Below are 55,906 nucleotides of genomic sequence, written 5' to 3'. Positions count from 1 at the left end.
TTCAGGAAGGCGGTGTGTCCAGGACGAGCCCCGCTCGCGGCTCTCGGCCTGGCCGGGCAGCCCGAAGGCGCGAGGAACGACGGAGAACGCTGTACGTCGCTTCGCATGTTTGGCCATCACGCGGGCCTACCTTCGCGAAGCTCTGCCCATACGACCTTTCCCCACGGCTTTCGGTCGTAGCCCCAACGCCAGCTCATCGCATCTACAAGAAGCAGGCCGCGCCCGCCTTCCTGGCCGTCGCCGGGGTACTTCAGCTCGGGCGTACGACGGCACTTGTCGCTGACGCCGATCCGGACCACACCGCTGCCCGGCCGATGAACGCTGACGCGAACCAAGCGGCAAGAGGTGTGGTTGATGGCGTTGGCGACGAGTTCGGAGACGATGTACGTCCCAGCGTCGACCAGCTCGTCCGCTCCCCACGCGTTGAGGGCGGCAGAGACGAGCAAGCGGGCACGGCGGGCGGACTCCGGCTCGCATGGCCAGGTCTCGGTGTAACCGGGGGCACCTGTCCCAGTCGGTCGGGTGGCTGTCATGGTCACGGGGCTTCCCTCCGGGGTGGAGCGGCCGTCCTTGAAGGAGGGAGGCCGGCCGCTCTCCTCCATGCAGCGAGCACCATGGGTGGCGTCTCTTCGCTGCGGCGGTGGTGGCGAGAGACCAGTGCACCGCCGAGGCTTTGTCTTCGACAGGTGATTTCTCCAGATGCCGAAGGGGTGACCCCGGTGATTTTTACCTTCGGGGTGTCCCCCTTGGCGGCCCCGCCGCTACCTTGCGGTTGTGGGAGAGAACCGCAAGCTCGCTGCGGCTATGGACGACTGCCGGATAGGGCAGGCGGAGTTAGCTCGACGCATCAACACGGAGATCGGGGCTCTGACGGGGCAGGAAGGCCACGTCACTGATCGAGACATCCGGAGGTGGCTGGACGGCAAGACCCAATGGCCGCAGGCCAAGCAGCGGTTGTGTGTCGAGAAAGTACTCGGTCGTTCAGCCATCGACCTGGGTTTCGCCCCCCGGTCCAAGAAGGCAGCACAAGCACCACCGGAGGACCCGATGTACCGCCGTACTCTTTTCGCCGCCGCCACCGGAACCGCAGTCGCGCTCACGACGGGCGCCGCGCGCCCCCGCCTCGGCCAGAGCGACGTGAACCGCTTCCATGCCGAGTACGCCGAGATCGTTGCGGATGACCAAGCGCTCGGCGGTGCCGAGCAAGTTGAGAACCACGCCGTAGAACTGGCCATGCGAATCAAGTCGTCACTGGCCGCAGGCGGCGCCTCGGCATGGGTGCGGACGAAGCTCTACTGCCTGGCCTCGGACGTCACTTGCTCGGCGGCCTTCGCCGCCATCGACGCTCAAGCCCGTACCCGCGCTCGCAACCACCTGGACACCGCCGTCACGTTCGCCGGCCTGTCGGGAGACAGCGAGACGCAGTACCACGTGTGGAACCACCTTGCGATGGTGGCCGGACAGCGTAAGGACTACGCCGAAGTCTCCGCCGCAGCAGACGCGGCCAAGAGCTTGGCCATCGCGAAGAAGGACCCGCTGTACGCCTCACTCGCACACATGCGCAATGCCCACGCCTACGCAGGAAGCCGCGAGCGAAGCACCGCTCTCAGGGCCCTTAACGCCGCTGAACGCTCGTTCGGCCGACACATGGACGTGGGGCGGCCCCCATGGATCACGTTCTACGACGAAGCCGAACTTGACGGCCTCACGTCGATCGTGTGGCTCCGTCTTGGTGAACCCGAGCGTGCGGAGTACCACTTGCACCGTGCTCTGCGTGCCATCCGTCCGGATCTCCTCCGGAACCGGACTTACTACACCGCGCACTTGTCCCTGGCGCAGGCCAAGCAAGGTGACCTGGAGCAAGCTTGCAGCACGGCAAACCGAGCTGTCGGCCTCCTGGCCAAGGTTCGCGGATCGAAGCGCACGACCGACACCCTGGCGAACGTTCGCAAGCTCGTGGTGTCGTCGGGGACAAGGGAGCCCAGTGTTCTGGACTGGGCAGAGAGGGCACAGGCATGGATCTGAAGACCTACGCGCATAAGGACGCTGCCGACATCCGGGAGATGCTCCTCGACATGCACGACGCTGTCTACGACGGCGGCGAGGACCGCTTCCACGAGAGGGAACGCTTCGCCTGGTTCGTAGATCACTGGAACAGCAAGGAGAGCTGGTCATGTGTCGTGGGGTTCGACAAGGGGGCGCCCACAGGCTTCGCCTATGGCGCGGCGTTCGAACCCGGTGGTTGGTGGAAGGGATCGGAACGCCCCGAATCCGTACCATCTGAGGCTGCGGTCTTCGCTCTGTCAGAGTTGATGGTGATGGAGAAGTGGCGCAAGACCGGTGTTTCCACGAAGCTCCATGAGGCGCTGGTGGACAGCCGTAGCGATGACTTCGCGACGCTCCTGGTCGACACGACACATCCGAAAGTCCAGGCCCTTTACGAGTCCTGGAAGTACGAGAAGATCGGCGAGCAAAAGCCTTTCGAGGATTCGCCCGTCTTCACGATCATGGTCAAGCGACTTGGGACTTCTGGGCGGCTGCTGGCTTGAGTTGCAGATAGGTGCATAGCTGGTCCCAACAAGGCGGCCCCGCTCCCAGATGGGAGCGGGGCCATGCTCAGGCGGCAGCCTCCAGCTCGTCGTACCCGTCGATGTAGGTCCGGCCGTTCAGCCACGCGGCGAGCTTGCCCACGCCGCGCTCGACGCGGTACCGCACCGCCCGATCGGTCACTCCGTCACGGGCAGCGATCAGGGCATCCGGCCAGTCGAGGGCGAACCGCAGGAACAGTGCCCGGCGTATAGGCCGACTCGTCTGCCGCCCCTTCGGGGGCAGGCCCCTGATCAGGTGTTTTGCCTGGTCAGGGGCCACTTCTATACCTCCGCCGTCGAGTGATCGCTGCTCACTCTTTGTGACTGTTTCCGGGTGTTTCTCGGTGCTGCGTGGCGATCCTGTGGCGGCGAAGGGCGTCGCCCTGGGCTTACCAATGACGCGTCCTCACCAGGTAATTCGGACTGGATCGGAGTCGCGAGCAGCAGGGCGACGCGATGGGCAGAGGGCTCAGGAGTCTTCGATGAGCACATCGACGGCCGAGTAGTAGGCGTTCGGGCTATCCGCGACATTCCATCGTCCGAGGATGGTGTGCCTGCCGGTGAGGCCGCCCAGCGGCACGTTGTGCTTTACCACAGACGGCGGGGTCGTGTTGTGGAAGTCGAACGAAGCGAGCAGGGTGTTGTCGGCGGTGATAGCGATGTACTCGAATGTGGCAGTGCGGTGGGGGGGGGCGGTGAGCTTCCAGGTGAAGTCGATGTCCACGGTATCTGCGGGCACTGTGAAGACGTGGTCCGCAAAAATGGAATCGTCGTTCAATTCCGCGAAGCGAGCACCGTCCCCGTTGGGGAGGAAGCTCCCCTTGGGGGCTTCGACGTTCTGCGGCTCGTACCGGGCATCCCCCGCGCCGGGAATTTTACTCAGACGTGCCCAGTACTGACGGCTCGGAGGGGCGCTGATGTATCCGGACACAATTCCTCCTGTTGATCACGGGGCCGGTCAGTCCCTTCCTGCCCGGGTCATATTCCCCTAATCCAAGACAGCCCTCGAACTACCCTTCCGGGGGTCTTCGAGGGAACAGGAGTACGACAAGGGCGCATGAGGTCACTCGCCGCTCGGCCCGCGGGCACCGCACCGCCGATATCGTCTGGGCTGGCCCAATTAACGTCCGACTCATCTAATGCTGGAGCTGGCAGATCCCCGCAACGGTCAACTCGCAGGGGTTCGGTTCGGAAGTGACGATCGGGAGCAAACGAAACGGCCTGTAGTCGTTCAGGGTGAGGTTGACCGCTGGGGAGTTCGGGGCATCAGAACCCGGTAACAGGCTGCCCAGTCAACCGCTGGGCTACCTGCCACAACATGCCGCCTCGCGATGCCTTTACGAGCACCTTGTCACCATGCAGAAGGATCTTTTCGAGCAGGGCTGCGGCCGTCTCATTGTCGGCGACCATCGCAACGTCGGGCACGCCAGCCGCGCCCGCGTATAGAACGAGCTGCTTCACCATGTCCCCGCCGACGCCGATCACCATGTCAACGCCCAGTTCGCCAGCCATGCGCCCCACGGAACGATGGGCCTCCACGGCTCCGTCGCCCAGCTCCAGCATCTCGCCCAGTACAGCGATCGTCCGTCCGCCTACCGGCTCGGCTTCTGCATCGGTTACGTCGGTGGCGGTCGCACCGTCTGCCTCGGTCATCGGAACTCTCCGTTGGTCAGGGGAGCGAAGGTAATCGCGCGGCCCGTGTAAGAGGGGGCCAGGCGGCTGAGTGGAACGCTGTCGTGCCTCTGGCCCCACGCGGACGGGTCGCGGAAGTGGATGGTTGGATCTGGGCCGTCTTCGTATCCGCGCAGGATGACGAGGTGGCCGCCCGAACGTCCATCGTCGGGGAACTGCTCGGTCACGGACACGATGAGTGGTGCTTCATCGAGTCTGGCCGGCAGCTCCTCGACGCGGACGGGTTCAGCGGTCGAGGGAACTCCTAGCTCGGTGGCCAGGCTTGCGATCCCCGCGTGCAGGGCTCCGCGGGGCGTCAGCACTTCGTTCTTGACAGCCAGTTTCAAAAGTTCCGTCACTGTGGGCGCTTCCTGACCGTACGCCAGGAGAATCATCCGGAGCGACGCCAGGCCGCACGCCCGGTTGGACCATTCGATCCTGTCTCCCAGTGCCCACCCTCCGTGGAGATCCCATTCGGCGGGGGTGATGAGCTGTCGGCACATGGGGACTTCGTGGGCGCGCGGCACAGTGGCATTGCTCCTACAGGGAGACGGCAGCCTCCCGCGTCACCGTGGTGCTGGAGAACACGGGAGGGGGCAGGGGAACATCGTACGGTGGCCGGGTCAGGGCCTCATGAAGCATCGCCAGTACGACATCCGTGTGCGTGAGCCCGACCATCGCCGCCCCGACCGCGAAGTTGCTGTCACGGGACATGCCCGGCGTGCTGTTGACCTCCAGCACGTACGCGTCGCCCTTCTCGGTGACGATGAAGTCGATGCGGGCCGAGCCGCGCAGCCCGATCCCTTCCCACAGCGTCCGGGCGTCCCCGGCGATCCGGTTCATCGCTACGGTCTCCAGCTCGGCGGCGCGGACGGTGACGGCGCCCCTCGAGTCCGCGTCGAGCTTGGTGTCGGCGTCGTAGAACTCGGCATCGGTCGCCTCGGTGGTCAGCGGCGGGAAGACGATCACCGAGCCGCCCGGAAGCTCCAGCATTCCCACGGTCACGGGGGTGCCGACCACGTAGTCCTCGACGAGCACCTCGTCGCCGTTTTCACCTGCGGCCTCCGCCAGGGCGCCGGGCAGGTCGACCGCGTCGCGGACGAGGCTCATGCCCACGCTGGACCCGCCGAACGGCGGCTTCACCATGACGGCTCGGCTGCCCCAGTTCACCGGGCCGCCGGACCAGACGCGCCAACCGGGCGTCGGGACGCCGAGGGTCAGCATGATCCGCTTGCAGAGGATCTTGTCAGCGGCCACCGCGGACGCCTGTACCCCGCTGCCGCAGTAGGGCACGCGAAGGTAGTCGAGCAGGCCCTGAAGACGACCGTCCTCACCGTAGGGGCCGTGCAGGTTCGAGAGGGCCACGTCGTACGAGACCAGTTCCCTGATGAAGTCGGGCTGGGTGGGGTCCAGCACGTTCCACCGCGCGCCGATCTCTTCGAGGGCCTCGCCCAGGGCGGTCACGGACCGCTGCTCGACGGGGCACTGGGAATGGTAGAGCCTGTCTTCGGCGGACACCGGCCCGTAGATGAGGGCGACGCCGAGGCCCTGCCGGCCTCGCGCCCACTCGCGGATTTTCTCGGCGGCGTTCCGCGCCGCCTGCTTCGAGGTCGAGTCGAGAAAGACGGTCATGCGAGTACCCCTTCGAAGGTCTGGGTGACGGGGCCGCCAACCCAGGCGGCCCGATCCGGGCGGGCGTCGTGCGGACGGACGGTGAGCGGCTCACCGGCCCGGTTGTGAACGGTGACCTCGCGCTTGGCGACGAGACCGCGCATGGTGGCGATGACGACGGCTGCGACAGCCCCGCTGCCGCAGGAGAGCGTCTCGGCTTCGACACCGCGTTCGTAGGTGCGGATCTTGAGCGCCTGGCGGCCGAGGCGCTGGACGAAGTTGACGTTCGTGCCGAGCGGCGCCACGTTCTTGTGGTGCCGCACGACTCGGCCGACCACTTCCGCGTGGATGGCGTCCACGTCGTCCACGACGGCGACGACGTGTTCCGTGCCGGTGTGCGCGCTGTCGAACCACGTCGGCCTGCCGTTGATGATCGTCTGCAAGACGCGGGGTTGGATGGCGCCCACTTCGGCCGTGACCCATACGGCTTCCTGGTCGACGAGCGCCTCGTGCATGACTCCCGCCATGCGGAGCTTCATGGCGGTCGTCGACCCCGAGCTCTCGTCGTGGGCGACCCACGCCGCGCACCGCAGCGCGTTGCCGCACATCGTTGCCGCCGACCCGTCCGCGTTGAAGCAGGCGACTTCGAACACGTTGGTGTCGTCCTCGGCGGGACGGCTGATGACCAGGCCATCGGCGCCGACGCCGGTACGCCTCGCACACAGGCGCTCTGCCGTCTTGGCCCAGACCCTGGTGTCTCTCGGCTCCGCGTTGGTGACGAGGACGAAGTCGTTGCCCGCCCCATGGACCTTGCGAAATTCCATGCCAAAGCTCCCCGCGTCGTGCGGTGACGGTTTTTGGTACGAAGCCCGAGCGGGCTGATCAGATGGGGCGGAAGACGGTGCGCGCCTCGCGCAGGGTCAAGGGCGGCCGTCCGGCGAAGTGCAGGACGCGGATGTAGGAGTTGCCTGCGGACCTCATGTCCCGTATCCGGTGGTACCTGCCGTCAAGAAGAATGAAGTCGCCGATGTGGATCTCGCCGGGCGTGCTGTGCAGCTTCACGGTCCCGACCGGAGCAGGCGGCGCTTCAGCGCGTGCAGCTGCTTTGGTGCACGTAGCGCATTCAGCCCCTCCAGATTCCGAGCACGATGGCACCGCCGATCAAAAAGACGGCAGCCATGTAAGCGAGCTGCTGGGCGCGGTGACTCATTGGGCCCCGACCAAGAGGCTCTCGACGCGACGCTGGACAGCCTCGATGCCGATCTTGGAGAGGGGCATCCAAGCGGCTGCACCCATTTCGATCGCTGAGGGGAAGACGGCGCCGGAGTGCGCGCGGAACAGGTAACGGATGCCGACTCGGAGGCGGGGGCCATAGGGGTGGCGTCCCGGCCTGGTTACGTCGACCAGAAAGGGGCCCTCGGCGCCTGGTTGGATCCACACGTCCCGAATGCCGACCTGCTCAGCCGGCAAGCGCAGAGCGGCACCGCTGAGCGTGTCGTCCTCGTCTTCCGGCTCGGCCTCGGCGAGGGCGTAACGGGTTCCGTTCCGTAGGCAGAGGACGCAGCCATCCTCGTTCACGACGACGCCCCCCGTGACGATAAGAGGGCAATGCTGCTCGTGGGTGCAAGCTCGGCGCCGTGAGTGGTCAACGGCGGCGTCATACACCGGCATCAAAGCCATCCGTTCGTCCGGGTGCTCGTAGATATAGTGCGAGAGTTCCCGGATGATCTGGTCTTCCTTGACGCTCACGGCGCACCCAGCCCGTTGCGCTCGGTATAGATCCAGAGGAGGCGTCGCGTGAGCGTTGCCGCGTCCCGAAGGTAGAGGAACGCCCCGAAAGCCGGAGTGCTCGCGGTCGGCCGGTTCATGGGATCGATCAGGTTGTTGCCCTTGCGAACGAGCTCCCGCACCTGCGGGTCATCCTCCGCACCCAAGTCCTCACCGAGCAGAGAGTTGAGCTGCTGAACAATGGCCGGCGTGACGCCGTCTATGTCCGCACGGGTCGAGGAATCCATCCGCATGGTGAGTACGGAGTCGGTGCGCGAGGAGATCGCCTCAACGTCGATGGCAGCCGGGGGCCCGTCCACCGTGTTCCCGACCAGTCCCTTTTTCTTGCCGATACTTGCCAACGTCATCACTGCCCTCTCCGGGCACGTTTTGAGCCGTGCCCATGAAGTTAGAAAGAGGAGTGGGTGAGGGGCCACGAGTGTGCCCGGACTTGCCAGGCATTCACCCGAGAGAGTCGATGGCGTCCGTAATGATTTCGCGTGCGGCGACACCCGTGACGGCAAGTTCGGCCAGCTCAGCGAACGTCTGGGCATACATGGCAAGTTCGTGCCGCTGGACGATGGTGAGGTGTGCGGAGACCAGCTCGACATTCACGAGTTCATCGTCGTAGAGGAAGAACCCCTCGACAGGCCACAGGCCCGAGCGATCGGCGTTCTGAGGGATGATGCCGATGCTGATGGAGGGGAGCGCCATTGCGCTCAGCAGATAGCCGAGTTGCCCCGCCATCACGTCGGTGCCACCGATGCGGGTTCGGAGGACGCTTTCCTCCAGGATGATGGCGAAGGTGTGCCTTCCGTAGACGACCTGTTGCTTCTCAACGCGTACTTTCACTGCCGCCGGTACGTCGTCGATGAGTCCTCGGCGACTGCGGAGGGAGGTCAGGAGGGCGGTGATGTACGAGGCCGTCTGTACGGGGCCAGGGATGAGCCACGGCGAGTAGATGCGGAAGCGTTCTGTGCGCTCCCAGAGGGGGACGACAGACTCTTGGGCCAGCTTGAGGCCGTTGCTCTCCATGTCTCGCCACTCGACGTACATGCCCTCGATGCCGCGGGCTGTCGAGATGAGGTCTTCCGCTTCGCTTTGCGCGTTACAGGCAGCACACCAATCACGAAGGTCGCGCTCCGAGGGGGCGCGCGTGCCCCTCTCGAAGCGCGAAGCCTTCGATTCGTGCCAGCCGCAACGCTTGGCCAACTCCCGCTTGGTGATTCCGGCTGCGGTGCGGATATCAGCCAGTCGTTTTCCGAGCGCTTTGCGGGCTTCCTGGACGCTCGAAGATGGCGATGTCATGTCGTCGTGGCTGGGGCTATCAGATCAGCTCGAACTCTGCGTGTGGAGTCGCACGCTCCCACACGGCCTCGAAGGCCGAGTCGCAGAGCTTCGCCACCTTCGGGTCTTCGGTCAGCTCCAGCGCCATGTTCTCGCCCTCGCCGTCGAAGTGGTTGACGAGCACGAGGGTGGAGTCGAAGAGCCAGAAGTCGTTGCCCGGAAGCGTCAACCCGGTTGCGTTGCGTCGCGAGAGCCAACGCACGCTCTCCCCAGCAGCGATGTTCAACCCATCCGTCACGTCGTACTCGAAACGGACGTACTCGCTGACGGGCGTCGAAACGATGCGGGCGCGTCGGACCTCGACACCCCGTGAGGCAGCTTCCGTGACGATTGCGTGCCAGCCTGCCCAGCGCTCGGCAGGGTCGAGGACCACGCCGGCCTTCCAGTCGATGAAGGCCGGGTCAGACTTCATGTAGGCGTCGCGCATCTCCAGGTGGACGGCTGTCCTCTGGCAGTCGCGGAAGAGCTCCTCAAACGTCGGGGTCCGCGTCATCCTTCTTCACCTCCGGGTCGGCGTCCTTGGTCTCCTGGCTCAGCTCCAAGAAGAACTGCACCATGCGCCGGGGGATCTCTACCACCGACTCGTGGCCGGGGATGTCCATCACATCGAGGCGCTCGGCCTCTTCCACCTTCCACCCCTGGACGAGGTAGGTGTCCTTCTCATCGTCGAGGTAGATGGTGGGCGATCCGCCGCTAGGGCTCTCCGGGTCTTTGCCGAGCGCAACCAGGGCCATGATGTCCTCCTCGAACGTCGGAGACGATCTGTGTGCCTGAGCTTGCCCGTAGCGTCACCGGGAAGCGAGGAACTTGCCAAAACTTGCCAGGACCTCGACGAAGACCTAAGGGGACGTGGCGGAAGGAACGAGCAGTTGATCAGCCGCATACGTCTGTGACCTGGCCCGATGTGATCCCTCACCGCCACGTCCTGGCACCTATGCGGCGGCCTCCAGCTCGTCGTACCCGTCGATGCAGGCCCGACCGTTCAACCAGGTGGCGAGCTTGCCCACACCCGGTTCGCCGCGATACCGCACGGCTCGGTCGGTCACTCCGTCGCGGGCAGTGATCAGGGCATCCGGCCAGTCGAGGGCGAACCGCAGGAACAGCGCCCGCCACTCACCCAGTTCGAGCGGACAGGACGCCCACCTCGCCGCTACGAAGGTAGCCATGAAGCTGGCCACGCTGGGGGGCTCGGCGTAGGCCCCGGCACTCCAGCAGAGATATCAGGGCGGCGGTTTCCGGTGCCTGCCGGTCCCGGGGTCGAGCCTCGGTGTTGTTGTCTCCGGCGCGGAGGCAGCCTCTGCGTGGGGAAACAGGACGCGCCTTGCTTCCGCGAGGTTCGCCGCGAAGCCGTGCGGCTCCCACATGTGGCCGTTCCACCGCTGGATCGCGCGGGGCGCCTCGGGGTTCAGATGCGATGCCCGCGGGCCCCCGCCGGTCACGAGGGGTACGGCGCGAAGCTGCCCGACCCTCGCATCCCGGCGCTCGGCCCACTCGGCGAGCGGCTCGTCGTCCATGCCCGGAGCGTAGTGGGTCAGGTGACCCGGTGCTCCCAGCACAGGGAGGGGCCCGGTCGATCCAGTACCGGCGGGAGCCGCACGGGGCCGATCTCTGCGGCGACCGTCTCCGCGCGGGTAAGTGTGACCGGCCTGGACTCCCGACCCTGCCCCAACGCCGTCTCGCGAAGCGGCGTTTGTGCGTACCTGGACGTCTTCGGTCTCCAGGCGCATGGGAGAGTGGCGTCGGCTTTTGGCCATCTGCCATGGGACAACGAGCAAAGGAACACAGTTGAAGAAGCACCTGACCATGCCCCTGGCCGCCGGCGCTCTGGCCGTGGCCATGGTGGGTCTCTCCGCCGGGGGAGCCCAGGCCGCGACATACGAGTACCCCGGTGCCAAGGTCTCCTGGGCCGCCAAGGGCGAAGTCCTCAAGGTCAAGGACACCAAGAGCGACCACCGGTACATCTATGCCATGGGCCAGTACGTGGGCACCAACAAGAACCTCACGCCCTTCTGCAGCACCAAGGGCCGAAGCAGCAAGACGTGTGACTACTCGGTCAAGGAAGGTAAGAAGATCAACTTCTGGATCATGTCGGTCAAGGGCAGCGACATGAGGAAGATCGGCGAGTTCACCGTGACTGCCTGAGCCTGACCGGCCGAGGTCCCCCTGGTTCCCCCTTGGCTCTGGGTGCGGCCAGGGGGAAACTCCACGACGGCCTTCCGTGCGTCCGTCTTCCCCGTGTCGATAAGGAGAAGTAGGAATGGTGGTCGACAGCCCCACCGTTGCATTCCTGGCGAGAATCGAGCACGGGTGTCTTATCCTGCGGGATGCGCTAAGTGACGATGACGTCAGCGAGTGGGAGCCGCAATCGAGCATGTGGCATCGAGAGGGCAGCGCGCTCATTTTCGGCGTGCAGCCCAGTGTCGACGGGGCCGTCGAGTGCGAGGTGTGGAAGGCGACTCCACCTGCGGAGCTTCCCGTGACCCTCCTGGAGGTGTCACTTCCTTGTCCCTCCGGGTGGCTGGTACTCCACGACCCGAACGAACATGTCCGCATGCAGTTCGGGGCATTTCGTGACCCCGTGACGTGTGCGGTCACGGTGGATGATCCGCAATTCCCGTCGAGGGTTTAGATTGTTCTCAGCGGAGGGGGCGGGTAGTTACGGACCTGCGGGCCTAAGGACCAACGGGCCGCTCAGCCGGAGGTCAAAGGCCGCCCAAGGCGCCGCTCAAGGCATCGAGCGCGCCCCCGTCTGCGTCGCGTTTTCCGTCATGCTCAGGCGGATCAGGTGCGCCACCGTCGGCGCCGTCCGCTTGGTGCGGATGCGGCGCAGGTACGTGCTGACCGTGTGCACGCTGATGCCCAGGCGCCTGGCGACCTGCTTGTGGGAGAGGCCCTCCGCTAGGTGCGCCAGCACCTGACGCTCCCTGTGGGACAGCGCCGGTGCGCTCTGCGGGCGGGTGGTTGCTGGCATCTTCCCTCCCGGAGGGACGGGCGACTTCTGCGGGGCTGCGGCCGCTTCTGCCGCTACAGGGGGCGACCGCTTCTGCACGGCTGTGACCGCCACTTGATCTAACCACGCCCGTGCGGAAACAGAAAGGAATCCCCCGCCCGCGCCCGACGCCCCACCGAGGCTCGCGGTACCGAGCGCCTCAGGACCTGTCAAGTCACCAACTCGGGTGACTTTAGGCGCGCTTCGGGGCGAGTGAGTGTGAAGCCGCAGCACGAGGGCGGCACAGAAACAACACAGGGCCAGTACAGAGGCGGACCAGGGGGAACGTTGAGGCACTTTCGCCTGCTCGTCGTGGGGAACGGCGTCTCGGCGTACGGCAGTTACCTGAACATGGTCGCCCTGAACGTCTTCATCTACGAGGTGACCGACAGCGCCCTGGCCGCCGGGCTCTTCATGGCCGTGCGCCTGATGACCAGCGTCGTATCCGGCTTTGTGAGCGGACGGCTGGTCTCGGCGTACGACCGCAAGAGGTTGATGGTCGGCGCCGATCTCACGCAGTGCCTGGCCATGGTAGCGCTGTTGATCGCTCCTGAGGCAGGCCGGGCGGGGCTTTTGTACGTCCTCGCCGTCGTCACCGGGTTCTGCTCCACCCTCTCGGGCGTCGCCCTGCGCAGCAGCATCCCGGAGATCGTCGGCGGTGAACTGCGCGTACGCGCCAACTCCCTGCTCGCCACCGGGCGTTCCCTCGCCATGATCGCCGGGTTCGCCTCCGCCGGGCTCATCGTCGCCCAGCTCGGCTACACCGCCGCCATCTCCCTCGACGCCGCCTCCTTCGCCGTCTCCGCCTGCGTCCTCCTCGCCCTGCCCATCCGTACCAAGGCGGCCCGGGCCTCGGAGAGCGGGGAGGACGAAGCCGGACGTGAGCGGCCGCCGCGGAGCGGCTCCCTGGTGCTGCTGCGCGCCGCGCCCGTCCTCGCCGTGATGATCGCCGTCCGGGCCGCCGACGGCCTCGGATCCTCGTCCCACAACGTCGCCCTGCCCGTCTACTCCAGCGCCCTCGACCCCTCCCACCCCGCCACGTTCGTCAGCCAGTTCTGGGCCACCTGGGCCATCGGCAACATCGTCATGCAGCAGCTCTGCGGGCGCCTGTGGACAGGCCGCGACGGGCGGCAGGGGCCGGGCGAGCGGGCCTTCGCCGTCGGGGCCTGCGTGATGTCGGCCGCGTTCATCGTCGTCTTCGCCGGGCTGCCCACCGTCGTCGCCGTCGCCGCCGCCCTGATCGCCGGCATGGCCGACGGGCTCACCGAGATCGCCTACGTCAGCCGGCTCCAGGCGGCCCCCGACGAGCAGCGCGGCCGGCTCTTCGGCCTCTCCGCCTCCGTCGAGAACACCGGCTTCGGGCTCGGCATGCTCGTCAGCGGCGCGCTCCTGGACCACTTCCGCCCGCTCCAGGTCGTAGGCCTGCTGCACGGCCTCGCGATCGCGCTGTGCCTCGCGATGTTCGTCGTCCTCGTGCGGTACGGCCGTGAGCGCGCCGCCGCGCCGCCACGCGATGTGCCCTCCGTCGAGAGCGAGGCCCGATGAGTGCCGCCGCCGCCCGCGATGCCGTCGCCGTCGTCGGGATGTCCTTCCGGCTGCCCGGCGCGGACACCCCGGAGGAGTACTGGCGCACCATCCACGACGGCGCCGACCGTGTACGCCGCTTCACCGAGGCCGAACTGGCCGCCGCCGGGGTCGGCGAGGAGCAGTACCGCGCCGACGACTTCGTCGGGGCGAGCGGCGTCCTGGAGGACATCGCGGGCTTCGACCCGGGCTTCTTCGGGATGAGCGCCCACGAGGCCCGCATCACCGACCCGCAGCAGCGACTGTTCCTGGAGTGCGTGCACCACGCCCTGGAGGACGCCGGCTACGCGGGCGGGCAAGGAGCCGGCGGCAGCGACATCGGCGTCTACGCCAGCACCGGCTACCACCTCTACTCCCTCCAGACCTACCTCCAGAACAACGTCCTGCCGGCCGGCGTGGCCGACTGGGTCGCCGGACTCCAGGTCACCGTCGGCAACTTCACCGACTTCACCGCCAACCGCGTCTCCCACCGCCTCAATCTGACCGGCCCCGCCCTCAACGTCCAGACCGCGTGCTCCAGTTCGCTGGTCGCCGTGACCACCGCCGCGCAGGCCGTCGTCCACGGCGAGTGCGACCTCGCGGTGGCGGGCGCCGCCGCGATCCACGTGCCGCAGGTCCTCGGCTACCAGTACGTCAAGGGGTCCATCCTCTCCAAGAGCGGCCGGCTGCGGCCCTTCGACGCCGACGCGGACGGCACCGTCGGCGGCACGGGCGTCGCGGCCCTCGTCCTCAAGCGGCTCGACCGGGCCCTCGCGGACGGCGACCACGTCCACGGCGTCATCCGGGGCTGGGGCGTCAACAACGACGGCGCCGACAAGCGGGCGTTCAGCGCCCCCAGCGCCGACGGCCAGCGGGGCGCCATCCGGCGCGCCCTGGACCGGGCGGGCGTCGACGCGGGAAGCATCGGCTACCTGGAGACCCACGGCACCGGCACGTTCAAGGGCGACCCGATCGAGTTCGAGGGCGCCACCGCCGCGTTCCGCGCCGACACCGACCGCACCGGCTACTGCGCGCTCGGCTCCGTCAAGGCCAACATCGGTCACCTCGACGTCTGTTCGGGCCTGGCGAGCCTCATCAAGGCGCTGCTCGTGCTGCGGCACGGCGTCATCCCGCCGATGGCCAACTTCCGCCGCCCCAACCCGGCCCTGGACCTCGCGGCCAGCCCGTTCTACGTCCCCGAATCCGCCCGCCCCTGGCCGAGGGGCGAGGAGCCGCGCAGGGCCGGCGTCAGCTCCTTCGGCGTCGGCGGCACCAACGCCCACGTCATCCTCGAAGAGGCCCCCGAACCCGCGCCGCGCCCCACCGGCGCCCCGCCGGCCCCCGGCATCCTCCTCGTCGCGGGCCACACGCGGGCCGCCCTCATCGACAACGCGTCCGCCCTCCGCGACCACCTGCGCGCCCACCCCGGCACGGACCCCGCCGACCTCGTCACGACGCTGGCACTCGGCCGCGCCCACCGCGGACACCGCCTCGCGCTGCGGGGCGACACCGTCGCCGCCTTCACCGCCGGCCTCGACGCCTGGCTCGCGGACCCGACACAGGACCCGACACGGGACCCGGCACGGGACGCGCCAGGGACGGGCGGAGCCGGTACCGGCGGGGCCGGCACCGGGTTCCTCTTCACGGGGCAGGGCAGCCTGCACCGGGGCGCGGCCCGCGACCTGTACGAGCGTTTTCCCGTCGTACGCGAGGTCCTGGACGCCTGCGAGCGGCAGTACGCGGCGCTCACCGGCGGCGACAGCCTCCTCACCCCGCTGCTCGCGCCCGAGGGGGAGGACGGGAGCGAGCCGCCGTGGCCCACCGACATGGCGCAGCCCGCGCTCTACGCCCTCCAGAGCGCGCTCGTACGCCTGTGGGGCGCGTCCGGGATCACGCCGAGCGTGGTCGCCGGGCACAGCGTGGGGGAGTACGCGGCGCTGCACGCGGCCGGCGCCCTCTCCGTCGAGGACGGCCTGCGCCTGACCACCGGACGCGGCGCGCTCATGCAGCGCCTGTGCGCAGCCGGCGCGATGGTCGCGGTACCCCTCGCCGAGGGCGCGGCACGGGAGCTGGCCGCCGAGGTGCCCGGCGTGGAACTCGCCGTCGGCAACGGCACGCACAGCCAGGTCCTCGCGGGCCCGGCCGCCGCCGTGGCACGCCTGACCGCCCTGCTCGCCAGGCGGGGCATACCGGCACGGGAGCTGCCGGTGCGGCACGCGTTCCACACCGCGCTGATGGACCCCGTGCTGGACGGGCTGCGCGAGCTGTGCGCCGGGGTGGAGTTCCGCCCGTGCGCGGTGCCGTTCGTGAGCGGCCTGGACGGGCGCACCCGGCCGCCCGGCTGGCTCCCGGACGCCGACTACCTCGTGCGGCAGGCGCGCGAACCGGTGCGCTTCGCCAACGCGCTGCGCGAACTCGGCGCCGCGCACCCCGGCGTCGGCACGCTGCTGGAGGCCGGCCCGCACGGCACGCTCAGCGGGCTCGCGCGGCGCGAACTGCCGGGCCGGGCGGCGTATCCGACGCTGCGGCGCGGCGCCGGGCTCGCATCGCTGTGGGACGCGGCGGCGGGCCTGTACCGGCGCGGGGCGCCGGTCGACTGGCGGACTCTCATGGCCGGGGCGGGCCGCAGGATCCCCCTGCCCGGCTACCGATTCCAGCACAAGGACTACTGGACAGGGCCGGAGAATTTCCTTCCCCGGCCCGCACAACCGGCAAGGGATGGGGCCGAAGTGGCACAGGACGAGGCAGCGGTCGAGCGTGTGCTCCAGCACATCATCAAGGTCACCGCGAAACACCTCAGCTACGACACCAGCGAGATAGCGGAGGACGCCTCCTTCTTCGACCTCGGTGCCGACTCGCTGCAGATGATCGGTGTGCTGCGGGAGTTGGAGGAGGAGCACCGGGTCAAGGTCTCGATGCGGGAGCTGTTCGAGGAGGCCGGCACGTCCAAGGGCCTCGCTCTGATCATCGTACGGAAGATGGGGGGCGGGGCGCCGTCGGCCCCGAGCACCCCAGCGGCCCCGGACGTGACGCCCGCCCCGGACGTGATACCGGCCCCACAGGCGATACCGGCCCCGAGCGCGCCACCGGCCCCGCCCGCCCCCGCTCCGTACACCCCGGCCTCACCGGCACCCGCGCCCACCGCGTACGCCCCCACGCCGCCCGCGCCGCCCGCGCCCACCGCGTACGCCCCCACGCCGGCCGCCGCCACCGCCTACCCGCCCGAGCCGGTCCCGGCAGTCGCCCCCGCCCCCGGCGCCGAGTACGCCACCCGCCGCGAGGTGGAGGACCTCGTACGCCAGGTCCACCAGCTCTCGCAGATGCAGCTCCAACTGATGGGGCAGCTCTCCCAGCTGCTGGCGGCCCAGACCGGCCAGGCCAACCGATGAGCGCGGGCCAGGGCTCCGTCTCCGCCGCCGTCGACCAGGACCTCGCCGCGATGGCCGAACTGTCGCGGCGCATCACCGAGCAGCTGGGCGCCGGGAGCGCCGCCGAGGCGGACCGCCCCGCCCAGCACGGCCCCCGCCTGGAGGTGTCCCGCGCCTCCGGCATGGTCCGCGGCGGCTCCCCGGCGTCGCAGCGCGCCCACCTGGACGACCTCGTGCGGCGCTACACCGCCAAGACGCCCACCTCCAAGCGCATCGCCCAGCGCTACCGCAGGGTGCTCGCCGACAGCCGGGCCGCCGTCGGCTTCCGCAGCAGCACGAAGGAGATGCTGTACCCCATCGCGGGCCGGCGGGCGCACGGCTCCCGGCTGGAGGACATCGACGGCAACCACTACGTCGACATCACCATGGGCTTCGGCGTGCTGCTCTTCGGCCACGAGCCCGCCTTCGTCTCCGAGGCGGTCCGCGAGCACCTCTCGCGCGGCATCCAGCTCGGCCCCCGCAACGTCGAGACCGGCGAGGCGGCCGAGCTGCTCGCCGAGCTGACCGGCATGGAGCGCGTCGCCTTCGCCAACTCCGGCACGGAGGCCAACTCCGCCGCCATCCGCCTCGCCCGCGCCGCGACCGGCCGCGCCAAGATCATCACCTTCGAGGGCGCCTACCACGGCCACAACGACAACGTCCTCGGCCGCTCCCCGCACACCGGCGGCGAGGGCCTGACCACCGTCCCGATGTCCGCGGGCATCCCGCAGAACGCCGTCGCCGACCTGCTCGTGCTGCCCTACGGCAGCGAGGAGAGCCTCGCCGTCATCGAACGGCAGGCGGGCGAGATCGCGGCGGTCGTGGTCGAGCCGGTGCAGAGCCGCCACCCCTCGCTGCGGCCCGCCGCCTTCGTGCGCCGGCTGCGCGAGCTGACCGCGCGCCACGGCATCGTGCTGCTCTTCGACGAGATGCTGACCGGCTTCCGCCCCGCGCCACGCGGCGCGCAGGAGCTGTACGGCGTCACCCCCGACCTCGCCACCTACGGCAAACTGCTCGGCGGCGGCTTCCCCATCGGCGCCATCGCCGGGCGGGCCGACATCATGGACGGCATCGACGGCGGGTACTGGAGCTACGGCGACGACAGCTACCCCGCGGCCGACACGACGTTCTTCGGCGGTACGTACATCCAGCACCCCGTGTCGATGGTCGCCACGCGGGCCGTGCTGGCCCACCTGAAGGAGCACAGTCCGCGGCTCCAGGAGCGGCTGAACGCCCGCACCGACCACCTGGCCGACTCGCTCAACGCCTTCTTCGAGGCGGAGGAGTTCGCGCTGAGCCTGAGCCACTTCGGCTCGATGTTCCGGTTCGAGCACCGGGCGGACATGGAGCTGCTCTACCACCACCTCATGCTGCGCGGCGTCCACGTGTGGGAGTGGCGCAACTTCTTCCTCTCCACCGAACACACCGACGACGACGTCGAGTTCATCGTGGACGCGGTCAAGGGCTCCCTGCGGGAGCTGCGGGACGCGGGCTTCTTCCGTACGAAGGCACGGGCGACGCCGGCCGCGGCGATCCCGGAGCGCAAGCAGCCGGCGGCACCCGCGCCCCGGACAGAGACAGCATCCGCGCCCCGGACGGCGTCGGCGACGGCGTCGGCCCCCGACCCCCGGTCCGAGGCGGCGTCCAGGCCGCAGGCCATGGCCTGGAACGGCGCCGCGGCCGCCGCCGCGCCCCGGGCCGAGGCGACGGAGCGCACGCCCGCCCGCCCCCTCGACTTCGGCGTCTACTTCTTCGGCGACTACCCGCAGGACGAGAACAGCCCCCGCCGCGGCAAGTACGACCACCTCCTGGAGACCGCCCGCTTCGCCGACCGCAACGGCTTCCACTCCCTGTGGATCCCCGAACGGCACTTCCACTCCTTCGGCGGACTCTTCCCCAACCCCGCGGTGCTCGCCGCCGCCCTCGCCCGCGAGACCGACCGCGTCCGCATCAACGCCGGCTCCGTCGTCCTGCCGATCCACGACCCGATCCGGGTGGCCGAGGAGTGGTCGATGGTCGACAACCTCTCCGGGGGCCGGATCGGCATCGGCTGCGCCAGCGGCTGGCACGCCAACGACTTCGTCTTCTTCCCCGAGCGCTTCGGCACCCACAAGGAGAAGATGTATGAACAGGTGGCCCAGGTACGGCAGTTGTGGCGCGGCGACACGGTGCGCCGCACCACCGGCGACGGGGAGAGCGACCTGCGCCTGTTCCCGCGCCCCGTCCAGGACGCCCCGCCCATGTACACGGCCGTCGTCGGCAATCCCGCCTCGTACGCACTGGCCGCCCGCCACGACCTCGGCATCGTCACCAACCTCATGACGCAGGGCATCGACCGGCTCCGCGAGAACGTCGCCCTCTACCGGCGTACGCGCGCCGAGCACGGCCTGGACCCGGACGCGGGGCGCGTCGCCGTGCTCCTGCACACCTACCTCGCCGAGGACCACGCGGCGGCCCGCGCCGAGGCCCGTGAACCGCTGTCGCGGTACATGCGGGCGTCGCTCTCGCTGTTCGGCGGGGTCGCCAACAGCCTGGGCCACCAGGTCGACATGTCGGCGATGTCGGAGGACGACCTGGACGTCCTGTTCCGCCGCGCCTACGACCGCTACTGCGACCAGCGCGCCCTCATCGGCAGCCCCGAGAGCGTGCGGCCCGTCGTGGACGAGGTGCGTGCCGCGGGCGCCGACGAGGTCGTCGCCCTGGTCGACTTCGGCGTGCGGCCCACCTCCCTGCGGGCCGGCCTGGTCCACCTCGACGCCCTGCGCCGCTCCTGCGCGACAGCCGCCCCCGCCCCGGCGACGACCACCCCCGCCCCGGCCGCGACCGCCCCCGTGCCGGTGTCCGACCCCGGGGCGCCCCTGTCCCCCGGCCAGCAGCGGATCTGGTTCCTGGAGCGCATGCTCCCCGGCCGCACCGCCTACAACGAGGTCAAGGCCATCGAGCTGGCGGGACCGCTGGACGCGGGCGCGCTGCGGTCGGCCCTGCGCGCACTGGTCGCCCGGCACGAGCAGCTTCGTACGGTCTTCCGGGAAGTGGCCGGAGAGGCACGGCAGTTCGCGCGGGCGCCCGGCGAGGTGGACTTCGCCGTCGTCGACGGCACGGCGGGCGACCGTGACGCCGTCGCCGACACCCTCAAGGCGGAGAGCGAGCGCCGCTTCGACCTGGCGAGCGGGCCCCTGTTCGTCACCCGCCTGGTCCGGCTGGGCGCCGAGCGGCACGTCCTCGTCCTGTCCCTGCACCACATCGTGATGGACGCCGCGTCGGCCGCCGTCCTCGCCCGCGACGTGTCCGCCCTCTACCGCGCGGAACTCGCGGGCGCCCCGGCCGCCGAACTGCCCGCCCTCCCGCACACCTACGCCGAGCACGCCCGCCGACAGCTCGACTCCCTCGGCGGCCCGAAGGCGGCGGAGGACCTCGCGTACTGGAAGAAGGCGCTCGACGGCGACCTGCCGGTCCTGGCCCTGCCCACCGACCGGCCGAGGCCGCGCGTGATGACGTCGAACGGCCGCGCCCTGTTCCGGACGCTCGACACCGGACTCTCCGACGCCGTACGGAAGTTCAGCCGCGAGCGGCGCAGCACCCTCTTCATGACGCTGCTCGCCGGGTACGCGGCCGCGCTGGGCCGGGTGACCGGACAGGACGACCTCGTCATCGGCACCCCCATGTCCGACCGCACCCCCGCGTACGAGGACGTCGTCGGCTTCTTCGTGAACACCCTGGCGCTGCGCGTGGACCTCTCGGGCGACCCGGACTTCGGCACGCTCCTGGACCGGGTGCGGGCGGTGGCCCTGGACGCCTACGACCACGCCGAGGTGCCCTTCGAGGCGGTCGTCCGGGAACTCACCCCCGCGCGGGCGCTGGACAGGACCCCCGTCTTCCAGACCCTCGCCGAGTTCGAGACCGGCGACCCGTTCCACTTCGACCTGCCCGGGGTGCGGGCCACCCCGCTCGACTCGGGGCCCGACAAGGCGCTGACCGACCTCAGCGTCTACTTCACCGACCAGCCCGACGGCATCCGCTGCCACCTGGAGTACAACACAGACCTGTTCGACGAGGTGACCGTCGACGCCCTTTTCGGTACGTTCCGTGCCGTCCTCGCCGACGCGGTGGGCGCCCGCGCCGACGCCGTGCCCGACGCCTGGCGGCACGGGCCCGTCCGCCGGCGGACCCGCAGCACCGTGCACGCCCTGGCGTCGCGGTGGGCCGAGGCGGCCCCCGGCCGCACGGCGGTGATCAGCGGCGAACAGACGTTGACCTATCGCGAGTTGGACGAGCGGGCCGAGCGGCTCGCGGCCGTCCTGCGCGGGGCGGGCGGCACCGGGGCGCCGGTCGCGCTGTGGCTGCCCCGCGGCGCGGACCTGATCGTCGCCATGCTCGCCGCCCTCAAGTCCGGCCACGGCTATGTCTCGTTGGACCCCGGCCAGGGCAGGGCCCGGGCCGAGACGATCCTCGGCGAGAGCGGCGCGCGCGTCCTGGTGGTGAGCGGCGGGGGGCGTACGGACGAGCGGCCGACACCGCCGCACGGCACCACCGTGGTGGACCTCGACGCCCTGCCGCCGGCCCCCGCGCCCGGCGCCGCCCCGGCGGACGCCGAGCCGGGCCCCGACTCGCTCTGCCTCGCCATCTACACCTCGGGGAGCACCGGCACCCCCAAGGGGGTGGCCGTCCCGCACCGCGCCGTCGTGGACCTGTGCCAGTGGCACCACGAGCGCTTCGGGTTCACGGCCGACGACCGCAGCGCGGCCGTCTGCGGGCAGAGCTTCGACGCCGCCGTACTGGAGATCTGGGCCGCGCTGACCGCGGGCGCCACGGTCGTCGTCGCCGACGACACGGTCCGCAAGGACCCCGCCGCCCTCGCCCGCTGGTACGCCGACCACGGCATCACCTTCTCCATCCTGCCGACCGCGCTCGGCGAGGCCGTCCTCGCGCTGCCGGACGACCGCCAGCCCCCGCTGCGGCACCTGCTGATCGGCGGCGACGTACTGCGCACCCGGCCGCGCCCCGGCGCCCCGTACGAGACGGTGAACGTCTACGGCCCCACCGAGGTGACCGTGCTCTGCACGAGCCAGACGGTGGAGCCCGCCGGCGCCCCGGTCACCTCGGCCGCCGGCGCGGTCGACGCCCCGATCCCGATCGGCCGTCCGGTGGACAACGTCACGCTGCGCGTCCTGGACGCGCACGGCCGCGAGGTGCCCGCCGGGGAGGTGGGGGAGCTGTACGTCGGCGGGCCCGGGGTGGCCACCGGCTACCTGGGCCGGCCCGATCTGACGGCGGAGCGCTTCGTCCCCGACCCGCTGGGCGGCACCGTGCCGATGTACCGCACGGGCGACCTCGTACGGTGGGACGCGGCCGGGGCCCTGGAGTTCCGGGGCCGGTCCGACGACCAGGTGAAGATACGGGGGTTCCGCGTCGAGCCCGAAGAGGTCACGCGGGCCCTCAACGCGTCGCCGGAGGTCGCCGAGGCGGTCGTCCTGGCCCACCGCGACCGGCGGGGCGATGCCTGGCTCGCCGCCTACGTCGTCCCCGCGACGCCCACGGCGGGGACGGCACGGTCCCAGGAGGTGGCCGACCGTCTGGCGCGGGAGCTGGCCGCGCGACTGCCCGACCACCTCGTGCCGCGCGCATGGGCCGTCCTGCCCGCGCTCCCGCTGTCCGGCAACGGCAAGCTGGACCGCGCCGCGCTGCCCGAGCCCGCCCTGACCGCCTCGCCCACCGGCCCCGCCGCCCCGCCCACCCCCGCGCGCACCGCCCGGCGGGACGTCGAGGCACGCCTGCGGGAGCTGTGGGCCGAGGAGTTCGGGACCGACGCGGGGACCATCGGCCCCGACGCCTCGTTCTTCGAGCTGGGCGGCCACTCCATCACGGCCATCCGCCTGGCCAACGCCGTGCGCGAGGAGTTCGGCGCGGAGTACCCCGTCGCCCGCTTCTACGAGGAGCCGTCACTGCGGGCCATGGCGGCGTACCTCACCGGCGAGACGGGCGAGACCGAGCCGGGAGCGGCAGGCAGGGCGGGCGAGCCCGGGGAGTCCGATGATTCCGCCGATGACCCGGACGACGTGGTCGCCACCGCCCCCGTCACCGCCCAGCAAGGCGCCTTCATCACCCGGCACCTGACCCACCCCCGCCCGCAGATCTACAACGTGGCGATGCGCCTCACCCTCACCGGCGAGCTGGACGTCCCGGCCCTGCGGAGCGCCCTGACCCGGCTCGTCGCCCGCCACGAGGCGCTGCGCACCCGGCTCGTGGAGGACGAGGGCACGGGGGAGTGGCGCCAGGAGGCGCTGCGCCCCCGCCCGGTCGAGCTGCCGGAGGACGATCTGGTCGCCCGGCTCGGTTCGGCGCGGGACGCGGCGGCGGAGGCGGAGCGCCTGGCCGCCGCCACGGCCGCGGTGCCGTTCGACATACGCGCCGAACTCGCGCCGGTGTTCCGGCTCTCGCGCGTCGGCCGCGACCGCTGGACGCTGCTCTTCGTCCTGCACCACGCCACCTGTGACGGCTGGTCGGTCAGCGTGCTGCTGCGCGAACTGGCCGCGTTGTACCGGGCGGAGGTCACCGGTGAGCCGCACGGCCTCCCCGACGGCGTGCCGCAGCCCGGCGGGTACGCGCGCTGGCAGCGCGAGCAGGGCCTGACGCGGGACAAGGGCCGCCTGGTCGATTACTGGGCCCGGCAGTTGAAGGGCGCCCTCTTCGCCCTGCCGCTGCCCCTGGACCGGCCCCGTCCCGCGGAGCTGAGCGGCGCCGGCGACGTGGTGCTGTTCACCGTGGACCGGAAGACCCGGGCGGGCGTGGAAGCGCTGGCGCGGCGGCACCGCACGACGCCCTTCGTGGTGACGGCGGCTGCCCTGGCCCGGCTGGTCGAGAAGGTCGCGGGCGAGCCGGACGTCGTCCTCGGCATCTCCCACGCCAACCGCGAGCGGCGGGAGTTCGAGGCCCTCGCCGCCTGCACGGTGTCGTCCTTCACGCTGCGGATCCGGGGCCACGAGGCGACGACGTTCGGCGCGCTGGTGGACCAGGTGGCGCGCGGCGCGGTCGGGGCACTCGACCACGCGGCGCCGATCCGGACGCTGGCGGCGGACCTCGGGGAGGCGCTGGGCACCGAGGTCCCCGAGCGGCTGCCGCTCGGCTTCCAGTACCAGAGTTCGCTGGAGACGGACATCGAACTGCCGGGCCTGACCACGGCGGTGGAGGACCTCGCGGTGCCGGGCGCGCGCTCGGAGTTCAACTTCGGCCTGATCCCCACGGGCGACGTCCTCTCCGGCTATCTGGAGTTCTCGACCGACCTGTGGGACCGCGCCACGGTCGAGGCGTGGACCACCGCGTACGTCGAGCTGCTGGCCCAGAGCGTCGCCGAGACGGAAGGCGGGAGCTGAGCGGACCCACGGCGGGGCGCGGCCCGATGGGGTCGCGCCTCACCGCGCCCTGCCGCGCCCGTCCCGCCCCCGCCCTGTCGCGTCACGCGGCCCCGCCGACGGCGGAAACTCGCTCGTGGCCCCGCCACGGCGAGCACTACCGTGCCCCTCATGCTGCCCGAGGTGTACACGGACGAGGAGTGGGACCGCGTCGTCCCCGACGAGGCGATCATGCGGCCCGGGGCGGAGGACCTGTGCGCGCGGCTCGGGTTCGCCGGGGCGCCGCTGACCCGCTACCCGGAGGGGTCCCAGCCCGTCTACGCGGTCGGTGACCGGCACGTGGTGAAGCTCTTCCCCGGCCTGGACGCCCAGGACGCCGTGACCGAGGCCCGCGTGCTCGCCCACGTCCATGGCCGACTACCCGTCCCCACCCCCCGGGTGCACGACGTCGGCGACTACGAGAACGGCTGGCGCTACGTCCTGATGTCCCGCCTGCCGGGCCGGGGTCTCGCCGCCGCCTGGCCCGACATCCCGCGCGCCGACCGGGAACGGATCGTCACCGACGCGGCGGAGGCCCTCGCGGCGCTGCACGCCCTGGACCCCGAACCCCTCGCGGACGTGCTCGGGCCCGAGGACTGGGACGCCTTCCTCGCCGGGCAGCGGGCGGGTGCGGTGGACCGGCAGAGCGCCTTCGCGCTGCCCGCGCACTGGCGGGAGCAGATACCCGGCTTCCTCGACTCCGTGCCCCTGCCCGTGACGGACAACGGCTCGGGCACCCGACGGGCCCTGCTGCACACGGAGTTCATGCGCCAGCACCTGACCGTCGACCCCGCCGACGGCTGGCGCCTCACCGGCCTCCTCGACTTCGAACCCGCCATGATCGGTGACCCGGCGTACGACTTCGTGGGTGTCGGGCTCTTCGTCACGCGGGCCGAGCCGGGACTGCTGCCGCGCTTCATGAAGGCGTACGGAACGACGTACGAGCCGCGTCAGATCCTCGCGTACACCCTGCTCCACGTGTACAGCAACCTGCCCTCGTGCCTGCGGGAGCTGCCCGCCCCGCCCGAGCCCACGCTGGACGCCCTGGCCGAGACCTGGTTCGGACAGGGACTGTAGGGCGGGACCTCAGACCGTCCTCAGCCGGCGGTGCGGTCCCTCGGGCAGGACGACCTCAATGGCGTCGCCGGGGCGGATCTCACCGCTCTGACGGACCACGCTCATGACCCCGGACCGGTGGGCGACGGCGCCGTTCTCGTCGCGTCCGACGACCTTCTTCATGAGGCCGGCCCGGAAACCGTCGATCTGGCGGCACGGGTTGCGCAGCCCCGTGATCTCCACGACGGCGGACGCGCCGATGCGCAGCAGCGCGCCCGTGGGCAGCCCGAGCAGGTCGACGCCGCGTGTGGTGATGTTCTCGCCCAGTTCGCCCGGCGCCACGGCGAAGCCGTCCGCCACCAGCTCGTCCAGGAGTTCCTCGTGGATGAGGTGGACCTGGCGCAGATTCGGCTGGTCCGGGTCCCGCCGCATCCGGAACCGGTGCTTGACCTTCTCCCCGGCGTGCACGTCCCCCTCGACCCCGAGCCCGGCGAGCAGCGTGACGCTCTCGCGGTTCGGCTTGCTGAAGGAGTACGTGGGGTTGCTGCTGACCGCCGTGACCCTCGCGCCCATCGTGCGCGGCCCCCTCTTTCCCGTCCGCCCTGTCCGCGCCCCCGGCCACCCCGGCCGGGCCGCGCGCCGTACCCGCGTGACCCTAACGCGGGCGGCGCCTCGCCGGACGCGTACGCCCGTTCGGCCGGACCCGGCGGCTACGCCTGCGGGGCGGCGTCCTCGCTCTGTTCGCGGACCTTCTTGTTCCTGGCGCCCAGTGTCGCGAGTACCCCGACCGCCGTCCCGGCGAGCGCGGCCGGCACCATCCAGGCGCGGTTGAGGGAGTGGCCGAGCGCGTGGTCGAGGGAGTAGCGGCCGGGGCCCGTGACCGCGAGGGCCGCGGCGACCAGGCCGAGGAACGCCGGGTACTCGTAGCCGCCGCCCTGGCTGAAGAAGCCGTGCGGGGTGTGCACGGCGGCGGCGCCCGCCATCGCGCCCGCCGCGGCGGACCCGGCCGCCGGGGTCGCGAGGCCGAGGGCGAGGAGTGTGCCGCCGCCCGCCTCGGCGAGGCCCGCGACCGTGGCGTTCGCCTTGCCGGGCGCGTAGCCGATGGACTCCATCCACGCCCCCGTGCCCTCCAGGCCGCCGCCGCCGAACCAGCCGAACAGCTTCTGGGCGCCGTGCGCGGCGAGCACCCCTCCGGTGCCCACGCGCAGCAGCAGCAGCCCGAGGTCGCGTCGGTCCAGGCAAGAACAGGTCATCGGGGCTCCCGGGTCGGTGGGGCGGCAAGCCGGTGAGGTGGGCCCGCCTTTCCTCCACCGTCCGACGGACCGGCGCCGGGCACCCGGCCCGCGCGGCCGTACGGGTGAGACGTCCGCTCGCCCCCGGTGGCGCGGCCGGTGGCTCGATGTGACGGTGGGCCCATGACCATTCAGGTAAACCGGCTCGGCGACCCCGCGGTCCGGGCCTTCGTCACCGCGGTGAACGCCCACGACAAGGCCGCCTTCGAGGCGCTGCTGACCCCGGACGCGACGATGTCCGACGACGGCACGGACCGGGACCTCGCCGAGTGGGCCGACCGGGAGATCTTCTCCTCCAACGGCCACATGGACGTCGAGTCGGAGTCGGCCGGCGGCCGCACGCTGCTCGTCGGCTACCGCAACGACACCTGGGGCGAGATGCGCACCAAGTGGTACTTCACCGTCGAGGACGACGGCCGGATCTCCCGTTTCGAGACGGGCCAGGCCTGACCCGCGGCGCACCGCGCGCCCGCCCGGCCCCCTCGGCGCAGGTCAGTGGCAGTTCTTCGTGCCGTGGTCGGCGCGCGTCCAGGAGCAGGAGTCCTGGAGCGAGCCGCTCGGCCTGACGAGGCGCGCCTTGTCGCCGGTGTTGTTCCAGACGTAGCTGCCCCGGCCCCAGTAGCGCACGCCGGAGGCGTCGGAGCCCTTGCCGGTGCGCACCTTGACGGTCTTGCCGGCGCCGATCCGGTAGCTGCCGAAGGTGTAGGTGTAGCCGGTGTCGTCCTTGAGCCGGTAGCCCTTGAGCTGGATCGCGGACGAGCTGCTGTTGTGGATGTTCACCCACTCCGCGTTGAGCGAGGAGTTCGAACGGGTGTCGCTGCCCGGGCTGTCGTACTGGATGTAGCCGAGGTGCAGCCCGCCCTGGTGGCGCGCGGTCACCGCCGAGGCGGGCGACGCGGCGAGCAGGGACACCGACAGGGCGGTGGCGGCCAGGACAGCGGGGGCCATGGTGCGTATGCGCAAGGAGTGCTCCAGGTGTGAAGTTCTCGTGGAGAGGAGCTGAGCATACGGGGCCCACCGCCCGGGACTGAGTCGGTAGTTCCCATTCCACTTGTGCAGATGTGCCGGGCGCGGGCGGACTCAACCCCGCCCGATGTACGGCATGGTGGTGGCGAGGACCGTCGCGAACTGCACGTTCGCCTCCAGCGGCAGCTCCGCCATGTGCCGCACCGTGCGCGCCACGTCCGCCACGTCCATCACGGGCTCGCTCGCCAGCCGGCCGTCGGCCTGGGGGACCCCGGACTGCATGCGCGCGGTCATGTCGGTCGCGGCGTTGCCGATGTCGATCTGCCCGACGGCGATCCGGTACGGCCGCCCGTCCAGGGACAGTGACTTCGTCAGACCGGTCAGGGCGTGCTTCGTCGCGGTGTACGCCACCGAGTGCGGCCGCGGCGCGTGCGCCGAGATCGACCCGTTGTTGATGATCCGTCCGCCCTGCGGGAGCTGCTCCTTCATCTGCCGGAAGGCCGCCTGGGCGCACAGGAAGGCGCCGTTGAGGTTGGTGTCGACGACGTGGCGCCAGGCGTCGTAGGGGAGTTCCTCGACCGGGACGCCGCCGGGGCCGAACGTCCCGGCGTTGTTGAAGAGCAGGTCCAGGCGGCCGAAGCGCTCGCGTACGCCGGTGAAGAGCGCCGCCACGTCCTCGGGCCGCGACACGTCGGTCCGTACGCACAAGGTGGCGCCGTCCTTCGCGACGGCGAGGGCGGCCGTCTCCTCCAGGGCCTCCACGCGGCGGCCCGCGAGCGCCACCGACCACCCCGCCGCGAGCAGTTCGACGGCGACGGCCCGGCCGATCCCGGACCCGGCGCCGGTCACCACGGCGACCTTCGGGGTCTTGTGCGGGGCGCTCTCCACGAGGCTTTCCACGAGGCTCTCCGCGGCGCTCTCCACGACGCTCTCGGCGGCGGCGACCACGGCCGGCTCCCCGACGCCCTCCGCGGTGGTCTCCACAGTGCCGTCCCCGGTGGTCTCCACGGGAATGCCCGGCGCGGTCGATGAGGCAGTTCGCTCAGCGTTCATGGCCCCGCAGCGTACGGGAGGCCCGGCCACGGGGACATCACCCGCCCGCCATGCGGCTGTTGTGTACGCGACAGTCACAGGTCGTTCCCCGCCAGTTACATGCCCCTGACAGCAATCGTCAGGGGAGGGCCACATGTCACTCGCAGCCCAGCAGTACTCGCCCGAACTCCGCGCCGCCGCACGCCACGTGGGGCGCCGCCGCTTCCTCACCGTGACCGGCGCCGCCGCCGCGCTCGCCTTCACCACCAACCTGCCCGTCGCGGGTGTCGCCGGCGCCGCCGAGCTGGACGCCCGCCGCATCGGCAAGGACCCCTTCACCCTCGGCGTCGCCTCGGGCGACCCGCTGCCCACCTCGGTGCTGCTGTGGACCCGGCTCGCCCCCGCCCCCTACGAGCCCGGCGGCGGCCTGCCGGCCGAACGCGTCGCCGTCCACTGGGAACTGGCCCACGACGCCCGCTTCCGGCGCGTCGCCAGACGGGGCGTCGCCACCGCCCACCCCGAGTTCGACCACACCGTGCACGTCGAGGTCGACCACCTGGAGCCGGGCCGCGGCTACTACTTCCGCTTCAAGGCGGGCCGCTGGACCAGCGGGACGGGCCGCACCCGCACCGCCCCCGCGCCGGGCAGCGCCGCGAGCACCCTCACCCTCGCGGCCGTCTCCTGCCAGGCCTACCACGACGGCTACTTCACCGCGTACAAGCACCTGGCGCAGGACGACGTCGACGTCGTCTTCCACCTCGGCGACTACCTCTACGAGTACGCGGTCGACGCCAGGGGCGGCGCCCGCGCCTACACCGACCGCACGCTGCCCGCGCACTTCAACAAGGAGACGCTGACCCTGGAGGACTACCGCCTGCGGTACGCCCTCTACAAGTCCGACCCCGACCTGCGGGCCGCGCACGCCGCGCACCCCTTCGTCGTCACCTGGGACGACCACGAGACGGAGAACAACTACGCGGACGACGTCGACGAGAACGGCAACCCCCCGGCCGAGTTCCTGCTGCGCCGCGCCGCCGCCTACCGCGCCTACTGGGAGAACCTGCCGCTGCGCCTCCCGCAGCGGCCCAAGGGCCCCGACGCGCGCCTCTACCGCCGCCTGACCTGGGGCCGCCTCGCCCAGTTCGACATCCTCGACACCCGGCAGTACCGCTCCGACCAGGCGTACGGCGACAAGGCGCACGCCCCCGGGCCCGAGACGGACGACCCGAGGCGCACCATCACCGGCGCCGCCCAGGAGCGCTGGCTCCTCGACGGCTGGCGCCGCTCGCGCGCCCTGTGGAACGTCGTCCCGCAGCAGGTCACCTTCTCCCAGCGCAAACTGGACCTCACCGACCGGGCCAAGCTCTCCATGGACGCCTGGGACGGCTACCGCGCCTCCCGCGCGCGCGTCCTCGCGGGCGCCAGGGCGGCCGGCCTGGAGAACCTCATGGTCCTCACCGGTGACGTGCACGTCGGCTACGCCTTCGACATCAAGGCCGACTTCGACGACCCGTCCTCCAGGACCGTCGGCACCGAGATCGTCACGACATCCATCGCCAGCGGCAAGGACGGCGCGGACAAGCCGGCCAACTGGGACACGTACACCAAGGCGAACCCGCACCTGAAGTTCTACAACGGGCGCCGCGGCTACGTGACGGTCGGCCTCGGCCGCGAGGAGGCGCGGGCGGACTTCAAGACGGTCTCGGCGGTCACGACGCCCGGCGCCTCCCTCCGGACGGCGGCGTCCTTCGTGACCGAGGCGGGCGACCCGGGGCTGCGGCCCGCGTAGTCGCCCTGCCCGCCCGGACGCTGTCCGGTCAGGCCCTGGCCGGCGGGGCTCCGGTCGGCCCGGTCCGGGGCCTCTTTGAGCGTCAGGGCCAGGTCGTGGTGCGCGGTGAAGCAGGGGCGCACCAGGACGGGCGTGCCGGGCTCGCCCATGAGCGCCTCGGCGGCCGCGTACACATCGCTCCGCCTGCGGTCGACGACGTCCCCGAGGACGCGCCCCACCCGCACGGGCTCGGCCCCGGGCGCAAGGCGCAGCGACAGCTCCCAGGTCTCGGGCGCGCCGTCGCCCGCCGCCAGGGCCAGGGCGTAGGGCAGGCGGAAGCGGAAGCGGTGCGCCCCGGAGGTCGTCACCTCGGTCTCGAAGGCGGCGGCGGGATCCCGGCGCGGCACGGCGAGCAGGCGGGGGCACTGGCCCGGCGCGAACGCGGCGCCGTGCAGGGCGCCCTCCACCGTGCACGACGTGCGGTCGGTGGTCAGCGTGTGGGCCTCGGCGTGGGCGGGGCGGCGCCAGGTGCGCAGGGAGAGGTTGTTCTTGACGGTCGGATAGGGGATCCACCAGCGGAACGGCGGGTCCGGCAGGGCCGCCAGGTCCACCAGCGCGCGCTGGTCGACGCTCGTGGCGGCGACACGGCGGCGGGCCCCGTCGTCCGACCGGATGACGTGGAAGTCCCAGCGGCCCTCGGCGAGCGAGTGGGCGCCGCGCTCCAGGACGGCCGTCCACGGCGCCCCGTCCGTCTCGGGCGGCCGCAGCGGCACGGCGAGCGGCTCCTCGCCCCGGCCCTCGGCCCCCCGCAGCGTCGCCGTCAGCGTGAACGCGCCGCCCCGCATCCCCGCCTGCTCCAGACGTACGACGAGACCGCCCCCGGCGTCCACGGCGCACGCCGCCCTCGGGCGCAGCGGGTCCAGGCCGCCGGGGCGTCCCCGCGCCGCCCGGCGCACGGTGCGCGCCGTCTGCAACAGCGTCCGGCGGGCGGCCGTCCCGGCGTGGGCGACGCCGGCCGCCAGTCGGCGGTCGAGGGGGACCGGCGTGGGCGGTGCGGAGGTCCGCAGTCCGGCGATCAGCTCCTCGTAGCGCCGGGCGATGTGCTCCGGCGCGTACCGCTCGGCGTTGCGCCGGGCGGCGGTGCCCATGGCACGCCGCAGGTCCGCGTCCTCGATGAGAGTGATCAGGGCACGGGCGAAGGCCTTGCTGTCGCCCGGCGGGACGAGCAGCCCGTCCTCGCCGTCCCGGATGATCTCCCCGGGCCCGTGCGGGCAGTCGGTGGCGACCACGGGAGTGCCGCACTGCATGGCCTCCACGATGGTCATGCCGAACGACTCCTCGCGCGAGGAGACGGCGGCGATCGCGCCCTTGGCCCACTCGGTGGCGAGGCAGGGGTTGGCGCCCATCAGGAAGACGTGGTCGTTCAGGCCGCGTTCGTCGATGCGGGCGCGCAGCGCGGCCTGCTGGGGGCCCCGGCCGTAGATCCGCAGCCGCCAGTCCGGGTGCGCGGCGGCCACGGGGGCGAAGGCGTCCACGAGGAGGCCGTACCGCTTCACCGGGATCAGGCGCCCGCCGGCGACGACCAGGCGTGAGCCGCCGTCCGAGGGCGCCGTGGCGGGCGGCGGCGAGGAGTTGGGCAGGTGCGCGATCGGGGTGCCCGTGGCCGCGAGGTGCCGGCGGTGGGTGAGGGCGTCCGCCTCGGTGACGGTGGTGTGCGCGTCCAGCGCGGCGATGGCGGCGTCCTGGGCGGCGCGGATGCCGGGCTCGTGGGTGCCGTAGACCCGGTGTTCCTGGCCGATCCGCAGGTAGTGGCGGCGGCCGAACTCGGCCAGGTAGATCACCAGTCCCGGCCGGGTGGCCACCACCACGTCGGCGTCGGTGCGGGTGAGGAACCGCGCCACCCGCCGGTCGGTGAGCCGGTCGAAGCCGGCGCCGCGCGCCTCCACCGGGGGGACCAGCGTGCTCGGCCCGCTCACCGCTCCGGGGCCGCCCCGGCGGGAGTGCGGACGCCTGTCGATGAGCGGCCGCAGCCGGACCTTTCCGCTGAGCGGGAAGCTGGGCCGGTCGTGCGTCCGCCAGACGCTGACGATCTCCACGTCATGGCGTTCGGCGAGGGCGCCGGCGGAATTGAAAGTGGCGCGGACGGTGCCACCCATTCCGTAAGCGTTCTGCAGCAGAAAGGAGATTTTCATCGGGCCTTGTCCGGATCGGCAAGTGGTCAGGGGGGTGCCACACTTCCACCTCCCGGGTGCTCGTGAGGTGAGCACACGCTCCGGGGTCCGAGGGGCACCCCGTCCGGTGAACGGGCGTTCGCCGAGTTGACTTCGGGCGCCAGGGGAAAGGGGGACGCCGGTGCACAGTAATGCCGGGGGCCATTGCTCATCCGCCGCTCGCCATGAACGTAATAGTGCTCGAAAAGGGAATCCTTGTACGCTTTTTCGGCGGCCCCGGGATTCGCTGGGCGCAGGGGAGTCCCCTCCCCTCCGTATCCCCGCGGCCCAGGTTTTCCCGAGGGCGGCCGCGCGCGCGGGACGGCCCGCGAGATCGCGCCCGAGGTGAAATCCGGTGCCGGGCACGCACCCGGAGCTGCGACCATGGGCAGCGATCCGATCGACCGGGAGGGGCACGATGCCTGAGTGCGGGCAGACAACGGAAGAGCACCGGATACCCGGGGCGGCGGAGCCCGGAAGGCTCGCCGCCCTCCGCCGCACCGGCGCCCTCGTCACCCTCGTCCTCGGCGGCCTCACCGCCGTACCGCCGCTCTCCATGGACATGTACCTGCCGGCCCTGCCGGAGGTCACCGACGCCCTGCACGCCCCCGCCGCGACCGTGCAGCTGACCCTGACCGCCTGCCTGCTGGGCATGGCCCTCGGCCAGCTCGTCGTCGGCCCGATGAGCGACAAGTGGGGCCGCCGCCGCCCCCTCCTGATCGGCCTGCTCGTCTACATCGCCGCCACCGCGATCTGCGCCTTCGCGCCCACCGTCGAACTCCTCATCGGCTTCCGCCTCCTCCAGGGCCTCGCGGGCGCCGCCGGCATCGTCATCGCCCGCGCCGTCGTCCGCGACCTGTACGACGGCGTGGAGATGGCCCGGTTCTTCTCCACCCTGATGCTGATCTCCGGCGTCGCCCCGGTCGTCGCGCCCCTCATCGGCGGCCAGGTCCTGCGCGTCACCGACTGGCGCGGCGTCTTCGTCGTCCTCACGGGCGTCGGCACCGCGCTGACGCTCCTGGTGTGGCGGCGCCTGCCCGAGACCCTCGACCCCGACAAGCGGCACAGCGGCGGCACCGTCGAGGCGCTGCGCACCATGCGCTCGCTCCTCGCCGACCGCGTCTTCACCGGCTACATGATCGCGGGCGGCTTCGCGTTCGCCGCGCTCTTCGCGTACATCTCCGCCTCGCCCTTCGTGATCCAGGAGATCTACGGCGCCTCCCCGCAGACGTTCAGCCTCCTGTTCGGCGTCAACTCCGTCGGACTGATCGCCGCCGGCCAGCTCAACGGCAAGGTGCTCGTCGGCCGCGTCAGCCTGAACAAGGTCCTCGCCACCGGCCTGGCCGCCCTCACCGTCGCCGCGACCGCGCTGCTGCTCATGACCACCGGCGTCTTCGGCGACGTCGGGCTGTTCCCCGTCGCGGCCGGACTCTTCGTCCTGATGTCGACGATGGGCCTCGTCATGCCCAACACCCAGTCGCTCGCCCTCACCCGCACCCCGCACGCCGCCGGCTCCGCCTCCGCGCTCCTCGGCACCACCTCCTTCCTCATCGGCGCCGTCGCCTCGCCGCTCGTCGGCATCGCGGGCGAGGACACGGCCGTCCCCATGGCCGTCGTCCAACTGGCCTGCGCGCTGGCGGCCATCGCCTGCTTCGTGGCACTGTGCCGCCCCTGGCAGCACGCGACCACGCAGGAGGCGGACCACTGAGCGCACCCCGGCCCCTGCGCACCGGCACCCCCGAGAGCGCGGGCCTCGACCCCGACGAGATCGGCCGCCTCCTCACTGAGGTGCGGGCGCTGCCGCGCGGGGCCCGGCCCTGGTGCGCGGGGGCCGTGGTGCTCGCCGGCCGGGGCCCGGTGATCGCGGCCGAGGAGGCGGTGGGCCGGGCGGTGCGCTACTCCTCCTACGACCCGGTGACCGACACGGGCGTCGAGCTGCCGCCCGAGCGGCAGGTGCCGATGCGCGCCGACACGCCCTTCGACCTGGCCTCGCTCACCAAGCTCTTCACCACGGTCGCCGCCGTGCAGCAGCTGGAGCGCGGCACGCTCGGCATCGACGCGCGGGTCGGGGCGTACCTCCCCGAGTTCCGGGCCGCCGCCGCACACGGCATCACGGTGCGCCGGCTCCTCACCCACACCTCCGGGCTGCGGCCCGAACTCCCGCTGTACGACTGTCCGGACGACGCCGCCCGACTCGCGGCCCTGCGCGCCGAGGCGCCGGTCACCGCGCCCGGCGCGTACGTCTACTCCGACCTGAACATGCTGCTGCTCCAGCACGTCCTGGAGCGCCTCACCGGCCGCTCCCTCGACGTCCTCGTGCGCGAGGGCATCACCCGCCCGCTCGGCATGGCCGCCACCGGCTTCGGACCCCGGCCGGACGCCGCCGCCACCGAGGACCAGCGCAGGCCCTGGGCCAAGGCGGACCGGGGGATGCTGCGGGGTGTCGTCCACGACGAGAACGCCTGGGCGCTCGGCGGCGTCGCCGGACACGCGGGGCTCTTCTCCACCGCCCGGGACCTCGCCGTGTTCTGCCGCACCCTGCTGTGCGGCGGCGCCCACGGCAGGGCCCGCATCCTCGGCCCCGACTTCGTCGAGCTGCTGTTCACCGGCTCCGGTCTCGGCTTCGGCATCGACCAGCCGTGGTTCATGGGCGAGCTGGCGGGGCGGGGCGCGGCGGGCCACACGGGCTTCACCGGCACGTCGCTGGTCCTCGACCGGGCCACGGACACGTTCCTGGTGTTGCTGGCCAACACCGTCCACCCCCGGCGCCGGCCCGCCGACAACGCCCCCCGAGCGACGGCAGCCACACACCTCGCTCGCGCGGCGCGCAGGTAAGGGGCCGAGGTGGCACCCCCTCAGGGGCGCGGGGAACGGCGCGCTCAGCCCCGTACGACCCGCGCACGCGTCTGCCCGATGCCGCGGCAACCGCGTGCGCGGCGCGTCTGTGGCCGCTCGCGCAGTTCCCCGCGCTCCTGAGGGGGCTTGTCCTGGGCCGGACAAATATGAGGGGCGGAGGCGATACCCCCCCAGGGGCGCGGGGAACGGCGCGAGCAACCACGATGCAGCCGCACGTGCGATTGGTGGGTGGGGCGGGCGTGCCGGCCCGGCGTATCGGCGGGGCCCGTAGAATCGCTGGGTGAACGACCTGAACCTAGCGGCGCCGGCCTCCCCGGCAGAGATCCTGAGCGGCGCCCTCGCGAGGGCGCTGGACGGGCTGGCGCCCACGCAGGCCTCGCAGGCCGTCACGCGGCTGATCGAGAACTACCGGGGGAGCACCCCGACCGACGCCCCGATCCTGCGGGACCGCGCCGACGTCACCGCCTACGCGGCCTACCGCATGCCCGCCACCTTCGAGGCGGTGCGCTCCGCACTGGCGGCCCTCGCCGACGCGGCCCCCGAGGGATGGGCGCCGGCCGGCCAGCTGGACGTCGGCGGCGGGACCGGCGCGGCGGTCTGGGCGGCCGCGGCGACCTGGGAGGGCGAGCGCGCCGTCACGGTCCTCGACTGGGCCGAGCCCGCACTCGCGCTCGGCCGGGAACTGGCGCGAAGCGCCCCGCAGCTGCGCGCCACCCGCTGGCAGCGCGCCCGCATCGGCGCCTCCCCCGAACTCGACGCCGCCGGCCTCGTCACCGTCTCGTACGTCCTGAAGGAGCTGACGCGGGCGGACCGGCGCTCGGTCGTCGACGCGGCGGCAGCGGCGGCCACCGAGGCCGTCGTCATCGTGGAGCCCGGCACCCCCGACGGCTACACGCGCGTCCTGGAGGCCCGGGACCAGCTGCTCGCCGCCGGCTTCCGGATCGCGGCACCCTGCCCGCACAGCGCGGCGTGCCCCATCGAGCCGGGCACGGACTGGTGCCACTTCTCGGCCCGGGTCAGCAGGACGTCCCTGCACCGCCAGGTCAAGGGCGGCTCCCTGGCGTACGAGGACGAGAAGTTCAGCTACGTCGCGGCGACCCGCTTCGAGCCGCGCCCGCCGCGGGACCGGATCGTGCGCCGGCCCCAGATCCGCAAGGGCCAGGTGCTCCTCGACCTGTGCGGGGCCGAGGAGCAGCTGCGCCGGCAGACCGTGACCAAGCGGCACGGCGCCCTCTACCGAGCGGCCCGGGACGCGGACTGGGGCGACGCGTGGCCGCCCCCGTCCGCGCCACAGGAGTGACTCAGGCGCCCCAGGTGCCCTGGTCGACGGCGCAGTTCCAGCCGTTGCCGCGCACGTTGAACTTCACCTTGTAGCTGCGGGTGTTCAGCAGGTGCGTGCGCACCTTGACGCCGAGCTTGGCCTTGCCCGCGAGGCTCTTGTCGTAGACGGTGACGGTCTTCGACGTCTTGTGGGTGACCTTGCCGCCCTTGGGCGTGGCACTGCCGAAGCGGATGTTCTTGACGTTGGTCACCGTGAAGCTGACCTTCTTGAAGGTCTTGGTGCTCTTGTTCTTCAGCCCGAAGTACAGGCCGCCGTTGGTCACCCAGCCGTTCCGGTCGATCTGGAAACGGGAGGTGTAGACGATGTCGATCGGGCAGCCGGTGGTCCGCGGGGCGACGCTCGGCGTGGCCGACGCGGCGCGCGGCGTCGGCTTCGTCGCCGCGGACGCGGCCCCCGCCATGCCGAGCTGACCGGCGGTGAGTGCTCCAGCGGTGGCCAGGACCGCGACGGACGTGCGCATGCGATTCACTGCGCTGATACCTCTTCTTCCCCCAGGGCCCCGGTGGGCCCACTGTTCGGTTCTCGTGGTGCGACGCGAAAAAGCCGTCTGTGGTTCCCGCGCGCCCGTATTGGTACCACGACGATCTCCGGCAAGGGCAGTCGCCCCGTTTCTCACAAGCCTCTTAGAAGCGGTGACTATCCACATCCCCATGACGACCGACACCAGTCCCCCCGGCCGCAACCACGACCACGACCACGTCCACCACCACGACAACGCCCGCAGGCGGCCGGGGAGCCGACTCCTCGCCTCCTCCGTCGCCCTGGCCCTCGCGGCGGTCGCGGTGACCTCCTCCGCCCACGCCGCCGGCGCCGGACCCGCGCACGGCCGCCGCGTCGAACTCGCCGTCCACGGCGGGACGGCCGTCGTGGACACCGCGTCCCTCGCCGTACGCGCCCACACCCGCGACGGCCGCGACCTGACGCTCTCCGCCCCCGCCGGCACCGACCTCGGCCACCCGGGACCGGTCACGCGCACCGGCGCCGCACAGGCCCGCTGGAGCTACCCCGAACGCGGCATCGACGTCACCGCCCGCACCGACCACGGCCGCCTCTCGCTGCGCCTGACGGCCCACCGCGACACCTCCGTCAGCTGGCCCGTCACCGGCACCGACGCCACCGCCTCGGCGCTGCAACTGCCGCGCGGGGAAGGCCTGGACATCCCCGCCGGGGACCCCTTCTGGACCACCGGCGAAGGAGCGCTCGCGGGCAGCGCCGTCGACGTCGGCGCCGAGCTGACCCTGCCGCTGTGGGGGTACTCCCTCGGCAGGGGCGCCGGCGTCAGCTACCTCACGCCCACCGACATCGGCACCACCCTCGGCTTCACCGCGCCCGGCGGCCGCCTGCGCGCCACCGCGCGGCACGCCTTCGACTCCGGCGAGGGCACCCGCGACTACACGGTCACCTTCGCGCTGACCGACGGCAACCCGGTCGCGCCCGCCGCCGACTACCGCTCCTACCTCACTGAACGCGGCCAACTCGGCAGCCTGCGCCGGAAGATCGCGAAGAACCCCGCCGTCGGCCGCCTCCTCGGCGCCTTCCACGCCTACACCTGGGGGGAGGCCCGTCAGACCGCGGGCATCGAGCGGCTCAGGAAGCTCGGCGTCGACCGGATGTGGCTCGGCTACGACGGCGAGCCCTACCCCGGCAGGGCGGCGGTGCGTGCCGCGCGGAAGGCCGGATACCTCATCGGCCCCTACGACTCCTTCGCCAACGGCCAGGACCCGAGGACCGCCGACGCCCCGAACGCGATCTGGCCCGGCACCGTCTACCCCGACTTCTGCGTCCGCGACGCGAAGGGCGAGCCGCGGACCGGTTTCGGCGGGCGCGGCTGCTACCTCAGCTCCCGCGCCTTCGCGCGGGCCGAGAAGACGCACCACTACCTCGCGGACCGCACCCGCTCGATGGTCGCCAACGGCGCCGACAGCTACTTCCTCGACGTCGACGCCACCGGCGAACTCTTCCGCGACCACGGCGAGGGCCACCGCATGACGAAGGCCGAGGACCGTGCACACCGCCTCGCCCGGATGCGGCGCATCGCGGACCGGGGCCTGGTCCTCGGCTCGGAGAGCGCGCAGGCCTGGGCGAACAAGGCGGTGGCCTTCGACCACGGCGGCGCGACACCGGTCGCCGACGGCATGTGGCGGCTCCAGAAGGACCGCGAGAAGTGGGGCGGCTACTACCCCGAGAACGCCCCCGGCGTCTTCTTCAAGCCGGTCGACCTCCCCGCCGGTCTCGCCAAGGCGATGTACGACCCCCGCTACCGCGCCCCGCTCTACGAGACCGCCCTGCACGGCTCGCTCGTCAACACCGAGCGCTGGGAACTGTCGTACGAGAAGCTGCCCGCGCAGAAGACCACGCGCGCGCTGCTCGCGATGCTCTACAACACGCCCCTCAACTACGTCCTGGACGGCGCCTCGCTGGACAAGCACGGCGCGGAACTGGCCGCACTCCAGCGGTACTTCGCGCCCCTGCACAAGGCGGCCGGCACCGAACAGCTCACCGCGTTCCGGCAGATGACCGCCGACCGCACCGTGCAGCGCACCGTCTTCGGCAAGGGCGTGCTGACGGTGACGGCCAACTTCGGGACCACGGCGTACCGGGGGCTGCCGGGCGGCTGCGTCGACGCCCGCCTCAAGGGCGACGACGCGCCGCGCCGGCTCTGCCCGGCGAAGCTCCCCAGGGGGTAGGTCCGCAGGGGTCAGGTCCGCAGCTCCTGCGTGCAGCACTTCACGCTGCCGCCGCCCTTGAGCAGTTCGCCCAGGTCCATCCCGATGGGTTCGAAGCCGCGTGCCCGCAAGGGTTCGTAGAGTCCCAACGCGGCCTGGGGGAGCAGCACGTGGAGTCCGTCGGAGACGGCGTTGAGCCCGAGCGCCTCGGCGTCGGCCTCCTCGGCGATCACCGCGTCGGGGAACAGGCTCCGCAGGACCGCCCGGCTGCCGGGGGAGAAGGCGGGCGGGTAGTACATGACCTCGTCCGCCGCGTCGTCCAGGACGGCGAGCGCGGTGTCCAGGTGGTAGTAGCGCGGGTCGATGAGGTCGAGCCCGATCACCGGGCGGCCGAAGAACTCCTGCGCCTCGCCGTGCGAGAGGGGGCTGGCCCGGAAGCCGCGCCCGGCCAGCACGTAGGAGGAGGTGACGGCGAAGTCGCCCTCGCCCTCGTTGATGTGGGTGGGTTCGTGGATGTCGGTGAAGCCGTGCGCGCGGAACCACTCCAGGTGGGCCGCCGCCTCCTTCTCCCGCTCCGCATAGGCGAAGCGCGCGCCGAGCACCCGCCCCTCCACGACGGTCGCGCCGTTCGCGGCGAAGACCATGTCGGGCAGGCCGGGGCGCGGGACCAGCTCCTCGACGGTGTGGCCGAGCGAGCGGTAGCGGTCGCGCAGGTCCTCCCACTGGGCGACGGCGAGCGGGACGTCGACCGGCTTGGCGGGGTCCATCCAGGGGTTGATGGAGTAGGTGACCTTGAAGTGTGCCGGTGGGCACATCAGATAGCGCCGGGGTGTGGCGCGCCGAGGAGAGCGAGGAAAACGGGACAACGAAGGCTCCTCACGTACCGCAGGGTCAGGTGCCGCCCACGGGGGCGGCTGCTGCCCATGGTGCGGCAGTCGCCGCCCGCCGTGGGGCAGTTGCTGCCCATAGTGCGGTGCGAGAAGCCTCCGCGCTGTGCACCGAACGGGTGGTTGCCATCCCCGCCCCACCGTGCTCACGGCCTAACGCGGGCCGGTGCGGTGCGGCAGGTCCGGCCCCGCCTCGCCCGGCCCCGCCTCGCCCGGCCCCGCCTCGCCCGGCCCCGCCTCGCCCGGCCCCGCCCGGTCCACGCGGTGCGAGGCCACCCCTCAAGGCCGGCCGGGCCTCTCGCGGCCCTCCATCAGCCTGCGCAGCAGTTCGCGCTTCTGGTCCTGGGCGCTGAGGCCGCCGCCGACGCGTCCGCCCCGGGCCGCGCCCCGCAGGGCCTGGCGGGGGAGATTGCTGCGGGTGCCGCCGACGCCCAGCATGCCTCCGGATCCACCTCGGGTCATGGTGCCCACCTCCATCGAGTAGACGAGACGCTCCGTCTCGCTTCGGGGTCCACTCTGAACGAGACGCAGCGTCTTGTCAAGACGGTACGTATCGTTCGGCCGCTGGTACCTTCGAGGCATGGCCCAGAAGACCGCCCCTGACTCCACGCGCCGCAGCGAACGTTCGCGCCGCGCGATCTACGACGCCGCCCTGGCCCTCGTCGGCGAGGTCGGCTACGCCAAGCTGACGATCGAGGCCATCGCGGCCCGCGCCGGCGTCGGCAAGCAGACGATCTACCGCTGGTGGTCGTCCAAGGGAGCCGTGCTGCTCGACGCCTTCCTCGACCTCGGCGCGCAGGCCGCCGAGGCCGCGAGCCGGCAGGCAGGCGAGAGCGTGACCCAGACCGAGATCACGAACTCCGGGGACCTGGAGGCCGACCTCAAGTTCGTCATGCGGGCCACCGTCGACGAGTTCAACGACCCCAAGTACGACGCCCCCTACCGCGCGCTCGCCGCCGAGGGCCTGCTCAACCCCGAACTGGGCGCCGAGTTCGTGGAGAAGCTCCTCGAACCGCAGCTCCAGCTCTTCGTGAAGCGTTTGCGCCAGGCCCAGGACGCGGGGCACGTCCTGCCCGACGTCGACCCCCGCATCGCCCTGGAACTGTGGTCGAGCCCGCTGGCCCAGCGCTGGCTGATGCGCTCGGGCCCCCTCACCCACGCCTACGCGGACAAGCTCGTCGAGTACGCCCTGTACGGCATCGCCAGCCGCCCCGCGACCTCCTGACGAGGCCGGCCGGCGACCCGGCTACGCCCGCCGGCCGGGCCGCGCCGGCTCGATCGGCGTACGCGACAGGAGCCCCGGGGCGTCCGTGATGACGCCGTTGCAGCCGAGCCGCAGCACGCGGTCGCGCTGCTTCGGCGTGGTCACCGTGTGCGCCCACACCCGCGGGACGCCCGAGTTCACCGCGCGCACCAGATCCCGGTCGCGCGCCTTGTGGTCCACGTCCAGGACGTCCACGTACGCGGCCCAGCGCTCGGGCCGGTCGGTGCGCAGCTGCGCCTTGGAGCGCCACAGCTGCGCCAGTAGGCCCAGCTCGTGGGCGCGCCGCGCCACCGCGGGGCTGTTGGAGTTGACGAAGACCGAGCGGGCCAGGCCCCGGGAGCGGATCAGCCGGGCCAGCTCGTCGAGGCCGTGCGGGTCCTTGGCCTCCAGCATCAGCATGATCCGCCCGCCGAACCGGTCCAGGACCTCCTCGACCGTCGGCGCCCGCTCCGGACGCCACCGGCCCGGCAGCGAGGCGTCGGGCCGCAGCACGACACCGCGCCAGGTGTACCGGTCGAACATCCGCACCGGGCCCATCGCGTAGGTGGTGCGGTCCAGGGTCCTGTCGTGCATGACCACCGGCGTGCCGTCGCGCAGTATCCGCGTGTCGAAGTCGATGACCTGCGCGGTGCCCCGCTCGTACGCGGCGAGCAGCCCCGCCATGCTGTTCTCCGGCACCTCCAGGGCACCGCCGCGGTGCGCGGTGTAGACGACGCGGGGCAGCGCGTCCACGGTCAGGGGCCCCCGGCCCCACTCGATCGGGGCGAGGAAGCCGCTCGGTGCCGTGAGGGCCAGCGCCGTGAGGCCTGTCAGCGCAGTCCTAATGACCATGGCGACACCGTAGGGGGGTACAGGGCAAATCACCACTTAGTAGGCGATGAGGGGGGATGGCGGGCAGCGCCTGGCGTCCCCCCGGCCACCCCGGATGCGGGCTCCGGCCCCCGCGGGCGCAGGATGGTGGGACCATGGGTCAAGCTTTCGGCACAACGGCGAGGTGAGGGGCTAGATGGGCGCGGAGTTCGGCAGCCGGTCCGGCGGGCAGGGCAGGATTTCCCAGTGGCTTCGCCGGCGTCCCAAGGACACGACGGCCGACGACCGGGCCCGCGAGGATCTGCTGCGCGCCGCCGCGGCCGCCGGGCTGCCCCTCGCCCCGGCCGCACACCCCTCGGGCTACCGATGTTCCTGCGACCGCGTCGGCTGCCCCACGCCCGCCCGCCACCCCGTCTCCTTCGCCTGGCAGACGCAGTCCACGACGGACCCCGGCCAGATCGAGCGCTGGGCCCGCGACCAGCCGCAGGCGAACTTCATCACCGCGACCGGCATGGTCCACGACGTCCTCGACGTGCCGCTGGACGCCGGCCGCGAGGCGCTGCGCCGCCTCCTCGAAGCGGGCATCGACGTCGGTCCCGTGGCCGAGTCGGGCGACGACCGGATGCTCTTCTACACCGCCACCCGCGGCACCCCCGAGGACGAGGACGAGTGGTGGCCCTGTGAGCTGGACTGCCACCCCGAGACGATGGACGAGCACCCGGGCCTGCGCTGGCACTGCCGCGGCTCCTACGTGCTTGTGCCGCCCGCCCGGCTCCCCGGTGACCTGGACGTGCGCTGGGTGCGCGGCCCCGAGCACCCGCTGCCGGACCCGCTGACGCTCCTGGAGACCCTCACCGACGAGTGCGCGCGGTTCGCGGACGGCCCCCGGCAGGAGACGGCCGCCTGGCCACTGGGCGGCTGACGACGCGCCCGCCGTGCGCGCGCCGGGCTTTTCACTGAACCTACTGGGCCCGCTGGGCTTACTGCTGGTCGCCCTTCGCGCCCGTGAGCCCCTGGATGCGGCCGAGGAAGGCGACCTTGTCGCCGCCGGACCTCGGCGGGTCCAGGACCACCTGGTTGGCGACGCGCTCCAGCGTCACCGACTGCCGCACCTCGCCCTTCAGGAGCGCCTTGACGTCCGGGTCGAGACGCAGGTCGATGCCCTTGGCGGCCGTCTGCCGCTCGTAGTGGTGCGTGGCGAAGAAGACCAGCGCCCCGCCGTCCTTCGTACGCAGCCCCACGGGGGCGAAGTCACCGGAGTCCATGGGGTAGTCCAGGTACTGCACGCCCACCCCGAGCCGCTTGGTGTTCCGGTCGCGCAGCGCCTTCCACTTCGACGTGTGGTCGCCCGGCGCGAACGTGTCGCCGCCCGACTTCAGATACGCCGTGTACGCCTTGCCCAGCTTCCGCGGCGCCACCGCCACGTCCGCCGCGCCGACCGCCACGGGCACCGCCCACCCGTCCTCGTCCTTCTTCAGGCGGGGCACCTTGCCGGGCGCCACGAGGTTCAGATAGGACGCCTCCCACTGCCGGCCGGGGCCGCCCTTGGTGAAGATCCACAGCCAGCGCGCGTCCCCGCGGCCGCCGACCTTGCGGTTGGCCTCGGCGTCGACGAGGAACCAGCGCGGCCAACCGGCCTTCTTCGGGATGGCGTACGACACGTCCGTCAGCCTCAGCGGCGTCGCCCCGGGGTTGCCCCCCGGGTGCTGGACGCGCCGCGACCGCAGGCCCGCCTGGTTGATGGCGCCCAGCGGACCGGTGATCCGGGCGGCGTCGGCGGCCGGATCGTACGTCCTCTCCGCCTTGTTGTAGGCGGCCAGGAAGGCGTTGAGGGCCTGGGCGGCCTCGGCCTTCGTCGCCGCGGGGACGACCTCCCGCTCGCCGTGCACCGTCACGCACCCGGTCGCCGCCACCGACAGGGCACCCGCCGCGGCCACCGCCGCGAACGGCCCGCGGACACCGCGAAATCTGCGCACCTTGCTCATGGGGGTCCCCTCACCTACGCCCTTCTCCCGGGCCCGAACCCTACCGGGGCGGCGCGGCGGCCTCGGCGGTGGCCGGGGGGCTGCTCGCCTTGCGGGCCGGGGCGAAGAAGAACACCAGGGTGGGGACCAGATACAGCAGCCAGACGACGACCTGAAGCACCGTCGGATCGGGCTGGAAGTTGAAGACGCCCTTCAGGAGCGTGCCGTACCAGCTGTCCGGCGGGATCGTCGTGCTGATGTCGAACGCCTTGTCCCGCAGCCCGCCGACGAACTCCGCCTCCTGGAGGTCGTGCACGCCGTACGCGAGCACGCCCGCCGCCACCACGACCAGCATGGCGCCGGTCCAGGTGAAGAACTTCGCGAGGTTGATGCGCAGTGCGCCCCGGTAGAACAGCCAGCCGAGCACGACCGCCGTCAGCAGCCCGAGGAGCACGCCGAGCAGCGGCCCGTGCGAACCGTCGCTGGAGGCCCGCACCGACGCCCACACGAACAGGGCCGTCTCCAGGCCCTCCCGGCCCACCGCGAGGAACGCGGTCGCCACCAGCGCGGCCGTGCCCATCTGGAGGGCCGAGTCCAGCTTGCCGTGCAGTTCGGCCTTCAGGTGCCGCGCCGTGCGCCGCATCCAGAAGACCATCCACGTCACCAGTGCCACCGCGACGATCGACAGCGAACCGCCGAGGGCCTCCTGGGCCTGGAACGTCAGCTCCTGCGAGCCGAAGGTCAGCGCGCAGCCGAAGCCGAGCGCGAGCGCCACCGCGACGCCGATGCCGGTCCAGATCGGTGCCAGCGCGTCCCGCCGCCCGGTCTTCACCAGGTAGGCGATGAGGACGCAGACGACCAGGCTGGCCTCGAGCCCCTCGCGCAGACCGATCAGATAGTTGCCGAACATCGGCTACGCCTCCCCGGTGAACAGGCCCCTGCCCCACCAGTCGTCCTTGTCGCGGACGCCCGGCGGGACCGCGAAGACCGCGGAACCCACGTGCTGGATGTACTCGTTGAGCGCGTCGGAGCGCGCCAGATTGCGCTGGACCGGGATGAAACCGGTGCGCACGTCCCGCTGGTAGGCGAGGAAGAACAGCCCCGCGTCCAGCCGGCCGAGGCCGTCGGTGCCGTCCGTGAAGGAGTAGCCGCGGCGCAGGATCGTCGCCCCGTCGTTGGCGTCGGGGTGCGCGAGCCGCACATGCGCGCCGGGCTTCATCGCCTTCAGGAACGGCTCGTCGTGCTCCTTGGCCTTGCCGACCGGGGCGCCCTCGCCCTTGTCGCGCCCGAACACGTCCTCCTGCTCACCGAGCGAGGTGCGGTCCCACGTCTCGATGTTCATCCGGATGCGGCGCGCCACGAGGTAGGAGCCGCCCGCCAGCCAGTCGGGCCCGTCCTTCTCGCCGACCCACACGTGCTTGGCCAGCGCCGCCGTGTCCTGCCCGGAGACGTTGCGCGTGCCGTCCTTGAAACCGAAGAGGTTGCGGGGCGTGTGCGCGTCCGGCGTCGTCGAGGACGTCTTGCCGAAGCCGAGCTGCGACCAGCGCACGGCGACCTTGCCGAAGCCGATGCGGGCGAGGTTGCGGATGGCGTGCACCGCCACCTGCGGGTCGTCCGCGCAGGCCTGCACGCACAGGTCGCCGTCGCTGCGGGCCCGATCGAGGTTGTCGCCGGGGAATTTGGGCAGCTCGACCAGGGCCTCCGGCCGCCGCTCGGCAAGGTCGAACTTCTCGAACAGGGAGGGCCCGAAGCCGATCGTCAGCGTCAGCCGGGAGGGCTTGAGGCCGAGCGCCTCACCGGTGTCGTCGGGCGGCGCCTCGGCGAGTCCGCCGTGCGCGCCCTCGCCGACGGTGTGGCCGGCGGTCATCCGCGCGGCCGCGCTCGTCCAGTCCTTGAGGAGCTGGACGAACTCCGCGCGGTCGTCCGTCTTCACGTCGAACGCCGCGAAGTGCAGCCGGTCCTGCACGGGCGTGGCGATGCCGGCCTGGTGCGCGCCGTGGAAGGGGACGGCGCCGCCCGTCTCCCCGGCGGGAGCCACCTCGTCGCCGGAGCGGGTCACCGCCACCGCGCCGCCGGCCGCGGCGGCGCCGAGCGCGAGCCCGGCGCCGCCCCAGCCGAGCAGCGAACGCCGGGACGGCACGCGGGTGTCGTGGGTGTTGTCGTCAGGCATCGGGTCCCCCAGCCGCTACTTGGTCTTCGCGACGGCCGCGGCCAGCTTCGACAGCGGCTCGGCGAGCGCGTTGACCCCGTCGGACAGCTCCTTGCGGTCCGCCTTGGCGACCTTGTCGTAGGAGGTGAAGTCGTAGGAGTCCTTGCCGCCCTCGCGGTACTTCTCCAGGAGCTTGTCCAGGGCCGCGAACTGCTTGTCGAGCTCCTTCGTGAGCTTCGGGTCGTTCTCGGCGGCGACGGGCTTCAGCAGCTCGTAGGACTTCTCGGCGCCCTCGACGTTGGCCTTGAAGTCGACCAGGTCGGTGTGGGAGTAGCGCTCCTCCTCCCCGGTGACCTTGCCGGTGGCGACCTCGTCGAGCAGCTCCTTGGCGCCGTTGGCCATGGAGGTCGGGGTGATCACGGCCTTGCCGACGCGCTGCTGCCAGTCCTTGAGGTCCTTGTCGAGAAGGGTGGCCAGCTCCTTCTCGCGCTTGCCGATCTTCTTGTCCTTCCACAGGGCCCGCTCCAGACGGTGCCAGCCCGTCCAGTCCTTCTCCGGGTCCTGGCCGTCCTCCAGGCCGTCCTCGCGGAAGTCGACCTTCGGGTCGATGTCGCCGAAGGACTCGGCGACCGGCTCGGTGCGCTCCCAGCCGATGCGGGAGTCGGCGTACGCCTTCTTCGCGGCCGCCAGATCGCCCTCGCGCACGGCGTCGGTGAAGGTCTTCGTCCTCGGCAGCGTCTCGTCGGCCTGGGCCTGGGCGTACGCGCGGTAGGCGGCGACGGCCTTGTCCAGGCGCGGGTCGCGCTTCGCCGTCTTCCCGCCGCCGGTGACGGTGACCTTCTGGCGGATGCCGTCGCCCTTCATGCCGGGCTTGCAGGCGATCTCGTACGCGCCGGCCTTCACCTCGGCGGTGAGCTTCTGCTTGGTGCCGGGGCCGATGTTCTCGCGCTCGCTCACGATGCGGTCGTCGGGGAAGAGGAGGTAGACCTCGGTGACCTTCGAGCCCTTGTTCTCGATGGCCAGCTCGACGTGCCCGGCGGTCAGCTTCTTCTTGGAGACCTCGCACTTGTCGTCGGTGGCGGTCACCCGCACGCTGTGCGCGCCACCGCCCTTGGCGTCGCTCTTCTCCGTGCAGCCCGTGACGGCGGTCAGGGCGGCCGCGGTGGCGACAGCGGTGACGACGGACAGGCGGACAGGTCGCACGGGTCGCATAGAGGGCTCCAAGACGGGTCACTGACGAACGCGAACCCCACCGCGGCCGGTGAGGCGGACCTAACTTAACCGACCCTTACCACGCTGATACCCGCCCGGTCAGTGATTCAGCTCTCAAGCGGGCCCGCCGCTCACGGGCCGATCACGGGCGGGCGATGGAGCGCCCATGAAGGGGTAAAGCGATGGTCAAGTCGGGGAGGGGTCGTGCCCCTGTGACCTGTGACCTGGGGCCCGGGGGCGGCCGGGTCGCCGCGCAGGGCGCCGGCGCCGTCGTTCAGGGCGCGGTACAGGAACCAGAACTGTTCCGTGTACCGCGCGAAGGCGTCGACGCCGAGGCCGCCGCCGAGGAGGCCGCGGATGAAGGCCGAGGTCTCGGCCCGAGGTCCCTCATGGACGCGCCGCTCATCCCGTTCTCGGCGGTCATCCGGTCCGCGTCGCGCGAGCAGCACACGGAGGGGCTTGGGGCTCAGGGCAGTGTGAGGATCTCCGCCCCGGTGTCCGTCACCACCAGCGTGTGCTCGAACTGCGCGGTGCGCTTCCTGTCCTTGGTGACGACGGTCCAGCCGTCGTCCCACATGTCGTACTCGTGGGTGCCGAGCGTCAGCATCGGCTCGATCGTGAACGTCATGCCGGGCTTGATGGTGGTCGTCGCGTGCGGGCTGTCGTAGTGCGGGACGATCAGGCCGGAGTGGAAGGACGTGTTGATGCCGTGACCGGTGAAGTCACGCACGACGCCGTAGCCGAAGCGCTTCGCGTACGACTCGATGACGCGGCCGATGATGTTGATCTGGCGGCCGGGCTTGACGGCCTTGATGGCGCGGTCGAGGGACTCGCGGGTCCGCTCCACCAGCAGCCTCGACTCCTCGTCGACGTCGCCGACGAGGTAGGTGGCGTTGTTGTCGCCGTGCACGCCGCCGATGTACGCCGTCACGTCGAGGTTGATGATGTCGCCGTCCTTCAGGACGGTGGAGTCGGGGATCCCGTGGCAGATGACCTCGTTGATCGAACTGCACAGCGACTTCGGGAAGCCGCGGTAGCCGAGCGTGGAGGGGTAGGCGCCGTGGTCGCACATGTACTCGTGCGCGACGCGGTCCAGCTCATCGGTGGTCACCCCCGGGGCGATGTGCTTCGCGGCCTCCGCCATCGCCTGCGCGGCGATGCGGCCCGCGGTGCGCATCAGCTCGATGGTCTCGGGGGTCTGCACCTCGGGCCCCTTGTACGGGGTGGGGGCGGGCTTGCCCACATACTCCGGGCGCCTGATGTTGCCGGGAACGGAACGGACGGGAGAGAGCTCCCCTGGGACGAGCAGTGACTGGCCAGACATGCCGGCGAGTCTAGCCAGCCGTCTCGGGGCACGATGGCGTCAGGAACGACGTCGGGAACGAGAGGAGCGGGACATGGCGCTGTTCAAGAAGCGGACGGTCGGCAAGCCGGGGGAGTGGTACTACTGCCTGGAGCACCGGAAGGTGGAGGAGGGCCCCGACTGCCCCGGCAAGGACCGGATGGGGCCGTACGCCTCGCGGCCGGAGGCGGAAGCGGCGATGCGGACGGCCGCGGAGCGGAATCTCCAGTGGGAGAATGATCCTCGGTGGCATGACAGGGCGGGGGGCGAGGGGTAGGCGGGCCTCGCCGGTTCTCCCGGGTGCGTCGGGCCGCGGGGTCCCCTGGCCGGGGGCTTCGGGCGGTGCGGTGCCCGGTGTGACGGCTGGCCTCTTCGCCGCGGTTTTCCCACCCACCCGCCCGATACTCGGCATCGAGCTGCGAGGTCTCCTCGCCGGGGGTTTCGGGCGGTGCCCGGTGTGACGGCTGGCCCCTTCGCCGCGGTCTTCCCACCCACCCGCCCGATACTCGGCAACGGGCTGCGGGGTCTCCTCGCCGGGGGTTTCGGGCGGTGCCCGGTGTGGCGGCCGGCCTCTTCGCCGCTTCGCGGCGGTTCTCCCACCCACCCACCCGCCCGATACTCGGCATCGAGCTGCGGGGTCCCGTCGCCGCCGGTTTCGGTCGGTGCCCGGTGTGGCGGCTGGCCCCTTCGCCGCTGCGCGGCCGGTTCCCCACCCGCTCGGTCGTCGCCGGTGCCTCACGGACGTGACGCGGGGTGCCGGGTGGGTGGGTGGGAAAACCGCCGCGAAGCGGCGGGACCGAGTCGGGAGGGGCCGAGCCGGGAGGTTCGCCGGTATGGCCGCGAAGCGGCGGGGTCGAGCCGGTAGGGGCTGCCGGGGCCGTGGACGGTGGCCGTTACCACCGGGTGGGTGGTGGGGCCGTCAGGTGGTCGGTGAGGCGGGAGAGCCGGTCCCGGAAGCGGCGACGGCCCCGCACCGCGGGCAACGCGTTCTCCCCGGCTGCCGCGCTCACCAGATGCTGCACCGTGTCCAGGTCAAGATCGTCCCCCGGCTCACCCCTCGCCCCCGGCACGCTCAGCGCCTCATGCGCCAGCGCCCCCAGATCCCGGTCCCCCGCGTCGAGCGCGAGCACGGTCGCCCCGGCCCGCCGCGCGTCGTGCACGCGCGTCAGCAGCTCCGCGTCCGGCGCGTCCGGCGCCACCACCAGCAGCGTCTCGCCGCGCCGCGCGGCCTCGATCCGGCCGAGCCCGGTCGACAGGTGCGCGGGATCGGCGGCGAGGATCCGGTGGCGTACGAGCGTCGGGGTCAGCTCCGGCGTGCCCGACCAGGCCGCCTCGTCCACCAGGTGCGCGGCCAGGTGCCAGGGCTCGTACGCCCGCGTGCCCACCAGGAGCAGCCCGCCGCCGTGCGGCACGACGGACGAACGCAGGGCGCCCGCGAAGCGGCGCGTGGCCCCGAGCCACTCGGTCCCGGCGAGCACTTCGCGCAGCAGCGCGACCCGTACGGCGTCCATGGCGCCGCATCCTGCACCAACGGAGCACTCGTGACCCGGAGTTCACCGGAAATTCCCCCGGAGTGGGGAAGCCCGCACCATGACTTATGAGACGTCTGTTCCCTTCCGGGCGGGCCGCGAGGGCTACGCGAGCTTCCGCATACCGGCCGTCGTCACCACGGCCCCCACCCCCGGCCCCTCTACCGTCCTCGCCTTCTGCGAGGGCCGCGTCGGATCCCAGGAGGACTTCGGCGACATCGACATCGTCCTCAAGCGCTCCGTCGACGGCGGCCGCACCTGGGGCCCGCTCCAGGTCGTCGGCAAGAACGGCGCCGACCTCGCGGGCAACCCCGCCCCCGTCGTCCTCGCCGACGGCCGCGTCCTGCTCGTCCAGGTCAGGAACGCCGCCGCGGCCACCGAGGACGCCATCCGGCGCGGCAAGGTCTCCGCGGCCGCCGGCCGGCGCGTGTGGGTGCAGCACAGCGACGACGACGGCCGCACCTGGTCCGCCCCGCGCGAGATCACCGCCTCGGTGAAGAAGCCCGCCTGGCGGTGGTACGCGACCGGGCCCGGGCACGCCCTCCAACTCACCACCGGCCGCGTCGTCGTCCCCGCCAACCACTCCCTGCCGCCGTCCGGCTCGGACACCGGCATCGAGGGCAGGTACAACGGCGGCCACTGCCTCCTCAGCGACGACGCCGGCGCCACCTGGCGCATCGGCTACATCGACGACAACACCAACGGCTACATCAACGTGAACGAGACCACCGCCGCCGAACTCCCCGACGGACGCCTCTACTTCAACACCCGCAACGACTCCCCGGCCCCCGGCAGCCGCGCCGACGCCCACTCCCGCGACGGCGGCCGCGGCCTCGTCAGGCCCTTCCGCCCCCAGGCCTGCCTCACCGGCCCCGTGGTCGAGGGCAGCGTCCTTCAGGTGCGCGACCCCGACCTGCTCCTCTTCTCCGGCCCCGCCGACCCCGGCTTCCGCGCCCTGATGACCGTGCGCCGCTCCACCGACGGCGGCACCACCTGGCGGCCCGTGCACACCGTCGACGGGCTGCCCGCCGCCTACTCCGACCTCGTACGCCTCGACGAGGAGACCATCGGCCTGCTCTACGAGACGGGGGACTTCGGCGCGTACGAGACGATCACCTTCCGGTGCATCCCGCTGACCGAACTGGTGAACTGACGTGACCACCTGTGACCGCTGAGTAAGGTCACCCCATGACCTCTACAGACAGTGCCGCAGACCGTGCTCAGAACGCCCCCGCCAAGGCCCCGGCCAAGGACCCCTGGGAGCTGCCCGACGTGTCGGGGCTCGTCGTCGGTGTCCTCGGCGGCACCGGCGACCAGGGGCGGGGCCTGGCCTACCGCCTGGCCCGCGCCGGACAGAAGGTGATCATCGGCTCCCGTGCGGCGGAGCGCGCCCGGGCCGCCGCCGACGAGCTGGGCCTCGGTGTCGAGGGCGCCGAGAACGCGGAGTGCGCGCGGCGCAGCGACATCGTGATCGTCGCCGTGCCGTGGGACGGCCACGGCAAGACCCTCGAAGCCCTGCGCGAGGACCTGCGCGGCAAGCTCGTCATCGACTGCGTCAACCCCCTCGGCTTCGACAAGAAGGGCGCCTACGCCCTCAAGCCCGAGGAGGGCAGCGCCGCCGAGCAGGCCGCCGCCCTGCTGCCGGACTCCCGCGTCACCGCCGCCTTCCACCACCTGTCGGCCGTCCTGCTCCAGGACGCCGACGTCGAGGAGATCGACACCGACGTCATGGTCCTCGGCGAGAGCCGCGCCGACACGGACCTCGTGCAGGCGCTGGCCGCCCGCATCCCCGGCATGCGGGGCGTCTTCGCCGGCCGGCTGCGCAACGCCCACCAGGTGGAGTCGCTGGTCGCCAACCTGATCTCCGTCAACCGCCGCTACAAGGCGCACGCGGGGCTGCGCGTCACCGACGTATAGGGCGCGGGCGGGCATGGGGGACACTGGACGCGTACGACCGCACGCCCCCGGGCGTCCCCCGCCGCATCCGACAGGAGCCGACCCCCATGCCCCGCCTCGCTCTGTACGCCCTCGTGGTCTGCGCCCTCGCCGTCGCCGCCGCCGTGCTCTCCTTCGCGCGGGGCAGCTGGCTCGGCGTCGTGTGGGTGCTGCTCGCGGGCCTCGCGTCGAACATGGCGTGGTTCTACCTGCGGCGGGCCAAGCTGCGGCGGGACGCGGCCGCGCCTACGAGCTGAGCGCCCGCGGCACCTCCTGCGAGCCGGCCCAGAAGCGGTACAGGTCCCGGCCCCAGTAGGTGTCCCGCTCGCTGACGCCGAGGCCGCGCAGGAGCGCGTGGACCGCGTCGAAGAAGGCCTCGTTGGCCTGCGGGAGCCACAGCACGGCGAAGACCGCGAGGAGCCCGAACGGCGCGAACGGCTCCACCTGGCGGCGGAACGCGGGCGAGAGCCAGGGCTCGAGCACGCCGTAGCCGTCCAGGCCGGGGACGGGCAGGAAGTTCAGGATCGCCGCCGTCACCTGGAGCAGGGCGAGGAAGGCGAGCGCGTAGCGGAACACGGCCGGCACGCCGTCCAGGGCGTGCAGCCAGAACGGCGCCGTGCAGACCAGCGCGAACAGTGCGTTCGTCAGCGGGCCCGCCGCCGAGATCAGGCTGTGCTGCAGGCGGCCCCGGATCCGGCCCCGCTCGATGAAGACCGCGCCGCCCGGCAGCCCGATGCCGCCCGCGATCACGAACAGCACCGGCAGCACGATGCTCAGCAGGGCGTGCGTGTACTTCAACGGGTTCAGCGTCAGATAGCCCTTCGCGCCGACCGAGATGTCCCCGCCGTGCAGCGCCGTACGCGCGTGGGCGTACTCGTGCAGGCACAGCGAGACGATCCAGGCGGCCGTCACGAAGAGGAACACGGCCGGCCCGGGGGACTTTCCGAAACCGGTCCAGGCGGCCCAGCCGGAGACCGCGGCGACGGCGGCGATCCCGAGAAAGACGGGACTGATCCGCCGGTCACTGCCGCGGAGAGGGGCGGTGGTCATGAGGTGGAACTCCCGAAATCCTCGGACCGCACGGACGCACGGCGCGTGGCGACGATATCGGTCCCCCACCGAAAACGCCTCGCACCCACCACGGGGTTCCAAGGAAGCGGGGCCCACGGCGCTGTGGAGAGCCCGAACCGCGTACGCCGAGGGCGGCGGGCTCATGCTCGATGAGACCGCCGCCCTGTGCGCCGTATGAACCCCGGTCTTTCCGGGGGAGCCTGGCGGTCAGTGCTTGGTGCGGAACTTGTGGATCGCGATCGGCGCCATCACCAGCGTGAGCGCCGCCGACCAGCCGACCGTGACCCACACGTCGTGCGCCACGGGGCCGCCGATCATCAGGCCGCGCGCGGAGTCCGCGAGCGAGGACAGCGGGTTGTAGTCGGTGAACGCCTGCAGCCAGCCCGGCATGGACCCGGTCGGCGCGAAGATCGACGAGCCGAACTGCAGCGGCATCAGGACCAGAAAGCCCATCGCCTGCACGGACTGGGCGCTCTTCATCGAGACGCCGAGGACCAGGAAGATCCACATGATGGCCGTGCCGAAGAGCGCGGACAGACCCACGGCGGCGAACAGACCGCCCCAGTTCGTGATGTCGAAGCCCACCAGGACACCGACGATCATCATGACCGTCGTCGCGATGAGCAGCCGCATCAGCTCCACCACGATCTTGGCGAAGAGCACCGAGCCCTGACCGATCGGCAGGGTGCGGAAACGGTCCATGATGCCGTTCTGGAAGTCCTGGTTGAAGCCGGTGCCGACGGCCATGGCGATGTTCATGCTCATCATCGCCATCATGCCCGGCACCACGTACTGCACGTACTGGTCCTGGCCGCCGCCGAGCGCCTGCCCGATGGAACCGCCGAAGACATACACGAACAGCAGCGTGAAGATGATCGGCATCAGCACCGCGTCGAACATCGACTCGGGGTCCTGGCGGATCCACAGCAGATTGCGACGGACCAGCGCGCCGGTGTGACGGACGTGGCCGCGCAGGCCGATGCGGGCGTCGTCCGCCGTCTGGCCCTTGGTGAGGGGCGGCGCGAGAGTGGTGGTGCTCATACGGCAACCTCCTCGAGTTCGGGGCGGGCGTCCTGCGGGGCGCTGGCCTTCTGGCCGGTGATGGAGAGGAACACCTCGTCCAGGCTGGGCAGTTCGGTGGCTATCGAGCCGATCGTGATGCCGCGCGCGGTGACCGCGTGGACCACGGCGGTCAGCTGCTCGTCGCTGAGGATCGGCACCAGGACCGCGCCGGACTCGACGTCCACCGTGGACGTGGCGAGGCCGGTCAGGCCCAGGTCGTCCAGGGCGCTGGCCAACGGGCGCAGCTCCTGCGGGTCCGCCGGGCGGACGCGCAGGGTGCGGCCGCCGACCTTCGCCTTCAGCTCGTCGATGCCGCCGTTGGCGATCACCTCGCCGCGGTCGATGACCGTCAGCCGCGAGGCCAACTGCTCGGCCTCCTCCATGTACTGCGTGGTGAGCAGCACGGTGACGCCGTCGGCGACCATCCGCTTGACCTCGGCCCACACCTCGTTGCGCGTGCGGGGGTCGAGGCCCGTCGTCGGCTCGTCCAGGTACAGGACGGCGGGACTGCCGATCATCGAGGCGGCCAGGTCGAGCCGGCGGCGCATACCGCCGGAGTACGTGCTCGCCGGGCGCTTGGCGGCCTCCGTGAGGGAGAACCGCTCCAGCAGGCCGTCGGCCCGGGACCGCGCCTCCTTGCGGGACAGGTCCAGCAGGCGCCCGATCATGTACAGGTTCTCGCGGCCCGAGAGCTTCTCGTCCACCGAGGCGTACTGGCCGGTGAGGCCGATCACGCGGCGGAGCTGGCGGGGCTGGCGGACCACGTCGTAACCGGCGACGTGGGCGGTGCCGGCGTCCGGGGTGACCAGGGTGGACAGGCAGCGGACGAGGGTGGTCTTGCCGGCGCCGTTCGGGCCGAGTACGCCGAGGACGGTGCCCTCGCGGACGTCCAGGTCCACGCCGTTCAGTGCCTTGGTCTCGCCGTAGTGCTTGACCAGTCCCCTTACGGTGACCGCGCTCCCTGCGCCGTCGGGGTTCTTGTCGATTCGTGTCATGCCCCAGACGGTGTCATGCCCCACCGACAAACCACCGACATCCAGCCGACAGGGCCTTCCCTCTCCGCCGGGCCCTGCCTCGCCCGGTGCCCGGCGTCACCCCCTACCCCGCCCCTCCGCGGCGGATGTGTTACCCCCCCCCCCCCCCCGGGGCCCCCGGCGACCCC

The 55,906-nt window shown here is 71.8% G+C and carries 52 protein-coding genes and 2 pseudogenes (1 of these 54 cut by a window edge); 19 read left to right on the top strand and 35 right to left on the bottom strand.

Annotated features, from left to right (window positions below):
- Positions 1-117, bottom strand: the beginning of a protein-coding gene (locus ABZ385_RS25050; protein ID WP_358913244.1) for a DUF6415 family natural product biosynthesis protein. Its footprint begins 441 nt before the window's first position; only the first 117 of its 558 coding nucleotides appear in the window; its start codon is at positions 115-117; its stop codon lies beyond the left edge, outside the window.
- Positions 117-533 carry an ATP-binding protein gene (locus tag ABZ385_RS25045; RefSeq protein ID WP_358913309.1) on the bottom strand — a complete coding sequence of 139 codons (417 nt, stop codon included), beginning with the start codon at positions 531-533 and terminating at the stop codon, positions 117-119. Before ABZ385_RS25045 ends, ABZ385_RS25050 begins: the two co-directional genes overlap by 1 nt.
- 241 nt (positions 534-774) lie before the next feature.
- Between ABZ385_RS25045 and ABZ385_RS25040 the strand changes: the two genes are divergently transcribed.
- Positions 775-2,025 carry an XRE family transcriptional regulator gene (locus ABZ385_RS25040; protein ID WP_358913242.1) on the top strand — a complete coding sequence of 417 codons (1,251 nt, stop codon included), beginning with the start codon at positions 775-777 and terminating at the stop codon, positions 2,023-2,025.
- Positions 2,016-2,549 (top strand): GNAT family N-acetyltransferase, encoded by a 534-nt coding sequence (locus tag ABZ385_RS25035; protein ID WP_358913240.1) that lies wholly within the window; start codon positions 2,016-2,018, stop codon positions 2,547-2,549. The genes ABZ385_RS25040 and ABZ385_RS25035 overlap by 10 nt, the downstream gene beginning before the upstream one ends.
- Before the next feature lie 508 nt (positions 2,550-3,057).
- On the opposite strand, the gene ABZ385_RS25030 is transcribed toward ABZ385_RS25035, so the two are convergent.
- The 13 genes from ABZ385_RS25030 to ABZ385_RS24970 all read right to left on the bottom strand — a co-directional run bounded on the left by ABZ385_RS25030 (position 3,058) and on the right by ABZ385_RS24970 (position 10,498).
- Positions 3,058-3,519 (bottom strand): lytic polysaccharide monooxygenase auxiliary activity family 9 protein, encoded by a 462-nt coding sequence (locus tag ABZ385_RS25030; protein WP_358913239.1) that lies wholly within the window; start codon positions 3,517-3,519, stop codon positions 3,058-3,060.
- Positions 3,520-3,854: 335 nt separating this feature from the next.
- Entirely contained in the window at positions 3,855-4,241 is a 387-nt protein-coding gene (locus ABZ385_RS25025) for a UDP-N-acetylmuramoylalanyl-D-glutamate--2,6-diaminopimelate ligase (RefSeq protein ID WP_358913237.1), read from the bottom strand.
- Complete coding sequence (locus ABZ385_RS25020; protein ID WP_358579910.1) at positions 4,238-4,762, bottom strand: C39 family peptidase; 525 nt, start codon at positions 4,760-4,762, stop codon at positions 4,238-4,240. The genes ABZ385_RS25025 and ABZ385_RS25020 overlap by 4 nt, the downstream gene beginning before the upstream one ends.
- A gap of 37 nt (positions 4,763-4,799) precedes the next feature.
- Entirely contained in the window at positions 4,800-5,891 is a 1,092-nt protein-coding gene (locus ABZ385_RS25015) for an ATP-grasp domain-containing protein (protein WP_358913236.1), read from the bottom strand.
- Entirely contained in the window at positions 5,888-6,694 is an 807-nt protein-coding gene (gene dapF, locus ABZ385_RS25010; protein ID WP_358913234.1) for a diaminopimelate epimerase, read from the bottom strand. Before dapF ends, ABZ385_RS25015 begins: the two co-directional genes overlap by 4 nt.
- A gap of 58 nt (positions 6,695-6,752) precedes the next feature.
- Positions 6,753-6,932: a hypothetical protein gene (locus ABZ385_RS25005; RefSeq protein WP_358579906.1), complete on the bottom strand. Its 180-nt coding sequence runs from the start codon at positions 6,930-6,932 to the stop codon at positions 6,753-6,755.
- Positions 6,933-7,076: 144 nt separating this feature from the next.
- The gene (locus tag ABZ385_RS25000; RefSeq protein ID WP_358913232.1) at positions 7,077-7,619 is read right to left on the bottom strand and encodes an NUDIX hydrolase; all 543 of its coding nucleotides are present in this window, start codon (positions 7,617-7,619) and stop codon (positions 7,077-7,079) included.
- Positions 7,616-8,005: a hypothetical protein gene (locus ABZ385_RS24995; RefSeq protein ID WP_358579904.1), complete on the bottom strand. Its 390-nt coding sequence runs from the start codon at positions 8,003-8,005 to the stop codon at positions 7,616-7,618. Before ABZ385_RS24995 ends, ABZ385_RS25000 begins: the two co-directional genes overlap by 4 nt.
- 94 nt (positions 8,006-8,099) lie before the next feature.
- Positions 8,100-8,945 (bottom strand): helix-turn-helix transcriptional regulator, encoded by an 846-nt coding sequence (locus ABZ385_RS24990; RefSeq protein WP_358579902.1) that lies wholly within the window; start codon positions 8,943-8,945, stop codon positions 8,100-8,102.
- A gap of 19 nt (positions 8,946-8,964) precedes the next feature.
- Positions 8,965-9,477: a DUF6879 family protein gene (locus ABZ385_RS24985; protein ID WP_358697185.1), complete on the bottom strand. Its 513-nt coding sequence runs from the start codon at positions 9,475-9,477 to the stop codon at positions 8,965-8,967.
- Entirely contained in the window at positions 9,455-9,718 is a 264-nt protein-coding gene (locus ABZ385_RS24980) for a hypothetical protein (RefSeq protein WP_358579896.1), read from the bottom strand. Before ABZ385_RS24980 ends, ABZ385_RS24985 begins: the two co-directional genes overlap by 23 nt.
- Before the next feature lie 198 nt (positions 9,719-9,916).
- Positions 9,917-10,150 carry a hypothetical protein gene (locus ABZ385_RS24975; RefSeq protein ID WP_358579893.1) on the bottom strand — a complete coding sequence of 78 codons (234 nt, stop codon included), beginning with the start codon at positions 10,148-10,150 and terminating at the stop codon, positions 9,917-9,919.
- A 54-nt stretch (positions 10,151-10,204) separates the two neighbouring features.
- Positions 10,205-10,498, bottom strand: a complete 294-nt coding sequence (locus ABZ385_RS24970) for a DUF6087 family protein (RefSeq protein ID WP_358913230.1) — start codon at positions 10,496-10,498, stop codon at positions 10,205-10,207.
- Positions 10,499-10,769: 271 nt separating this feature from the next.
- Here ABZ385_RS24970 and ABZ385_RS24965 point away from each other — a divergent pair, with 271 nt between their 5' ends.
- Positions 10,770-11,126 carry a hypothetical protein gene (locus ABZ385_RS24965; protein ID WP_358579888.1) on the top strand — a complete coding sequence of 119 codons (357 nt, stop codon included), beginning with the start codon at positions 10,770-10,772 and terminating at the stop codon, positions 11,124-11,126.
- A gap of 583 nt (positions 11,127-11,709) precedes the next feature.
- On the opposite strand, the gene ABZ385_RS24960 is transcribed toward ABZ385_RS24965, so the two are convergent.
- Positions 11,710-11,955: a helix-turn-helix transcriptional regulator gene (locus tag ABZ385_RS24960; RefSeq protein WP_358579886.1), complete on the bottom strand. Its 246-nt coding sequence runs from the start codon at positions 11,953-11,955 to the stop codon at positions 11,710-11,712.
- A 306-nt stretch (positions 11,956-12,261) separates the two neighbouring features.
- Here ABZ385_RS24960 and ABZ385_RS24955 point away from each other — a divergent pair, with 306 nt between their 5' ends.
- The 4 genes from ABZ385_RS24955 to ABZ385_RS24940 all read left to right on the top strand — a co-directional run bounded on the left by ABZ385_RS24955 (position 12,262) and on the right by ABZ385_RS24940 (position 25,408).
- On the top strand, positions 12,262-13,518 hold the full coding sequence (locus ABZ385_RS24955) for an MFS transporter (protein ID WP_358913229.1): 1,257 nt from the start codon (positions 12,262-12,264) through the stop codon (positions 13,516-13,518).
- On the top strand, positions 13,515-16,925 hold the full coding sequence (locus ABZ385_RS24950; RefSeq protein ID WP_358913227.1) for a beta-ketoacyl synthase N-terminal-like domain-containing protein: 3,411 nt from the start codon (positions 13,515-13,517) through the stop codon (positions 16,923-16,925). Before ABZ385_RS24955 ends, ABZ385_RS24950 begins: the two co-directional genes overlap by 4 nt.
- The gene (locus ABZ385_RS24945) at positions 16,922-24,313 is read left to right on the top strand and encodes a MupA/Atu3671 family FMN-dependent luciferase-like monooxygenase (RefSeq protein ID WP_358913225.1); all 7,392 of its coding nucleotides are present in this window, start codon (positions 16,922-16,924) and stop codon (positions 24,311-24,313) included. Before ABZ385_RS24950 ends, ABZ385_RS24945 begins: the two co-directional genes overlap by 4 nt.
- 150 nt (positions 24,314-24,463) lie before the next feature.
- Complete coding sequence (locus tag ABZ385_RS24940) at positions 24,464-25,408, top strand: aminoglycoside 3'-phosphotransferase/choline kinase family protein (RefSeq protein WP_358913223.1); 945 nt, start codon at positions 24,464-24,466, stop codon at positions 25,406-25,408.
- A gap of 9 nt (positions 25,409-25,417) precedes the next feature.
- Here the strand turns inward: ABZ385_RS24940 and ABZ385_RS24935 are convergent, their stop codons facing one another.
- Positions 25,418-25,960, bottom strand: coding sequence for an MOSC domain-containing protein (locus ABZ385_RS24935; RefSeq protein ID WP_358913221.1), 543 nt, complete (start codon positions 25,958-25,960; stop codon positions 25,418-25,420).
- Positions 25,961-26,097: 137 nt separating this feature from the next.
- Complete coding sequence (locus ABZ385_RS24930) at positions 26,098-26,640, bottom strand: DoxX family protein (protein WP_358585598.1); 543 nt, start codon at positions 26,638-26,640, stop codon at positions 26,098-26,100.
- Between the two features lie 162 nt (positions 26,641-26,802).
- On the opposite strand from ABZ385_RS24930, the gene ABZ385_RS24925 reads away from it, so the two are divergent.
- Positions 26,803-27,129, top strand: coding sequence for a nuclear transport factor 2 family protein (locus ABZ385_RS24925; RefSeq protein ID WP_358700313.1), 327 nt, complete (start codon positions 26,803-26,805; stop codon positions 27,127-27,129).
- Positions 27,130-27,171: 42 nt separating this feature from the next.
- On the opposite strand, the gene ABZ385_RS24920 is transcribed toward ABZ385_RS24925, so the two are convergent.
- Both ABZ385_RS24920 and ABZ385_RS24915 read right to left on the bottom strand, forming a co-directional pair.
- Positions 27,172-27,642 (bottom strand): lamin tail domain-containing protein, encoded by a 471-nt coding sequence (locus tag ABZ385_RS24920; protein WP_358585602.1) that lies wholly within the window; start codon positions 27,640-27,642, stop codon positions 27,172-27,174.
- A gap of 117 nt (positions 27,643-27,759) precedes the next feature.
- Positions 27,760-28,698 (bottom strand): SDR family oxidoreductase, encoded by a 939-nt coding sequence (locus ABZ385_RS24915; protein ID WP_358585604.1) that lies wholly within the window; start codon positions 28,696-28,698, stop codon positions 27,760-27,762.
- A 133-nt stretch (positions 28,699-28,831) separates the two neighbouring features.
- Between ABZ385_RS24915 and ABZ385_RS24910 the strand changes: the two genes are divergently transcribed.
- Positions 28,832-30,466 carry an alkaline phosphatase D family protein gene (locus ABZ385_RS24910; RefSeq protein ID WP_358585606.1) on the top strand — a complete coding sequence of 545 codons (1,635 nt, stop codon included), beginning with the start codon at positions 28,832-28,834 and terminating at the stop codon, positions 30,464-30,466.
- Positions 30,467-31,542: 1,076 nt separating this feature from the next.
- On the opposite strand, the pseudogene ABZ385_RS24905 reads toward ABZ385_RS24910, so the two are convergent.
- Positions 31,543-32,601, bottom strand: a pseudogene (locus ABZ385_RS24905) (glycosyltransferase family 4 protein); the annotation flags it as partial.
- Positions 32,602-33,073: 472 nt separating this feature from the next.
- Here ABZ385_RS24905 and ABZ385_RS24900 point away from each other — a divergent pair.
- From ABZ385_RS24900 to ABZ385_RS24890, 3 genes are all read left to right on the top strand, one after another.
- A complete protein-coding gene (locus tag ABZ385_RS24900) occupies positions 33,074-34,363 on the top strand; it encodes a Bcr/CflA family multidrug efflux MFS transporter (protein ID WP_358585608.1) in 1,290 nt (429 codons plus the stop codon).
- Positions 34,327-35,490 carry a serine hydrolase domain-containing protein gene (locus tag ABZ385_RS24895; RefSeq protein WP_358913307.1) on the top strand — a complete coding sequence of 388 codons (1,164 nt, stop codon included), beginning with the start codon at positions 34,327-34,329 and terminating at the stop codon, positions 35,488-35,490. The genes ABZ385_RS24900 and ABZ385_RS24895 overlap by 37 nt, the downstream gene beginning before the upstream one ends.
- 310 nt (positions 35,491-35,800) lie before the next feature.
- Positions 35,801-36,811 (top strand): small ribosomal subunit Rsm22 family protein, encoded by a 1,011-nt coding sequence (locus ABZ385_RS24890; protein ID WP_358913305.1) that lies wholly within the window; start codon positions 35,801-35,803, stop codon positions 36,809-36,811.
- 1 nt (position 36,812) lies between these two features.
- On the opposite strand, the gene ABZ385_RS24885 is transcribed toward ABZ385_RS24890, so the two are convergent.
- Positions 36,813-37,313, bottom strand: a complete 501-nt coding sequence (locus ABZ385_RS24885; protein ID WP_358701287.1) for a hypothetical protein — start codon at positions 37,311-37,313, stop codon at positions 36,813-36,815.
- Positions 37,314-37,503: 190 nt separating this feature from the next.
- Here ABZ385_RS24885 and ABZ385_RS24880 point away from each other — a divergent pair, with 190 nt between their 5' ends.
- Positions 37,504-39,540: a glycoside hydrolase gene (locus tag ABZ385_RS24880; RefSeq protein WP_358913219.1), complete on the top strand. Its 2,037-nt coding sequence runs from the start codon at positions 37,504-37,506 to the stop codon at positions 39,538-39,540.
- A gap of 11 nt (positions 39,541-39,551) precedes the next feature.
- Here ABZ385_RS24880 and ddaH read toward each other — a convergent pair whose 3' ends face one another.
- Positions 39,552-40,385 (bottom strand): dimethylargininase, encoded by an 834-nt coding sequence (gene ddaH, locus ABZ385_RS24875; RefSeq protein WP_358585614.1) that lies wholly within the window; start codon positions 40,383-40,385, stop codon positions 39,552-39,554.
- A 300-nt stretch (positions 40,386-40,685) separates the two neighbouring features.
- A complete protein-coding gene (locus tag ABZ385_RS24870; RefSeq protein WP_358585616.1) occupies positions 40,686-40,868 on the bottom strand; it encodes a DUF6243 family protein in 183 nt (60 codons plus the stop codon).
- A 118-nt stretch (positions 40,869-40,986) separates the two neighbouring features.
- Between ABZ385_RS24870 and ABZ385_RS24865 the strand changes: the two genes are divergently transcribed.
- Positions 40,987-41,631, top strand: coding sequence for a TetR/AcrR family transcriptional regulator (locus tag ABZ385_RS24865; protein WP_358913217.1), 645 nt, complete (start codon positions 40,987-40,989; stop codon positions 41,629-41,631).
- Between the two features lie 21 nt (positions 41,632-41,652).
- On the opposite strand, the gene ABZ385_RS24860 is transcribed toward ABZ385_RS24865, so the two are convergent.
- The gene (locus ABZ385_RS24860) at positions 41,653-42,501 is read right to left on the bottom strand and encodes a glycerophosphodiester phosphodiesterase (RefSeq protein ID WP_358585619.1); all 849 of its coding nucleotides are present in this window, start codon (positions 42,499-42,501) and stop codon (positions 41,653-41,655) included.
- 175 nt (positions 42,502-42,676) lie between these two features.
- On the opposite strand from ABZ385_RS24860, the gene ABZ385_RS24855 reads away from it, so the two are divergent.
- Positions 42,677-43,402 carry a bifunctional DNA primase/polymerase gene (locus tag ABZ385_RS24855; RefSeq protein ID WP_358585621.1) on the top strand — a complete coding sequence of 242 codons (726 nt, stop codon included), beginning with the start codon at positions 42,677-42,679 and terminating at the stop codon, positions 43,400-43,402.
- A 58-nt stretch (positions 43,403-43,460) separates the two neighbouring features.
- On the opposite strand, the gene ABZ385_RS24850 is transcribed toward ABZ385_RS24855, so the two are convergent.
- The 6 genes and pseudogenes from ABZ385_RS24850 to map all read right to left on the bottom strand — a co-directional run bounded on the left by ABZ385_RS24850 (position 43,461) and on the right by map (position 49,129).
- Positions 43,461-44,465, bottom strand: coding sequence for a hypothetical protein (locus tag ABZ385_RS24850; protein ID WP_358585623.1), 1,005 nt, complete (start codon positions 44,463-44,465; stop codon positions 43,461-43,463).
- Positions 44,466-44,505: 40 nt separating this feature from the next.
- Positions 44,506-45,354 carry an iron uptake transporter permease EfeU gene (gene efeU, locus ABZ385_RS24845; RefSeq protein WP_358913216.1) on the bottom strand — a complete coding sequence of 283 codons (849 nt, stop codon included), beginning with the start codon at positions 45,352-45,354 and terminating at the stop codon, positions 44,506-44,508.
- A 3-nt stretch (positions 45,355-45,357) separates the two neighbouring features.
- A complete protein-coding gene (gene efeB, locus ABZ385_RS24840; RefSeq protein ID WP_358913215.1) occupies positions 45,358-46,614 on the bottom strand; it encodes an iron uptake transporter deferrochelatase/peroxidase subunit in 1,257 nt (418 codons plus the stop codon).
- Between the two features lie 15 nt (positions 46,615-46,629).
- The gene (gene efeO / locus ABZ385_RS24835; protein ID WP_358589688.1) at positions 46,630-47,796 is read right to left on the bottom strand and encodes an iron uptake system protein EfeO; all 1,167 of its coding nucleotides are present in this window, start codon (positions 47,794-47,796) and stop codon (positions 46,630-46,632) included.
- 230 nt (positions 47,797-48,026) lie between these two features.
- Positions 48,027-48,182 (bottom strand): annotated as a pseudogene (locus tag ABZ385_RS24830) (biliverdin-producing heme oxygenase); the annotation flags it as partial.
- Positions 48,183-48,271: 89 nt separating this feature from the next.
- On the bottom strand, positions 48,272-49,129 hold the full coding sequence (map, locus tag ABZ385_RS24825) for a type I methionyl aminopeptidase (protein WP_358696828.1): 858 nt from the start codon (positions 49,127-49,129) through the stop codon (positions 48,272-48,274).
- Between the two features lie 73 nt (positions 49,130-49,202).
- On the opposite strand from map, the gene ABZ385_RS24820 reads away from it, so the two are divergent.
- On the top strand, positions 49,203-49,424 hold the full coding sequence (locus tag ABZ385_RS24820) for a hypothetical protein (RefSeq protein WP_358913213.1): 222 nt from the start codon (positions 49,203-49,205) through the stop codon (positions 49,422-49,424).
- A gap of 616 nt (positions 49,425-50,040) precedes the next feature.
- Here ABZ385_RS24820 and ABZ385_RS24815 read toward each other — a convergent pair.
- Entirely contained in the window at positions 50,041-50,658 is a 618-nt protein-coding gene (locus ABZ385_RS24815) for a hypothetical protein (protein WP_358913211.1), read from the bottom strand.
- A gap of 79 nt (positions 50,659-50,737) precedes the next feature.
- Here ABZ385_RS24815 and ABZ385_RS24810 point away from each other — a divergent pair, with 79 nt between their 5' ends.
- The 3 genes from ABZ385_RS24810 to ABZ385_RS24800 all read left to right on the top strand — a co-directional run bounded on the left by ABZ385_RS24810 (position 50,738) and on the right by ABZ385_RS24800 (position 52,868).
- Positions 50,738-51,829, top strand: a complete 1,092-nt coding sequence (locus tag ABZ385_RS24810) for a sialidase family protein (protein ID WP_358913210.1) — start codon at positions 50,738-50,740, stop codon at positions 51,827-51,829.
- Positions 51,830-51,864: 35 nt separating this feature from the next.
- Positions 51,865-52,593, top strand: coding sequence for an NADPH-dependent F420 reductase (gene npdG / locus ABZ385_RS24805; RefSeq protein WP_358913208.1), 729 nt, complete (start codon positions 51,865-51,867; stop codon positions 52,591-52,593).
- Between the two features lie 86 nt (positions 52,594-52,679).
- Positions 52,680-52,868 carry a hypothetical protein gene (locus ABZ385_RS24800; RefSeq protein WP_358589677.1) on the top strand — a complete coding sequence of 63 codons (189 nt, stop codon included), beginning with the start codon at positions 52,680-52,682 and terminating at the stop codon, positions 52,866-52,868.
- Here ABZ385_RS24800 and ABZ385_RS24795 read toward each other — a convergent pair.
- From ABZ385_RS24795 to ABZ385_RS24785, 3 genes are all read right to left on the bottom strand, one after another.
- Entirely contained in the window at positions 52,858-53,661 is an 804-nt protein-coding gene (locus ABZ385_RS24795; RefSeq protein ID WP_358913206.1) for a site-2 protease family protein, read from the bottom strand. The two genes, ABZ385_RS24800 and ABZ385_RS24795, sit on opposite strands and share 11 nt — an antisense overlap.
- 228 nt (positions 53,662-53,889) lie before the next feature.
- Positions 53,890-54,723, bottom strand: a complete 834-nt coding sequence (locus ABZ385_RS24790) for an ABC transporter permease (protein ID WP_358913204.1) — start codon at positions 54,721-54,723, stop codon at positions 53,890-53,892.
- A complete protein-coding gene (locus ABZ385_RS24785; RefSeq protein WP_358913202.1) occupies positions 54,720-55,739 on the bottom strand; it encodes an ATP-binding cassette domain-containing protein in 1,020 nt (339 codons plus the stop codon). Before ABZ385_RS24785 ends, ABZ385_RS24790 begins: the two co-directional genes overlap by 4 nt.
- Between the last annotated feature and the right edge of the window lie 167 nt (positions 55,740-55,906).

The sequence above is a fragment of the Streptomyces sp. NPDC005898 genome (assembly GCF_040629635.1).
In the GTDB taxonomy this organism is placed as follows: domain Bacteria; phylum Actinomycetota; class Actinomycetes; order Streptomycetales; family Streptomycetaceae; genus Streptomyces.
Note: the sequence above shows the minus strand (reverse complement) of the source record. Positions and strands in the feature narration are given on the sequence as shown.

Coding starts and splice junctions, on each gene's coding strand:
- ABZ385_RS24815 (WP_358913211.1), bottom strand. CDS start 50,658: ATGGACGCCGTACGGGTCGCGCTGCTGCGCGAAGTGCTCGCCGGGACC.
- ABZ385_RS24860 (WP_358585619.1), bottom strand. CDS start 42,501: ATGGTCATTAGGACTGCGCTGACAGGCCTCACGGCGCTGGCCCTCACG.
- ABZ385_RS24960 (WP_358579886.1), bottom strand. CDS start 11,955: ATGCCAGCAACCACCCGCCCGCAGAGCGCACCGGCGCTGTCCCACAGG.
- efeB (WP_358913215.1), bottom strand. CDS start 46,614: ATGCCTGACGACAACACCCACGACACCCGCGTGCCGTCCCGGCGTTCG.
- ABZ385_RS25035 (WP_358913240.1), top strand. CDS start 2,016: ATGGATCTGAAGACCTACGCGCATAAGGACGCTGCCGACATCCGGGAG.
- ABZ385_RS24880 (WP_358913219.1), top strand. CDS start 37,504: ATGACGACCGACACCAGTCCCCCCGGCCGCAACCACGACCACGACCAC.
- ABZ385_RS24940 (WP_358913223.1), top strand. CDS start 24,464: ATGCTGCCCGAGGTGTACACGGACGAGGAGTGGGACCGCGTCGTCCCC.
- ABZ385_RS24950 (WP_358913227.1), top strand. CDS start 13,515: ATGAGTGCCGCCGCCGCCCGCGATGCCGTCGCCGTCGTCGGGATGTCC.
- ABZ385_RS24925 (WP_358700313.1), top strand. CDS start 26,803: ATGACCATTCAGGTAAACCGGCTCGGCGACCCCGCGGTCCGGGCCTTC.
- ABZ385_RS25025 (WP_358913237.1), bottom strand. CDS start 4,241: ATGACCGAGGCAGACGGTGCGACCGCCACCGACGTAACCGATGCAGAA.
- npdG (WP_358913208.1), top strand. CDS start 51,865: ATGACCTCTACAGACAGTGCCGCAGACCGTGCTCAGAACGCCCCCGCC.
- ABZ385_RS24935 (WP_358913221.1), bottom strand. CDS start 25,960: ATGGGCGCGAGGGTCACGGCGGTCAGCAGCAACCCCACGTACTCCTTC.
- ABZ385_RS24885 (WP_358701287.1), bottom strand. CDS start 37,313: ATGCGCACGTCCGTCGCGGTCCTGGCCACCGCTGGAGCACTCACCGCC.
- map (WP_358696828.1), bottom strand. CDS start 49,129: ATGTCTGGCCAGTCACTGCTCGTCCCAGGGGAGCTCTCTCCCGTCCGT.
- ABZ385_RS24980 (WP_358579896.1), bottom strand. CDS start 9,718: ATGGCCCTGGTTGCGCTCGGCAAAGACCCGGAGAGCCCTAGCGGCGGA.
- ABZ385_RS24975 (WP_358579893.1), bottom strand. CDS start 10,150: ATGGCTACCTTCGTAGCGGCGAGGTGGGCGTCCTGTCCGCTCGAACTG.
- ABZ385_RS24850 (WP_358585623.1), bottom strand. CDS start 44,465: ATGAGCAAGGTGCGCAGATTTCGCGGTGTCCGCGGGCCGTTCGCGGCG.
- ABZ385_RS25015 (WP_358913236.1), bottom strand. CDS start 5,891: ATGACCGTCTTTCTCGACTCGACCTCGAAGCAGGCGGCGCGGAACGCC.
- ABZ385_RS24810 (WP_358913210.1), top strand. CDS start 50,738: ATGACTTATGAGACGTCTGTTCCCTTCCGGGCGGGCCGCGAGGGCTAC.
- ABZ385_RS24970 (WP_358913230.1), bottom strand. CDS start 10,498: ATGGACGACGAGCCGCTCGCCGAGTGGGCCGAGCGCCGGGATGCGAGG.
- ABZ385_RS24915 (WP_358585604.1), bottom strand. CDS start 28,698: ATGAACGCTGAGCGAACTGCCTCATCGACCGCGCCGGGCATTCCCGTG.
- ABZ385_RS25045 (WP_358913309.1), bottom strand. CDS start 533: ATGACAGCCACCCGACCGACTGGGACAGGTGCCCCCGGTTACACCGAG.
- ABZ385_RS24820 (WP_358913213.1), top strand. CDS start 49,203: ATGGCGCTGTTCAAGAAGCGGACGGTCGGCAAGCCGGGGGAGTGGTAC.
- ABZ385_RS24930 (WP_358585598.1), bottom strand. CDS start 26,640: ATGACCTGTTCTTGCCTGGACCGACGCGACCTCGGGCTGCTGCTGCTG.
- ABZ385_RS24790 (WP_358913204.1), bottom strand. CDS start 54,723: ATGAGCACCACCACTCTCGCGCCGCCCCTCACCAAGGGCCAGACGGCG.
- ABZ385_RS24945 (WP_358913225.1), top strand. CDS start 16,922: ATGAGCGCGGGCCAGGGCTCCGTCTCCGCCGCCGTCGACCAGGACCTC.
- ABZ385_RS24985 (WP_358697185.1), bottom strand. CDS start 9,477: ATGACGCGGACCCCGACGTTTGAGGAGCTCTTCCGCGACTGCCAGAGG.
- ABZ385_RS24785 (WP_358913202.1), bottom strand. CDS start 55,739: ATGACACGAATCGACAAGAACCCCGACGGCGCAGGGAGCGCGGTCACC.
- ABZ385_RS24800 (WP_358589677.1), top strand. CDS start 52,680: ATGCCCCGCCTCGCTCTGTACGCCCTCGTGGTCTGCGCCCTCGCCGTC.
- dapF (WP_358913234.1), bottom strand. CDS start 6,694: ATGGAATTTCGCAAGGTCCATGGGGCGGGCAACGACTTCGTCCTCGTC.
- ABZ385_RS24900 (WP_358585608.1), top strand. CDS start 33,074: ATGCCTGAGTGCGGGCAGACAACGGAAGAGCACCGGATACCCGGGGCG.
- ABZ385_RS24865 (WP_358913217.1), top strand. CDS start 40,987: ATGGCCCAGAAGACCGCCCCTGACTCCACGCGCCGCAGCGAACGTTCG.
- ABZ385_RS24870 (WP_358585616.1), bottom strand. CDS start 40,868: ATGACCCGAGGTGGATCCGGAGGCATGCTGGGCGTCGGCGGCACCCGC.
- efeU (WP_358913216.1), bottom strand. CDS start 45,354: ATGTTCGGCAACTATCTGATCGGTCTGCGCGAGGGGCTCGAGGCCAGC.
- ABZ385_RS24910 (WP_358585606.1), top strand. CDS start 28,832: ATGTCACTCGCAGCCCAGCAGTACTCGCCCGAACTCCGCGCCGCCGCA.
- ABZ385_RS24990 (WP_358579902.1), bottom strand. CDS start 8,945: ATGACATCGCCATCTTCGAGCGTCCAGGAAGCCCGCAAAGCGCTCGGA.
- ABZ385_RS25020 (WP_358579910.1), bottom strand. CDS start 4,762: ATGTGCCGACAGCTCATCACCCCCGCCGAATGGGATCTCCACGGAGGG.
- ABZ385_RS24795 (WP_358913206.1), bottom strand. CDS start 53,661: ATGACCACCGCCCCTCTCCGCGGCAGTGACCGGCGGATCAGTCCCGTC.
- ABZ385_RS24995 (WP_358579904.1), bottom strand. CDS start 8,005: ATGACGTTGGCAAGTATCGGCAAGAAAAAGGGACTGGTCGGGAACACG.
- ABZ385_RS24855 (WP_358585621.1), top strand. CDS start 42,677: ATGGGCGCGGAGTTCGGCAGCCGGTCCGGCGGGCAGGGCAGGATTTCC.